41 protein-coding genes and 1 pseudogene (1 of these 42 cut by a window edge) are annotated in these 41,565 nt (G+C 56.4%); 20 read left to right on the top strand and 22 right to left on the bottom strand.

The window, feature by feature from the left end; genetic code table 11:
• A pseudogene (locus tag N879_RS06550) lies at positions 1 to 619 on the top strand (2,5-dihydroxypyridine 5,6-dioxygenase); the annotation flags it as partial.
• Between the two features lie 7 nt (positions 620 to 626).
• The gene (locus tag N879_RS06545; RefSeq protein ID WP_009454755.1) at positions 627 to 1,229 is read left to right on the top strand and encodes an N-carbamoylsarcosine amidohydrolase; all 603 of its coding nucleotides are present in this window, start codon (positions 627 to 629) and stop codon (positions 1,227 to 1,229) included.
• Between the two features lie 119 nt (positions 1,230 to 1,348).
• Here N879_RS06545 and N879_RS06540 read toward each other — a convergent pair whose 3' ends face one another.
• The 3 genes from N879_RS06540 to N879_RS06530 form a co-directional block, all read right to left on the bottom strand.
• Positions 1,349 to 4,651 (bottom strand): autotransporter outer membrane beta-barrel domain-containing protein, encoded by a 3,303-nt coding sequence (locus tag N879_RS06540; RefSeq protein WP_009454757.1) that lies wholly within the window; start codon positions 4,649 to 4,651, stop codon positions 1,349 to 1,351.
• 822 nt (positions 4,652 to 5,473) lie between these two features.
• The gene (locus N879_RS06535) at positions 5,474 to 5,893 is read right to left on the bottom strand and encodes a type II toxin-antitoxin system VapC family toxin (RefSeq protein WP_009454759.1); all 420 of its coding nucleotides are present in this window, start codon (positions 5,891 to 5,893) and stop codon (positions 5,474 to 5,476) included.
• A 2-nt stretch (positions 5,894 to 5,895) separates the two neighbouring features.
• On the bottom strand, positions 5,896 to 6,150 hold the full coding sequence (locus N879_RS06530; RefSeq protein ID WP_009454760.1) for a type II toxin-antitoxin system prevent-host-death family antitoxin: 255 nt from the start codon (positions 6,148 to 6,150) through the stop codon (positions 5,896 to 5,898).
• A 159-nt stretch (positions 6,151 to 6,309) separates the two neighbouring features.
• Between N879_RS06530 and N879_RS06525 the strand changes: the two genes are divergently transcribed.
• Positions 6,310 to 6,924 carry a nucleotidyltransferase family protein gene (locus tag N879_RS06525; protein ID WP_009454762.1) on the top strand — a complete coding sequence of 205 codons (615 nt, stop codon included), beginning with the start codon at positions 6,310 to 6,312 and terminating at the stop codon, positions 6,922 to 6,924.
• On the opposite strand, the gene N879_RS06520 is transcribed toward N879_RS06525, so the two are convergent.
• Both N879_RS06520 and N879_RS06515 read right to left on the bottom strand, forming a co-directional pair.
• Positions 6,921 to 7,661 carry a flagellar brake protein gene (locus N879_RS06520; protein ID WP_009454764.1) on the bottom strand — a complete coding sequence of 247 codons (741 nt, stop codon included), beginning with the start codon at positions 7,659 to 7,661 and terminating at the stop codon, positions 6,921 to 6,923. The genes N879_RS06525 and N879_RS06520 overlap by 4 nt on opposite strands.
• A gap of 112 nt (positions 7,662 to 7,773) precedes the next feature.
• Positions 7,774 to 8,694 carry a delta(1)-pyrroline-2-carboxylate reductase family protein gene (locus N879_RS06515; RefSeq protein WP_009454766.1) on the bottom strand — a complete coding sequence of 307 codons (921 nt, stop codon included), beginning with the start codon at positions 8,692 to 8,694 and terminating at the stop codon, positions 7,774 to 7,776.
• A 215-nt stretch (positions 8,695 to 8,909) separates the two neighbouring features.
• Between N879_RS06515 and N879_RS06510 the strand changes: the two genes are divergently transcribed.
• Complete coding sequence (locus N879_RS06510; protein ID WP_022983226.1) at positions 8,910 to 9,326, top strand: YidB family protein; 417 nt, start codon at positions 8,910 to 8,912, stop codon at positions 9,324 to 9,326.
• Between the two features lie 148 nt (positions 9,327 to 9,474).
• On the opposite strand, the gene N879_RS06505 is transcribed toward N879_RS06510, so the two are convergent.
• On the bottom strand, positions 9,475 to 10,755 hold the full coding sequence (locus N879_RS06505) for a bifunctional O-acetylhomoserine aminocarboxypropyltransferase/cysteine synthase (protein ID WP_009454769.1): 1,281 nt from the start codon (positions 10,753 to 10,755) through the stop codon (positions 9,475 to 9,477).
• A 273-nt stretch (positions 10,756 to 11,028) separates the two neighbouring features.
• Between N879_RS06505 and N879_RS06500 the strand changes: the two genes are divergently transcribed.
• Positions 11,029 to 13,728 carry an AsmA family protein gene (locus N879_RS06500; RefSeq protein ID WP_009454770.1) on the top strand — a complete coding sequence of 900 codons (2,700 nt, stop codon included), beginning with the start codon at positions 11,029 to 11,031 and terminating at the stop codon, positions 13,726 to 13,728.
• On the top strand, positions 13,725 to 14,117 hold the full coding sequence (locus N879_RS06495; RefSeq protein WP_031232400.1) for an MOSC N-terminal beta barrel domain-containing protein: 393 nt from the start codon (positions 13,725 to 13,727) through the stop codon (positions 14,115 to 14,117). Before N879_RS06500 ends, N879_RS06495 begins: the two co-directional genes overlap by 4 nt.
• A gap of 63 nt (positions 14,118 to 14,180) precedes the next feature.
• Here N879_RS06495 and N879_RS20025 read toward each other — a convergent pair whose 3' ends face one another.
• The 3 genes from N879_RS20025 to rsmD form a co-directional block, all read right to left on the bottom strand.
• On the bottom strand, positions 14,181 to 14,438 hold the full coding sequence (locus N879_RS20025; RefSeq protein WP_009454772.1) for a YfhL family 4Fe-4S dicluster ferredoxin: 258 nt from the start codon (positions 14,436 to 14,438) through the stop codon (positions 14,181 to 14,183).
• Between the two features lie 85 nt (positions 14,439 to 14,523).
• Entirely contained in the window at positions 14,524 to 15,030 is a 507-nt protein-coding gene (coaD, locus tag N879_RS06485; protein ID WP_009454773.1) for a pantetheine-phosphate adenylyltransferase, read from the bottom strand.
• Positions 15,031 to 15,050: 20 nt separating this feature from the next.
• Positions 15,051 to 15,680: a 16S rRNA (guanine(966)-N(2))-methyltransferase RsmD gene (rsmD, locus tag N879_RS06480; RefSeq protein ID WP_009454775.1), complete on the bottom strand. Its 630-nt coding sequence runs from the start codon at positions 15,678 to 15,680 to the stop codon at positions 15,051 to 15,053.
• Positions 15,681 to 15,735: 55 nt separating this feature from the next.
• Here rsmD and ftsY point away from each other — a divergent pair, with 55 nt between their 5' ends.
• Complete coding sequence (gene ftsY, locus N879_RS06475; protein WP_022983224.1) at positions 15,736 to 17,142, top strand: signal recognition particle-docking protein FtsY; 1,407 nt, start codon at positions 15,736 to 15,738, stop codon at positions 17,140 to 17,142.
• A gap of 141 nt (positions 17,143 to 17,283) precedes the next feature.
• Here the strand turns inward: ftsY and N879_RS06470 are convergent, their stop codons facing one another.
• Entirely contained in the window at positions 17,284 to 18,813 is a 1,530-nt protein-coding gene (locus N879_RS06470; RefSeq protein WP_022983223.1) for a CYTH and CHAD domain-containing protein, read from the bottom strand.
• Positions 18,814 to 18,932: 119 nt separating this feature from the next.
• Positions 18,933 to 19,760, bottom strand: a complete 828-nt coding sequence (locus tag N879_RS06465) for an IclR family transcriptional regulator (RefSeq protein WP_022983222.1) — start codon at positions 19,758 to 19,760, stop codon at positions 18,933 to 18,935.
• Positions 19,761 to 19,875: 115 nt separating this feature from the next.
• Here N879_RS06465 and ribBA point away from each other — a divergent pair, with 115 nt between their 5' ends.
• From ribBA to N879_RS06435, 6 genes are read left to right on the top strand one after another with little or no spacing between them, the layout of a single operon-like run.
• Complete coding sequence (gene ribBA, locus N879_RS06460) at positions 19,876 to 21,042, top strand: bifunctional 3,4-dihydroxy-2-butanone-4-phosphate synthase/GTP cyclohydrolase II (RefSeq protein WP_009454780.1); 1,167 nt, start codon at positions 19,876 to 19,878, stop codon at positions 21,040 to 21,042.
• 14 nt (positions 21,043 to 21,056) lie between these two features.
• Positions 21,057 to 21,575 (top strand): 6,7-dimethyl-8-ribityllumazine synthase, encoded by a 519-nt coding sequence (gene ribH, locus N879_RS06455; RefSeq protein ID WP_009454781.1) that lies wholly within the window; start codon positions 21,057 to 21,059, stop codon positions 21,573 to 21,575.
• The gene (nusB, locus tag N879_RS06450; RefSeq protein ID WP_042488795.1) at positions 21,529 to 22,044 is read left to right on the top strand and encodes a transcription antitermination factor NusB; all 516 of its coding nucleotides are present in this window, start codon (positions 21,529 to 21,531) and stop codon (positions 22,042 to 22,044) included. The genes ribH and nusB overlap by 47 nt, the downstream gene beginning before the upstream one ends.
• 13 nt (positions 22,045 to 22,057) lie before the next feature.
• Positions 22,058 to 23,020 carry a thiamine-phosphate kinase gene (gene thiL, locus N879_RS06445; protein ID WP_009454784.1) on the top strand — a complete coding sequence of 321 codons (963 nt, stop codon included), beginning with the start codon at positions 22,058 to 22,060 and terminating at the stop codon, positions 23,018 to 23,020.
• Positions 23,021 to 23,029: 9 nt separating this feature from the next.
• Positions 23,030 to 23,551, top strand: a complete 522-nt coding sequence (locus N879_RS06440) for a phosphatidylglycerophosphatase A family protein (RefSeq protein ID WP_009454786.1) — start codon at positions 23,030 to 23,032, stop codon at positions 23,549 to 23,551.
• On the top strand, positions 23,548 to 24,054 hold the full coding sequence (locus tag N879_RS06435) for a CinA family protein (RefSeq protein ID WP_009454788.1): 507 nt from the start codon (positions 23,548 to 23,550) through the stop codon (positions 24,052 to 24,054). The genes N879_RS06440 and N879_RS06435 overlap by 4 nt, the downstream gene beginning before the upstream one ends.
• 4 nt (positions 24,055 to 24,058) lie before the next feature.
• Here N879_RS06435 and N879_RS06430 read toward each other — a convergent pair whose 3' ends face one another.
• Positions 24,059 to 24,859 carry an IclR family transcriptional regulator domain-containing protein gene (locus tag N879_RS06430; protein ID WP_022983221.1) on the bottom strand — a complete coding sequence of 267 codons (801 nt, stop codon included), beginning with the start codon at positions 24,857 to 24,859 and terminating at the stop codon, positions 24,059 to 24,061.
• Between the two features lie 149 nt (positions 24,860 to 25,008).
• Between N879_RS06430 and N879_RS06425 the strand changes: the two genes are divergently transcribed.
• Both N879_RS06425 and N879_RS06420 read left to right on the top strand, forming a co-directional pair.
• Entirely contained in the window at positions 25,009 to 25,995 is a 987-nt protein-coding gene (locus N879_RS06425; protein WP_009454792.1) for a Bug family tripartite tricarboxylate transporter substrate binding protein, read from the top strand.
• Between the two features lie 25 nt (positions 25,996 to 26,020).
• Complete coding sequence (locus N879_RS06420; protein WP_009454794.1) at positions 26,021 to 27,274, top strand: CaiB/BaiF CoA transferase family protein; 1,254 nt, start codon at positions 26,021 to 26,023, stop codon at positions 27,272 to 27,274.
• A 395-nt stretch (positions 27,275 to 27,669) separates the two neighbouring features.
• On the opposite strand, the gene pyrF is transcribed toward N879_RS06420, so the two are convergent.
• From pyrF to N879_RS06400, 4 genes are all read right to left on the bottom strand, one after another.
• Positions 27,670 to 28,497, bottom strand: a complete 828-nt coding sequence (gene pyrF, locus N879_RS06415) for an orotidine-5'-phosphate decarboxylase (RefSeq protein ID WP_009454796.1) — start codon at positions 28,495 to 28,497, stop codon at positions 27,670 to 27,672.
• Between the two features lie 5 nt (positions 28,498 to 28,502).
• Positions 28,503 to 28,886 (bottom strand): diacylglycerol kinase, encoded by a 384-nt coding sequence (locus N879_RS06410; RefSeq protein ID WP_009454798.1) that lies wholly within the window; start codon positions 28,884 to 28,886, stop codon positions 28,503 to 28,505.
• A gap of 154 nt (positions 28,887 to 29,040) precedes the next feature.
• The gene (groL, locus tag N879_RS06405) at positions 29,041 to 30,687 is read right to left on the bottom strand and encodes a chaperonin GroEL (RefSeq protein WP_009454800.1); all 1,647 of its coding nucleotides are present in this window, start codon (positions 30,685 to 30,687) and stop codon (positions 29,041 to 29,043) included.
• Between the two features lie 34 nt (positions 30,688 to 30,721).
• Positions 30,722 to 31,009 (bottom strand): co-chaperone GroES, encoded by a 288-nt coding sequence (locus N879_RS06400; RefSeq protein ID WP_009454802.1) that lies wholly within the window; start codon positions 31,007 to 31,009, stop codon positions 30,722 to 30,724.
• Between the two features lie 319 nt (positions 31,010 to 31,328).
• Here N879_RS06400 and N879_RS06395 point away from each other — a divergent pair, with 319 nt between their 5' ends.
• Positions 31,329 to 32,162: an aminoglycoside phosphotransferase family protein gene (locus N879_RS06395; RefSeq protein ID WP_009454804.1), complete on the top strand. Its 834-nt coding sequence runs from the start codon at positions 31,329 to 31,331 to the stop codon at positions 32,160 to 32,162.
• On the opposite strand, the gene N879_RS06390 is transcribed toward N879_RS06395, so the two are convergent.
• The 5 genes from N879_RS06390 to N879_RS06370 form a co-directional block, all read right to left on the bottom strand.
• Positions 32,154 to 32,564: a DUF1697 domain-containing protein gene (locus N879_RS06390; protein ID WP_009454806.1), complete on the bottom strand. Its 411-nt coding sequence runs from the start codon at positions 32,562 to 32,564 to the stop codon at positions 32,154 to 32,156. The genes N879_RS06395 and N879_RS06390 overlap by 9 nt on opposite strands.
• A 339-nt stretch (positions 32,565 to 32,903) precedes the next feature.
• Positions 32,904 to 34,322 carry an indoleacetamide hydrolase gene (gene iaaH, locus N879_RS06385; RefSeq protein ID WP_009454808.1) on the bottom strand — a complete coding sequence of 473 codons (1,419 nt, stop codon included), beginning with the start codon at positions 34,320 to 34,322 and terminating at the stop codon, positions 32,904 to 32,906.
• 122 nt (positions 34,323 to 34,444) lie between these two features.
• Positions 34,445 to 35,590 (bottom strand): GGDEF domain-containing protein, encoded by a 1,146-nt coding sequence (locus N879_RS06380; protein ID WP_009454810.1) that lies wholly within the window; start codon positions 35,588 to 35,590, stop codon positions 34,445 to 34,447.
• 132 nt (positions 35,591 to 35,722) lie between these two features.
• On the bottom strand, positions 35,723 to 35,923 hold the full coding sequence (locus N879_RS06375) for a hypothetical protein (protein ID WP_009454811.1): 201 nt from the start codon (positions 35,921 to 35,923) through the stop codon (positions 35,723 to 35,725).
• 515 nt (positions 35,924 to 36,438) lie between these two features.
• On the bottom strand, positions 36,439 to 37,140 hold the full coding sequence (locus tag N879_RS06370; protein WP_009454813.1) for a pirin family protein: 702 nt from the start codon (positions 37,138 to 37,140) through the stop codon (positions 36,439 to 36,441).
• Between the two features lie 97 nt (positions 37,141 to 37,237).
• Here N879_RS06370 and N879_RS06365 point away from each other — a divergent pair, with 97 nt between their 5' ends.
• The 4 genes from N879_RS06365 (at position 37,238) to N879_RS06350 (ending at position 41,119) form a co-directional block, all read left to right on the top strand.
• Positions 37,238 to 38,155 carry a LysR family transcriptional regulator gene (locus N879_RS06365; protein WP_009454814.1) on the top strand — a complete coding sequence of 306 codons (918 nt, stop codon included), beginning with the start codon at positions 37,238 to 37,240 and terminating at the stop codon, positions 38,153 to 38,155.
• A 61-nt stretch (positions 38,156 to 38,216) separates the two neighbouring features.
• The gene (locus N879_RS06360; RefSeq protein ID WP_009454815.1) at positions 38,217 to 38,684 is read left to right on the top strand and encodes a nuclear transport factor 2 family protein; all 468 of its coding nucleotides are present in this window, start codon (positions 38,217 to 38,219) and stop codon (positions 38,682 to 38,684) included.
• A 261-nt stretch (positions 38,685 to 38,945) separates the two neighbouring features.
• Positions 38,946 to 39,932 (top strand): phosphate acetyltransferase, encoded by a 987-nt coding sequence (locus tag N879_RS06355; RefSeq protein WP_009454816.1) that lies wholly within the window; start codon positions 38,946 to 38,948, stop codon positions 39,930 to 39,932.
• Positions 39,932 to 41,119: an acetate/propionate family kinase gene (locus N879_RS06350; protein ID WP_009454817.1), complete on the top strand. Its 1,188-nt coding sequence runs from the start codon at positions 39,932 to 39,934 to the stop codon at positions 41,117 to 41,119. The genes N879_RS06355 and N879_RS06350 overlap by 1 nt, the downstream gene beginning before the upstream one ends.
• Positions 41,120 to 41,148: 29 nt before the next feature.
• Here N879_RS06350 and N879_RS06345 read toward each other — a convergent pair whose 3' ends face one another.
• Positions 41,149 to 41,565, bottom strand: partial view of a LysR family transcriptional regulator gene (locus N879_RS06345; protein ID WP_009454819.1) — the 3' portion only. Its footprint extends 489 nt past the window's final position; 417 of the gene's 906 nt are visible here — the last part of the coding sequence; the start codon falls outside the window, past its right edge; its stop codon occupies positions 41,149 to 41,151.

Raw genomic sequence — 41,565 nt, 5'->3', positions numbered from 1 at the left:
AGCCGCTTTGATCAAGGCCGCCAAGGAAATGAGTATTACCTCTCCTGCCGGCACGAACCTGCGTTGCCCGCTGGGTGAATTCCCGGCGATTCGTGAATACGGTTTTGTGGATGAGCCCGGTCGTTGGGACCACTGGCCCAGCGGTTTTGTGCTGACCTGGCCGAACGAGCTGGGCACTAACGGCACCATTGTGATCGACAAGGGCGACATCCTGTTGCCACAGAAGAAATACTCTACCGAGCAGATTATTCTGACCGTGGAAAACGGCTATGCCACCAAGATTGAAGGTGGTATCGAAGCCGAGCTGCTGGACGAATACATGAAGACCTTCAACGATCCCGAAGGTTATGCCATTTCCCACATTGGTTGGGGTTTGCAGCCACGCGCTCACTGGTCCACCTTGGGTCTGTACTCGCGTGAGAACACCATTGGCATGGATGCGCGTGCGTTCGAGGGTAACTTCCTGTTCTCCCTGGGCCCGAACAATGAAGCTGGCGGCAAGCGCACAACCGCATGCCACATTGATATTCCTTTGCGCAATTGCACGGTCAGCCTGGATGGCCGCGCTGTCGTGCGTGATGGCAAAGTACTGGACGGAGGCGTTGGTGAGTACGAATGAAGGAGCGGTGTACGCTCAACAAGGGTTTGGGTCGACGCTGGAGCCTAAAGCTCCTTACGGTTTGTTGATTATTGATCTGGTGAATGGCTTTGCGGATCCTGCCGTGTTTGGTGGCGGCAATATTCCTGAAGCTATCGAGAACACACAGAAGCTGTTGGCAACGGCGCGTGAACAGGGCTGGCCAGTGGCGCATACGCGTATCGTGTATGCCGATGATGGCGCTGATAACAACATCTTCAGCATTAAAGTGCCCGGCATGCTGGGTCTGACCGAAGACGCGCACAACAGCCACATCGTGCCGGAACTGGCTCCTGTGCCCGGTGAGTTCATCGTTCGCAAGAACGTGCCTTCGGCGTTTTTCGGTACGCCTTTGGCCGCTTGGTTGACCCAACGTGGTGTGCAAACACTGCTGGTTGCTGGCGCCGTGACCAGTGGTTGTGTGCGTTCCAGCGTGGTCGATGCGATGCAACTGGGTTTCCGTCCCTTGGTGGTATCGGATTGCGTGGGTGACCGTGCGATTGGCCCTCACGAGGCGAATCTGTTCGATATGCGTCAGAAGTACGCCACCGTGGCAACGCGTGAAGAAGCGATGAAGTTGATCGGACTTTGATCGAGTATCGGTAGTCTGCCGCTTGGGGGCAGGCTGTCGGACCTGTGCCCCTGGGAGTCGAACGACTCTCGGGGGCTTTTTTATAGTTGCTGTTCAGGTCCGTGTGAGGCCATCTGTTTTTAAAACGCCCAGCGCAGATTCATCTGTCCTTGCAGCGATGAATACCCGCCGCCGAACTGTGAACTGATGCTGGTGCCAATCGACAGACGCTCACTGCGTTGCCAGGTCAGGCCAGTTCGCAGGCTCATCGTGTCGCGGGGCAGTACGCTATTGCGGGTATTGAACGTCGTATCTGTGGATGCAATGGCGAAACGGGCAGCTTGAGTCAGGTCGCGATCCAGCCATTCGTGATTCCAGCCAATGTCAACGTTCACGGCCAAGTTGCTGCCATCAGCCAGGGCGCGCTTCCATTCTGCCGTCAGCCCCAGGCTGGAGCGCAGGGCGTCTACGCGCTTGCTGTCCAGGTGAAGTCGAGTGGCCGCATTGCCAGATTCGTCGACCGATGGGCGGGACACCAGGGCATAGTTCATGCTGGCAAAGGGTCCGACAGAAAAGGATGGGTCCAACTGCCACAGGTAGCCTGTGCCGGCGTCAATCGACAGATTGCGTCCTGTCCAGTCGGACGAGTGCGTGGCCTGGTAGTCTCCAATGGCAATTTGTCTGCGCATATCGGCTTGTTCCAGACCCAGGCGCAGCCCGCTGAATGCAAAAAGACCTTCCCGAGCACCGGGGCGGTATTGCAGATGGGCAGCCAGACCAAACGCGGTGGCTTTGCTCTTGCCGGAGTAAGGGGCATCTGGTTTGACCGACAGGTCTGAAATATCCAGCTGCGCTCCCACGGCGAAGTCGGGGGCCGTTTCCAGGGCGCGTCCAGCTCCAACGATCAGGCCATAGCTGTTGGCATCGTAGCCAAGCATGGACCCGCGCGTGTTTTGATCGCCACTGGCACCGAATACCAAGGCGTAGCCCTGCCAGTCAGTACCGGGTCGCAGCATACTTTGGCTCAGGCCTTGGCGGGCGGTTTGCATGATCGAGCGCTCATGCATCAGGGAGCCGGCCATTGCAGCGCTGTAGCCTGCCGGTGAGATCTGGTCCAGGGCGGCGGATATTTGTGAACCGTCGGTAGCGGAGAAGTCGAGCGTCTGGAACAGGCCTTGTGCGGATGCTGGCCCAGCGGCGGCTAGTTTGAACAAGGCTTGGCCAGCTTCTTGCTGGTTCTCGTCGCGGCCATACTGGCTATAGGCATTGTTGGCTCGCGTGGCCGACAAGCGATAGCGTTCATTACCCAAGGGAGCGGCGTCAAATTGCAAGGTGGGTGATACGGAAGCGATTTGAGTGGTGCCGAAGCTGCCGCTGTAGCTGGCTGCTTCCACAAACGAGTTTGTGTCGACGGACCAGGCGTTTTGATACCAGTCGGCGGCGGGCGTCAGTTGCAGCGTGCCGGCCAAGTCAGCATGGCCACTGACGGCAAGGGTGTCATGGCCGCCTTTACCATCAAATTCGGCTAACAGGCGGCCTGTTGCTGTTTGTTGGAAGTTGCCATTTACATTGATGCGTCCGACGGAGTTGCCGGGCGCCAGGGTGCCGGCATTAATCAGAGCATTGCCGCTGGCCAGATCGAAACTGGCATTCCCGCCCAAGGTTGCTGCTTCCTTGATGGTGGCGCTGTGAACCTGCAAGGTGCCGTTCAGTTGCGTTGTGCCGCCGTCAAATGACAGGGCCAGATTGTCTTTGCCGGTGATGTTGCCGGCGTAGCTCAAGTGGAATGTGGCATCGGGCTGATCAATGCTGCGGCCCATCTTGTTGGCAGCCTGACCAAAGGACAGCGTAGTCAGACGCAGCTTGTTGTTGTCGTCGCGTTCTGCGTAATGCGACACTATATCGCCTTCAATTTGTGCGCCTTGCATCAGGTTGATGCGCTCAACGTAGGCATTGTCAGAGATCAGGATGGCCGCTTCTTGACCTGCAACTCGCCCGCTGATGTCGGCTTGTTGAACCAGGGGGCCGTTCAGTTCGGGGAGCAGGGCTTCATTGCTGCCCTCGCTGCTGCGGATGTAGGATCCACGTCGCTCGGTCTCGTTGCCTAGCGAGTTGGTGCCAAAATCAAAACGCAGGCCTACACCCTGAGGGCCGCTAGCCTGGATATCGCCGCGATGAACCAGTGTGTGTCCGCGACCATAGGCAAATTGAACGCCTCGCCCGTTCAAACCATCTGCGTAGATTCTGACGCCTGGGTCGATGACAAGGGTGTTGTTCTGGCCATCGACCCGTATGCCTGCACCGCCTGATCCTGCTGCCAGCAGGTCAGCGGCTTGTCGGACCTGATTATTGCTGCCATAGATATGCAGGCCCAAGCCTAAAGTGGATTGGTTGTACTGACCTGGAAGGTAGTGGGTGCCCTGGGCATTGCGGGCAAAGAAGCCTTGTGTATTCACCAGTTTCAGGCCATCGCCGTAGATCGAGCGCCCGAAGAAGTTGGCCCGGTCAATGGTGTAGCCCAGGTCTTGCAGGACGGCCAGTTCAGCTTCCATGAAGCCCGAATAGTTACGGAAATTCTGGTGGCTCATGACGCTGTTTCGAAGTTCGATGTGGCTCATGAAGTTGTCATCTACGTCGCCGTTTTCCCCCAATATCTTGACGGGCACGCCCTGCAGGCCTCCAGCCAGGACTTGCTCGATATTGGCACCGACCAGGAAACCCTTGTCCTGGCGCAGATCGAAGGCATCAGGGTCGTAAGAGGTGTTGCAGCCATTGCATAGAACTTTCTGTCCTGCCTGTGCTGGATTACCGTTGTCGTCCCTTAGCAGTTGCGTCCAGCTACTCAGCTGGCTTGTGAAATACGGTCGTATGTCATGGTCATCGCCTCTGTTTTCTACGCTGCTTAAGATACCCAGGCCATGAGCAACTTCGTGAATGGCCGTCAGGAGTACGCTGTCTTTACCGGTCTGGGGTGTTTGTGTAAGCGTCGGTTTTGTTGCGTAGTCGTCTGTGCCCAGGCCAAAAAACCCATGCCCACCTAATGGCAGCGTGCCTGCCGCTGGCGTCAGGCCGAAGATATTTTGCTGCATTTGCGTTAACGCACTTTGGCCGTCATTGGCTTCGGGTGAGCCACCGTAGGCGTTGCCCGACACATTACTCGTACCTATATTGACGATGCTTGGAGGATTGTTACCTTGGGTCTGGAGTATTTCAGCCCAATAGCCCAAGCCGTCAACGATCTCGTTTTTGTAGGCTTCATGACCTTGCCAGCTCCAGTAGGATGTATTGCCCTGGTTGTCGAACGGACCATCGCCAATTTCAAAAAAACGCGCGATAAAGACGGGGCGTCCCGAGGCGTTTTCTATGATTCTGTCTTCCAGGGCTTGAGCAGACAGTGGGGCAATGACAAGCGCCAGGGCGGCACACAGTTTTGTTGGTTTCATTGTTGAGCAGGTGTTGAAGGCGCGAGATATTGTTTGCACTGGATGGCCCCTGAGGTAGAGGAAACAGTTTGATTAGAGTGGGGCGTTCATTGTTGCTGCATCGGGGCAGGGCTGATGAAGGGTGGTGCCTTGGCCTGTGTCGGAAAAATATAGCAGATGTGTCAAATTGATATTGTTGGTTTTAAACCCTTGGTCGGGGTTTTTAAACGGCGTGCATCTGCTCTTTTGAGCTTTGAGCTTTGAGCTTTGAGTTTTGGGTTAAAGGGTTGCGGGGTTGCCGGGGGAGTCGCTTTTTTTGGGCGGCTTTCTTCTGGACGTGCTGTTTGGGCTTTGTGTGAGGGTGGCGGGTAGTTTTCTTGTGGGGCCCGGGTACGGCTTGTCTTGGCGGGTCCCTTGCCCACGCTGCGCGTGGGTTCCCTTGTCAGAGTGCCGGGGCGGGCGGGTCGTGAACTCGGAGCGCGGTTTGTCCCCCGGACAAACCGCAAGCGTGCTCCTCAAACAGCACGACCCTTGCATCCCGCCCCAGCACTCTGCCTGCGGCAAGAGCCCTGACTCGCCCGCCAAGCCGTACCCGGGCCGCACAAGAAAACATGTGACACTGGTTAAAGCCCAAACGGCACTGGGGCGGAGGAAAAGAAACGAGGAGGGTGGGAATTGGAGGGGAAAGTAGTCAGATAGTCAGGAGCGAGTCTGCCGGCCAAGGCCAGGATTGGGAAACTGAGCAGGCCGGAATGGTGACGCTGCTAAGAGATGATATTTGCTGGTGGCCGGGTATCTGAATAGAGGATGCTGGGGGCTGCTGATTTTGGAGAGCTGTTCGGCTCAGTTTTCCCACGGGTTGAGGAGGGTGACAGGGGTACCTTTGAAGTCTTTGGTGTTGCGCGTGACGACGGTCATGTTGTGAACCAGGGCTGTTGCCGCGATCAAGGCGTCCCGTTCGCCCTTCTTGTTTGGAACATGCAATTGGGCACATTGTCGTGCTACCGCTGCATCAATGTTCAAGGTGGCTTGGGAGAATGCGGCTAGCACCTGATTTTCAAACCAATTGCGCAATATGGTTCCCTGGGCGGCATCTTCCCGCTCTTTGCTCAGGATGCCTTGTTCCAGTTCCAGGACGGTAATGACGGATATGTACAGGGTGGCGGCGTTGACGCTGTGAATCCAGGCGGTGACATTTGCATCGGCTTTGCCAGATTTCATTTTCCGTATTTCGGAGACGACGTTGGTGTCCAGAAGGTACATGGTCAGAAATCAACGGGGCGAGTGTTGATGTTGCTATGAGCAGGTTCAAAGTCGATGTCGGCGTCATCGTCTGACATGGCCAATTCATCAATAATGTTGCGGCGCTGCTCGGTCAGTTGCAGGTAATTCTGGAATGTCATTAGCACGTGTGAGGGGCGACCACGATCGGTAATGATGACGGGACCATTGCGCGCGGCTTTTTTGGCCTCACTGGTGGCCTGGTTGAATTCTCGGCTTGAAAGAGTGGTGATAGTCATGATGCACCCTCCTGCGGTATTTGAATGTAGTTATGTTACTACATTGAGTGTTGCTTGGTTTCTTCGTGCTTGTTTCTATCAATAAATTTATCCTGTACGCAGGGGCGTGAAAAGACATGGTGTGACAGAGTAGTCACGTGAGACTGGAGAGGTGAATCAATGGCAGGGCAGCAGCATGTATCTGGGGTGACCGGCATTATTCTGGCGGCAGGCTTGGGGCGGCGGTTTGATCCGTCGGGCCAGCAGTTGAAACTGTTGGCCAAGACTGAAGATGGTAGAACGATGGTGCGCCGCGTCTGTGAGACGGCTTTGTTTGTGCTCGATGAGGTGCTGCTTGTTTGTGATATCCATGAGCAGATTTTGCGTCAGGAGTTGGGTGACTTGCCGATCAGATTTGTTCAGGCACCTGAGGCCATCCGCGGTATGGGTGTTAGCCTGAAAGCCGGTATCCGAGCTAGCAGTCCCCGTTATGGGTATGTTGTTTTGCTGGCGGATATGCCTTGGTTGCGGCCAAGCACTGTAGCGGCAGTGGCCCAGGCTGTGCAGGATGGGGCCGGAATTGTACGCCCCGTTTTTAATGGCCAGCCTGGCAATCCGGTTGGCTTTGGATTGGAGTGGCATCAACCGCTTTTGGAGCTGGCAGACGAGCAGGGTGCGCGCGACTTGTTGCAAGCCAACAAGGATCAGACCTTGTTTGTGCCTTTAGTGGATGAGGGGATCTTGCGCGATGTGGACACCCCCAGCGATTTGGGGATGTCTCAAACATCCAATTAGCCGTGACCGCGCTGTTTGGCGATCTGCTGGCGCTCCAGGCGGCCGATGTAGTGCTGAATTGCCATCTGCGTGGAGGCAGACAGGTCAATGAAGGTACAGCCCAAACGTTGAATCTGTTTGCCATTAGGCAACTGCTGTGTTTCCGTACGCGCTACTTGTAGTGCCACAACAAAAGAACCGGCTTGCGGCAGTTCGAGCAGGGATTCGGTTTTATGCGTGCCGATCACTTCTGCCAGACTTTGCGATTCGTCCACCAAAGACAAGCCGCCACCGCTGATGTCGTGCAGCAGAAAGCTTTTGGATTCGTTATTCAAGCGCAAGATCACCATGGCCGGTTCGCTGACGGGTACGTTGACGCGGAAGAACTCGCGTCGCTGCAAGCGGCGAATGGATTCGGGGATCGGGATCGCCAGGGCTGGCTGACCTTCGTAGGACACGACCTCTGGGGTGGGGCCTTGAAACGTCACCTTGATCTTGTCCAGCGAGGTCTCGAAATGGGTATGTTCGGACTGCAGCAGATTGCGGGTTTTTTCTTCTTTGTTGGCGGTATCAATCACCACCACGTTGTTGTCCAGATCAATATCCAGAATGGTGGTGACAATCCGGTCATTGCCCTGATTGGCTTCCATGTGCAGTAACAGGCCCCCTTTTTCGATAGCCTGTAAAACACGCAGAATTTCAAATTTGGATTGGATCTGATACGGATCGTCTTCGGTGGGAGGGAGCGTAGAAGTCATGGGCAGGGCGGCAAAAAGAGATCGGTAAGTGACTGTAAGGGATTGTACGCGCCAGAGTAACACTCTGGGCGCGCTTTGGCGTGTGAAGTCAGCTAGTTAATAGCCTAAGTATTTAGGCTTGGTTTAAATGTTGCAGGGCGCAGCGTGCTGCTGCCAAATCCCACGCAGCCGAGCCTACCGATTTGAAGAACAAGGGCTTGTCTTTGGGGGCTGGGGTACGCAGCGCCTGGTGAATGCTGTGGACTTGCTCCCAGTCCACGCCGGCCTGGATCAGGTCGCCTGCTTCCTGGCGGGCACCGGCGACATCATCGGCATATAGACGGCTGGCCAGCAAGGTGTGGGCCTCGAACTCGGCCATATCCGGTTGAAAGGCTCCCAAGCCAATCAGCAAGCGATCAAGGCGTGCGGGTTCGTGATACACGGGTGTCAGGCTGGAGGTCAGAGCGATCAGCACATCCGTTTTTTCCGGAACAGCTGTGGTGGCTTGGACCCGGTCCCCGAATCTGGCTTGCAAGGATGTGGCCACAGCCTGTGCACGGTCTGGGTTACGGCCCGTCAGGGTGACGCGTGCTTTGGGGTACAGCGTCATGATGGCATCGCAATGCGCGACAGCCTGTTGTCCGTACCCCAGCAAAGTAATGTGCTCCGGCCCTTGGGGCCACAGGGCTTGAATACCCAGCATGGATACCGCTGCAGTACGGCGTCCGGATAGGGTGGGTGCATCCAGAATCAGTAGCGGCAAACCGTTCTGGGCGTCGTAGACGCTGACCAGGCCCTGGATACTGCCCAGTTCCTGCTGCTGGTTGTCCAGCATCACATTAGCCAGTTTATGAACACCTATATCGTGTGAAACCGCTGGCATGGACAGCATTTTCCCCGTTTTGGGATAGTCCAGAACCTGACGGGTTGGGGCGACGATAGTGCCAGCAGCATACTGGGCCATGGCTTTGCCTAGCTGGGCGACCAGTTCAGGATAAGGCAGGGCACGAGCAGTCTCTTCAGAGGACAGGACGGTATAGGAAGTTTGCGTCATTCTAGGGTCTCCATGGAGTCGGTCTGTGGGGGATGCCGGACTATTGAGAAACCAGTGTAGCGTAGGCCCAGCCCAGGGCAATAGGGCCTTTCCGCCAGTGATCTATTGACCCACCTTGACAATTAATCCGCCCCGCCTGGCGGCCTGTCGCGGCATAATGAGGCCTGATATCAGCACCTGCCCACGCGCGGTGCCGTGCATTGGGGAGAAAAATAATGAGTTTGCTTAATTCTGTTGTGTCGGCCTTGTCGGCTACGGATTCCAAATCCAAAGAGCAGGGCGCTTTGTTGCCCGCCCTGATTCAAGTCATCAGCAGCTATCCAGGCGGTTTGAGCGGCCTGATCGAGCGTTTTCGCTCGGGTGGTTTTGGTGATGTGGTGTCGTCCTGGATTTCGCAGGGCAGCAATCAGGAAATCGGCCAGCAGGATTTGCTGGGCGTGATGGGGCAACCGGCCATCAAGCAATTGGTGGACCTGTCGGGTTTGAATCAGCAAAGCGTGCTGGATAATCTGAAGATCATGCTGCCGTCCTTGATCAATCAAGCCAGCCCCAATGGTCAGTTTGACCCATCTCACATTACCGATGCCAGCAGCCTGCTGGGTGGTTTGACGCAGTTGTTTCGCAAGTCCTGATTCTCTTGCGTCCGTGACACGGTCTGTCTGACGGCCGTATTGCCAAGAATGAAAAAAGCCTGGAATCGGTATTGCACCGACTCCAGGCTTTTTTGCTTGATGCCGAAAAACCTGTACAGCAATTCCGGCCTGTACAGGTTTTTGGGTCTTAGCCGCGTGCCGCTGCTTCCAGAGCTTGTTCCAGATCGGCCAGAATGTCGTCGATGTGTTCCAGGCCAACGGACAGACGCACCATGTCTTCGCTCACGCCTACGGCGGCCAGTTCTTCGGCATTGAGCTGACGGTGAGTTGTGCTGGCAGGGTGGCAAGCCAGGGATTTGGCATCACCAATATTGACCAGACGCAGCACCAGGTTCAGCGCGTCGATAAAGCGAGTACCGGCTTCAATGCCGCCCTTGATACCAAAGGACAAAATCGCCGCAGGCTTGCCACCCATATAGCGCTTGGCCAGTTCATGATCCGGATGGTCAGGCAAACCGGCGTACTTCACCCAGGACACTTGTGGGTGCTTGTTCAGATACTGGGCTACTTTCAGGGCGTTTTCTGTATGACGCTCCATGCGCAGAGGCAGGGTTTCGATGCCTTGCAGGATCTGGAAGGCGCTCAAGGGGGCCAGGGCAGCGCCGGTATTGCGCAGCGGAGCCACGCGGCAGCGGCCGATGAAGGCGGCTGGGCCAAAGGCGTCGGTATAGACCACGCCGTGGTAGGACGGGTCAGGCGTATTCAGGATGGCAAAGCGATCTTTGTGCTCGGCCCAGGGGAACTTACCGGAGTCCACGACCATGCCCGCAATGGTGGTGCCGTGACCGCCCATGTATTTGGTCAGCGAGTGCACGACAATGTCGGCACCGTGCTCGATAGGACGGCACAGGGCAGGCGAGGCCACGGTATTGTCTACAATCAGGGGTACGCCATGGCGGTGAGCGGCATCGGCCAGTGCACGGATATCGATGATGTTGCCAGCCGGGTTGCCGATGGTTTCGCAGAACACGGCACGAGTGCGGTCGTCGATCAGGGCTTCCAGTGCTTCGATATCATTGGGTTGGGCAAATTTGACGGTAATGCCCTGGCGCGGGAAGGAGTGCGCGAACAGGTTGTAGGTGCCGCCGTACAGTTTACTGACGGACACAATGTTGTCGCCGGCCTCTGCAATCGTTTGGATAGCATACGTGATGGCTGCCATGCCAGAGGCTACTGCCAAGCCCGCAATCCCGCCTTCCAGTGCTGCCACGCGCTCTTCGAGCACGGCATTGGTCGGGTTCATGATGCGGGTGTAAATATTGCCGGGCACCTTCAGGTCAAACAGATCCGCGCCGTGTTGCGTATTGTCGAAAGCGTAGGAAGTGGTCTGGTAAATCGGAACAGCAACGGCTTTTGTGGTCGGATCAGGCTGGTAGCCAGCATGAATGGCGAGAGTCTCTAGTTTCATGGTTAATTCTGGAATTGATGATCAAGTGGCTTATATAAGACAAAGCAAGCATAACCCCTGTATGTAGAGAAAAGCATCTAAGGGCGCAGACATTAATACTATGCTTTTATTTCTTTTGGTAATAATGGCGAATTACTGACAACAGGCTCTGCTTTTTAAAGTGCGGGTGGATATTTCTTATTTTCGTTACTTCGCAATGGCCCGACATGGGTTAGCATTTCGTATCCGGGCAGATGGCGTGTTGCATCCTGCCCCGAGGTCCTAGAGGCTTACATGAAAGTATGGTTTAAGCGGGGCTTATTCAGCCTCGTCGTTTTAGCTATTGTCACGGTGGTAGGCGGGGCGATTTTCCTGCTGACATTCAATCCCAATTCGTACAAGCAGAAGCTGGCTGACATCGTCCAGCAAAAGTATCAGCGTACGCTCAAGATTGACGGTGATATCGAACTTTCTTTATTTCCCCGCATTGGCCTGTCCGTGCAGGGGCTGTCCCTGTCTGACCGTAATTCGGAAGATCCTTTCGCTTCTTTGGAAAGCGCCCGGTTTGCGGTGGCCTTGTGGCCTTTGATCAATAACCGCCTGGTGGTGGACCACGTTGCTGTTACCGGCTTCAAAGCCTGGATTGTGCGCGATGAGGAAGGCAAGCTGAATTTTGACGACTTGCTGCAAGCCCCGCCTGCCGGCCCTCACCTTCCCCTTGCCCGCTCGGGCGTATCCTTGTTGCCCGCAGCACAAGCTGCCGAGGCTCCTCAGACAGCCGAGCCTGCACCCGAGTCCTTGCCCGTTCCCGAGTTGATTGCCAAGCGCTCGGGTAGCGAAACGGATTTCCAGATTGATATTGCGGGTCTGAGTCTGAAGGGTGGTGAGATTCATTACTTCAGCAAACGCAGCAATGTAATTGGCCGTTTGTTGCAGCTGGAAGTGAACACGGGCCGCATGACGTTTGGTCAGCCTTTTGATGTGGCTTTCAAGAGCCGCTTGTCGGGGGACTATCCCGTGGCGGATGGTGTGCTGGAAGGGCAAGGGCAGCTGAGACTGGACCCTGCTTCCAAATCCTACGGCGCGCAAAAGCTGAACTTGAGCTTTGTCGGTGATCTGGACCAGTTGCAGGCACAAAGCCTGACTCTTAAGGGCAATGTGGCCTACAAGTCGGCCCAACGCCAGTTCAGCGCCACCAATCTGGATACCCAATTGCAAGGTCAGTGGTTGGGCGCTTATCCGGTTAGTGATCTGAATGCCACGTTGAATACGCCCAAGATGGAAATCGACAGCGTCAGCGACCTGGTGTCTTTCGAGAAGCTGGCTTTGCGTGTTCGTGGCAAAAATGAAGATCAGAATCTGGATCTGGCCCTGGACGTGCCTCGTATCCAGGTATCGCCTGCCCAGGCTGAAGGCTCGCCTGTCGTTGCCAGCCTGAAAGTCAGCGGCCCCAAGGTCCTGGGTTTGGGTTTGACGTTGCAAGGCTTGTCCGGTAACAGCCAGGAATTGATATTTGAGCAGGCCAAGCTGGACGGCGCCATCAAGCAAGGCAGCCGTGTGGCGCAATTGAAGGCCAGTTCCCCCATGCAGTGGCAGCCATCGAATGAGTGGCTGCGTCTGCCCGAGGTTAAAGCCAATATCCGCGTGGAAGACGAGGCCGACGCAGGTAGCCGGTTCGAGATGCCTCTGACGGGTCAGGCAGACCTGAACAAAGGCAAACAAGAATACAGTGCGCAGCTAAGCAGTAGCACCGAGCAGGCTCAAGGCAGTCTGGATGTGAGCTTGAAAGATAAGGGTAAAGGGCCGTTGCTGAACGCGGTACTCAAAGCGGACAAACTGGACCTGGACGAACTGCGTTCGATTTTCTGGGTGACAGCCCCCGAAGTGGTGACCCCACCGGAGCCGGAGCCAGAGGCTGAAGCGCCGGAAGTCGCTACCGAGCAGGAGCCGGCTGCAGAGGGGACTGAACAAGCCGAGCAGCCCAAGGCAGAGCAGGCTCCCGCAGTCGAAGAAGTGGTTGAAGAAGCCTCCTCTTACGCTTGGCTGGATACGCTCAGCTTTGATCTGCGTTTTGAAATCGAAAAGCTGCGCAGCCTGGGTGTAGTGATGGATCAGGTGAAAGCTCAGGTCAAGAACCAGGGTCAGTTGATCAATTTGTCGCAGTTCAATGCGCAGGCGTATGAAGGTCAGCTTCAGGCCAAGGCCAAGGTTGAGCCCGGCAAGCGCTTCGAATTGGGCCTGAAGTTGCAGCAAATGCAGGTCGGTTCGCTCTTGCTGGATGCGTTCGGCAATGACTACCTGGCAGGCAAGGGCAATGTGGATCTGAACCTGAAGGCTCAAGGCGCCACAAGCCAGGAGCGTCTGAATGCTCTGGAAGGTGGCCTGACGGTCGATTTGCATGACGGCAGCTGGCGCAGCGTTGATCTGGACCAGAGCGTGCGCGATATCAACGAAGCCGTGCGCAATGCCTTTGGCGGTCAGATTCCTTTGCTGCTGCCCCAGTCCGATCCTTTGCGCCGCACGGTGTTGAACCGTTTGCAGGGCAGTCTGGATATCAAGAAAGGGCAAGCGACTTTCCGTAATTTACGGGCCACCACCCCGATTCTGACGGTGACAGCGGCTAAAGGTGCCACGCTGGATTTGGTAAATCAACAAGCAGATGTGACTTTGCAGGCTCGCCTGAACCACAACAATCTGGCCGTGGAAGAGCGCAAGTCCTTCCAGGACCTGCGCAATGTGCTGATTCCTATCCATATCTCCGGCCCCTGGACAGGGCTGTCCTACCAGATTCAGTGGAAAGACATTGCCAGCAACTCCATCAAGAAGGCACTGCAAGACGGTTTGCTGGATTTGTTGAGCCAGCAAGCTTCAGAAGCTAAAGCAGAGTCCACCCCCGATGTGAAGTCCGAGGTGAAGCAGATCATCAAGGAAGAGTTGGGGGCCAAGGTTCCACAAACCGTGGGCGAAGCCATGAAGCAGTGGTTCAAGCCATGAGCACAAGTTCAGCGTTAAGTTCGCCTGACCAGACGGTTTGCCTGTTGCAAGGCGGCCCGTCCCTTAGTGACGGCAAGGCACTGGCCTGCAAGGGGCGATGGGTGCTGGGGAACGATCAGGGGCAGGTCCTGGCTGCCGATGCGCTGCCTGCCTTGGCCGAGCTTAGTATGGAACTGCGTTTTGGCCAGCTGGTGTTGCGCGCTCCGGGCATGTTGCGCCTGGATATCGAAGTGGACGTTATTGAAGACGATCCGGATTCCTTTTCCCTGTGGCAGGAAAATGGGCAATCCGTGCAATTGGTAGACGAAGGGGATTTGCCTGCCCAGTGGTTCAGCCGCTATACAGGCCAGCCGCTGCGTCTGTTAAAGCGTTTGCCCCAGGCTGAGTAAGCTGTCTGCGCGGTGATCCATATAGAACAAGCCCTGCTCATGGCAGGGCTTTTTTTTTTCTGCTTATGTCGTAGGTTCGGACTGCAGCCGGTGATAGCGGGCAAGCAGCGTTTCCTGGCTTTCCTGATGCTGGGGGTGAACCTCGATACATTCGACCGGGCACACTACCACACACTGCGGCTCATCAAAGTGGCCGACGCATTCTGTACACAGGTTGGGATTGATCTCGTAGATCTCCTCGCCCATGTAAATAGCCAGGTTAGGGCACTGCGGCTCACAAACGTCGCAGTTAATGCATTCTTCAGTAATGTGCAGTGCCATAGCGCAGTGTCCTGATAAGCGTGGTCCTTGGATTTGACCAGTCGGTCACCCCACAGTGTAGTACGGACCGCTGCGCAGGGCGAGTTCAGGTGGCTGAAACCGTTTGCTGATTGCGTTCCTTGGCTTTGGTTTGTAGCCAACGCTCCACGGACGGGAACACAAATTTGCCTACATCACCGCCCAAAATGGCAATTTCGCGCACGATAGTGCCGGAGATGAACTGGTACTGATCCGAAGGAGTCATGAACATGGTCTCGACTTCGGGCAGCAGGTGACGGTTCATGCCCGCCATTTGAAATTCGTACTCAAAATCGGACACGGCGCGCAGGCCACGTACGATAACGCGACCATTTTGCTCGCGCACAAAGTCCTTGAGCAGGCCGGAAAAGCTTTTCACTTCCACGTTTGGATAGTGGCTGAGCACTTCGGAGGCGATCTCAACACGCTCTTCAACGGTGAAGAAAGGGCGCTTGTTCTGGCTGGAGGCCACACCGACCACAACGTGATCGAAAAGGTTGGCGGCTCGCCGGACCAAGTCTTCATGGCCTCGTGTCAGGGGGTCGAAGGTGCCGGGGTAAACAGCTGTGATCATGGTGCATCCGCGTAAGTGGTTCAAGTTGGCAGGTCAGAGTCCGGGGGGAGCGGTGCAGGCGTCCCGGAAAATTCGGCATTATTGACTGTTTTTTGCATCGCAGCAAATCGCAACAAATGATAATGTACCTGCCCTGCCTTATCCTGTCGTAGTATCCCGTATTGATCTGGGGCTTGTATAGGGGTTTCGGACTCAATGTAAACCAGTGCGTCCGGTGCCAGCACATTGGGCAGCAAGGGCCAGATACGTTCCATCCAGTCCTGCGCAAAAGGCGGGTCTATGAAGACCAGATCGTAGCGCATCTGGCTGCGCTCCAGAATATGGAGGGCGTCGCCCGCATGGATACGGACGTGGTCTGCCTTGAGTTTGGTACGCAGGCTGCGCAAATTGCTGACAGCGGGTCCGTGGCGTTCCACCATTTGTACAAAGGCGACACCGCGCGAGGCCGCTTCAAAGCCCAGGGCTCCGCTACCGGCAAACAGATCCAGCACGTTCTTGTCGCTGAACTGACCGCCCCAGAAGTGGTTAAGCCAGTTAAACAGCGTTTCGCGCACACGATCCGGGGTGGGCCGCAGACCGGGTGCATCGACGACTGAAATCGGTGTGCGGCGGTAATCACCACCTACAATACGGACAGCATGTTTTCTCATTAGCGCTTTGATCGGATAATGTGGTCATTCAACAGAATTTTCTAGTGTAAATCGTATGTTCAGTTTTTTTAAAAGAAAGAAGGCCAAGCCAGAGCCACAAGTCACTCAAACGGAGCTGACCGAGCCGCTTTCTCCTGCCCCGTCTCAGCCCCAGGCTGACGCGGCAGATGCATCCCCCGCTGTATCGCAGGAGCAAAGCACGCCGGTTCAAACGCCGGTGGCCTCGCCTGCTGTGGCTTTGGATAGCCAGGCAGTCAGCCAGGCTGAACATCGCGCTGCTTCCGTGTCTACGCCCACGCAGCCAGAGGTGCCACAACCGGCCCCGGCCAGTGTGCCGACCCCAGCGCCTGCCCGTGTCCACGAGCCGCAAGTGCAGCCTGTACCTGAACCCGAGGTGCAGCCAATTCCCGAGCCGGTGCCGCAGCCAGAACCCGAGATACAACCGACTCCTGAACCGGAGCCAGAGATTGTTCCAGTTCCTGCGCCACAGCCTGAACCAGCTCCTGCCCCGACGCCAGAGCCAGAAGCCGCCGCGCCTGTGGTGAAAACTTCCTGGATGGCACGCTTGAAGCAGGGCTTGTCGCGTACAGGCCAGAGCCTGAGCAGTCTGTTCGTCGGTGCCAAGGTTGATGAAACCTTGTTCGAGGAACTGGAAGACGCCTTGCTGATGGCAGACGCGGGTGTTGAGGCTACCGAGAAACTGATTACCGCCTTGCGTGCTCGTGTCCGTAAAGAAAAAGTCAGCGATGCGGCCCAGGTCAAACAGATCCTGTGTGACATCCTGACCGATCATTTGAAGCCCCTGGAGAAATCCTTTCCTTTGGAATCGAGCAAACCACTGGTAGTCATGATTGCCGGGGTGAATGGTGCAGGTAAAACCACGTCTATCGGTAAGTTGGCTCACACCTTCCAGGAGCAGGGCGCAAAAGTCTTGTTGGCCGCCGGTGATACCTTCCGTGCTGCCGCTCGTGAACAGCTGATTGAATGGGGCACCCGCAATAACGTCAGTGTTATTGCTCAAGACGGTGGTGACCCCGCCGCGGTGGCGTTTGATGCTGTGCATGCAGGCCGTGCCCGCGATATGGGCGTGGTCATGGTGGATACCGCCGGCCGCTTGCCAACCCAGCTTCACCTGATGGAAGAGCTCAAGAAAATCAAGCGCGTCATCGGCAAGGCCGATGGTCAGGCTCCTCATGAAATTCTCTTGGTTGTGGACGGCAATACCGGCCAGAACGCCATTTCGCAGATCCGTGCCTTTGATGCAGCCTTGGGTCTGACTGGCCTGGTGGTTACCAAGCTGGACGGTACGGCCAAAGGCGGTACGCTGGCTGCCGTTGCTGCCTGTGCGCAAGGCGTACGTCCTATTCCGGTTTACTGGATTGGCGTGGGCGAGGGCATGCAGGATCTGCAGGCCTTTGTGGCCCGTGAGTTTGCGTCGGCCTTGTTGGGCATGAACGCTTAAATCCAAGTTTGGCTGTCAAAAAAGCGGCGATGTCTTTACAGGCATCGCCGTTTTTTTATTCCTGGGCCTTCCAGGAAAAGAGCGCTACGTAGTGGCAAGCAAAGGCTCTGTGCACAGTGGGCTTTTCAGTAATTTTGACGTTCAGCGTCGCAGAAGCTCTGTTTGCGGCTGATGCTGATCCAAGGCATTGAGCGCATGCTGTGCATGGGCGGCACGACCTTGACGGGCATGCGTCAGCCAGTCCCGCGCAAACTGCGCTTGTTCGGGGTTGGCCGCATGTTGGGCATACCAATCCAGCGCCACGTCCACGTCGGTGACTGCACCAATCAAGGCCTGACATTCGCGCAGCACTTTGTGCAGCCCTTGCTTGTCGGCTGCGCTGGGCAAAAACTCCAGGCAGTAGCGCAGGCTCTTGATCCGGTTGCGCAGGCGGTGCTGCTTGTCCTGGCTGATCTGAGCAAAGCGTTGGCTGCGTAATTGAATTGTCTGGAACCAGCGGCTGATACGGGCTTCGATCAAATGTTCGGGCTGAGGCACACCATTCAGTTCCAGTGTAGGGCCGCAAATCAGGCTTTGCAGATTACTTAACAGCAGGGACTGAAACTCGGCTGCACTGGCCAGTTGGACCGGGTCGTGCTCCAGATGGGCAGGAGTAGGCTCAGGTGCCGGGCCGGGCATTCCCGCCTGCAGCAGCAAGGGGGTGATTTCCAGGTGTACCAGGTCATGGTCGCGTGCCTGACCAAACAGACCGAAATAATGTGTCAGACGCGTATTGGCATACCCTTCGCTAGCCGATAGCCACATTTTGAACAGCTTGCGGCAGGAGCGCAGACGGCGCAGACCCACGCGCATCAAGGCCAGATAGTCGGCCTGACGGGAAGAGTCCGGACGTATGCCATCCACGCCGGCCAGCAAGGCGGCATTGCGAATGACCTGCTCCAGGCTCATGGTGGCACTCAGGCTATAAAACTGTTCCAGATCCTCGGTGTCAACAAAATGCGGTTTGGGCAGGTCGTAGGCTTTGCGGGTCAGGGCTGCAGCTACCTGTTCGGGCGTCAGATCCAGACTTTCCGATTTGGCCCGGCGGCGGTCCGCCAGACTGGCCAGGGCATCACCACGCTCGGACTTGCTGCGCATCTCCAGAATCAGGCCATGTTTGTACAGCCAGCGCTGGCCAACCTCAAACATGGTCAGGCTCTCGCCCTTGATCAGCTCAATTTCCAGCTCGTTGACCAGCAGCTTCAAACCATTGGATTCGATATGGCCCACATCGTAGGCCAGCTCCAGTTCAGACTGGCCTTGCTTGATCAGGGCCAGCTCGCGCTGGATGCGGGTTTGATAACGGGCTTGGATTTGATCCGCGTAACGAGCCAGCGCAGCGTGGGCGGGTGTGTCCTGATACAGGCTCAGGTCCAGTTCCGGGCCGGGACGGGGGTGATTGATTTCAATGCGGGACAGGGTATCAGGACCGGGCAGTTTGACGGTCTGGACCCATTGCTCGCCTTCCTTGCGCAGACGCAAGGCGATACTCGAGCGCGCCAAATCGCGTTCGGGCGTATCAAAGTAAATGGCATTTAAGGTAATGCTACCCGTGCGTACTGCGTCAAAGGCGGTCAATAAACCGGGACGGGCACTCTCGGGTACAAAAAATTTCAGTTCTTGTTCTAGCACAGCATCGCACTCGAGAAATCACCCACAACAGGTGGGCGGATAAAACGATTATTTTGCATGTAAACCAGCCAAACTTGAAGTGTCGACACCCGTATAAGTGTGTGTAGTCATGTCAAGTTTTATAAAGGGGGAGTACCTAGCGGCTCGCGCCAGCCCAACTGGTGTGAAATGCTGTTGGCGCACTGTCGCAACTGAGCCAGGATGGGGCTGTTGATACTGGCATCAAACAGCGTACTGGGGCCCAGACTGGTCAGGGCCAGCACAATCTGGCCGGAGTGATCAAACACGGGGACGGACAGGGCATCAATACCGGGCAAGGGGTTGCCCAGTGCCTGTGCCACACCTTGTTCACGGATTTTTTCGAGCATGGCAGCCAGTTCTTTGGGGCTGGGGCGCAGCGGACTGATACTGGTGACAACAGCGCTGTCGCCTGCCTCGCGCTCAATGTAGTGGCGCGCCACCTCAGGGGGCAGCCAGGCGGCAAAGACGTGGCCGGTGGCCGTGTGCAGCATGGACATGACCGTGCCGCAGCGCATGTTTACATGGACCGGGTAGCTGGCCTCGCTGATATGAACCATGGTGGGTCCGTGTGAGCCCAGCACCGCCAAGCCCAGGGTGTGCCCGATGCGCGAGGCCCAGGCTTGAACCAGGGGCAGGGCAATCTTCACCGGGTTCTGGCTTTGCAAGCTGACCAAACCCATCTGCAAGGCAAACGGCCCCAGCTCGTACAGGCCGGTAGCCGGAGCCTGCTGCACCAGTCCTACGTTGGTAAAACTGACCAGATACGGGTGGGCTTTGGCCGAACTCATCCCAGCTTGCGTGGCCAGATCTCGCAACATCATGGGTTGTCCGCTATCTACCAGCACTTTCAACAGGCCAAAACCCGTTTCAATGGATTGGATACGGCGACGCTTTTCGTCCATAGCAGGCAAAATGGGTTCGGTCATAGGGGTTTGGAGCGGTTTGGCACGGTCTTCAAGTGTACCGACTAATGAAGCTGCCCGCCGGGCCTTGGGTGTCGTAAAATGGCCTTAATTATTATCTGTCTGAGCAAAGAGCACGATGAATCAAGAAATTCAGTCCGACGCTGGTCAACTGGGCGCCAGTCCAATCGCTCCCGTTCCAGAGATTGTTGAAGAGCTGCGCGCCGGTCGCATGGTTATTCTGGTTGACGAAGAGGACCGCGAAAACGAAGGCGATCTGGTCATGGCCGCCGAATTCGTAAATGCCGAGGCGATCAACTTCATGGTGACGCATGGCCGCGGTCTGGTTTGCCTGACGCTGACCGAAGAGCGCTGCCGTCAGCTGGACCTGCCTTTGATGGCCACCCGCAACGGTACACGCTTTGGCACCAACTTCACGGTGTCGATTGAAGCGGCTGAAGGCGTGGAGACCGGCATTTCCGCTGCTGACCGCGCCCGTACTGTGCAAGCGGCCGTGGCCCGTGATGCACGTCCGATTGATCTGGTGCAGCCTGGCCACATTTTTCCCTTGAAGGCGGCCAAAGGTGGTGTGCTGGTGCGTGCCGGTCACACCGAAGCGGGCTGCGATTTGACGGCGATGGCAGGCTTGACCCCGGCTGCTGTCATTTGTGAAGTGCTCAATCCTGACGGCACCATGGCGCGTTTGCCCGATTTGCTGGTGTTCGCCCGCGAACACGGCATCAAGGTTGGCACCATTGCGGACCTGATCCAGTACCGCAGCGAACACGAGTCCATGATCGAGCGTTTGCACAAGAAGTCCGTCAAGACTCCTTATGGCGAATTTGAATGCCACGCTTACCGCGATCTGTCTTCCGGTGGCTTGCATCTGGCACTGGTGCACGGTGAAATCAGCCCGGAAGTGGAAACCCTGGTGCGTGTACATGAACCGACTACCGTGCTGGATGTTCTGATCGAGGGGGATGTGGGCCACAGTTGGACCCTGCCCACTGCGTTGCGTACCGTGGCCAAATCCGACAGCGGTGTTGTCTTGCTGATGAACTGCCAGAGCTCCGAAGAAGAGAGTTTCGAGCAGATTCAGGCTTGGGCTGCAGACAGCCCGGCCCAGGCGCCACGCGGTCGCCCTAGCCGCAACGATCTGCGCACCTACGGGATTGGTGCACAAATTTTGCGTGACCTCAATGTTGGTAAAGCCCGTTTGATGTCGCGACCACGTAAAATGCCAAGCATGGCCGGGTTTGCATTGACCGTGACGGGTTACCATAGCGAACCAGACTCTCAATCCTAAGCGGAGCTTCCAACATGAATCCTTACATTGTTACCCCTGACCTGAATGGGGAAGGTCTGCACATTGGTATTGTGCGTGCGCGTTTTAATGAATCCATCGGTCTGACCGAGTTGGAAGCCTGCTTGAAAGAGCTGGAAGCTTTGGGTGTAGACGAGCGCGACGTGACCGTTCTGTCCGTCCCCGGTGCGCTGGAACTGGGCATTACCCTGGGCCAGATGGCTGAAACCGGCGAATTTGATGCCCTGATCGCTCTGGGTGCTGTTATCCGCGGTGACACCTACCACTTTGAAGTGGTCAGCAATGAAAGCGCTTCGGCCATTACTCAAGTCTCCCTGGCAACCGGTATTCCTGTTGCCAACGGTGTACTGACCACCAACACAGATGAACAAGCCGAGATTCGTGCTGCTGAAAAAGGTCGCGATTGCGCCCGTACAGCGGTCGAGCTGGGCAATCTTATCGCCGTCCTCGAACCCGAGCTGGACGACGATGAGGACGAAGATTACGAGGACGAAGATCTTGACGACGACAAATAAAGTCCCGGCCAGCAAGGCCAACGGACGATCCGCGCGCCGCCGCTCGCGCGAATTTGCCCTGCAGGGCATCTACTCCTGGCTGTTGCGAGGTGCTGATGGCCTGCAGGAAGCCACCTCCATCGACGCCCATATCCGGGGCGACGAGGAGTTTGGCGAAGCCGACGCAGCCTGGTTCAAAACCTTGCTGTTCGGCGTCATGCGCGAAGCCCCTGTGCTGCGCGAACGCTTTTTGCCGTATGTGGATCGTCCTTTGGAAGAGCTCTCTCCCATCGAACACGGCATCTTGCTGATTGGCAGCTACGAACTGGTGCATCACGTTGAAGTGCCTTACCGCGTTGCCATTAACGAAGCCGTTGAACTGGCCAAGTCCTTTGGCGGTACCGACGGTTTCAAATTCGTGAACGGCGTGCTGGACAAACTGGCCGCCGACGTACGCGCACCTGAAGTTGCCAAGCAGGCCCGCCGCTAAAACGGGGCGTGCCGTGCTGAACGAGTTCGGTCTTATCCAGCAGTATTTCAATCGTCCCGCTCCCGAAGGCTATTTGGGAGTGGGCGACGATTGCGCCCTTTTTACTCCAACACCCGGCTGGCAACTGGCCAGCAGCGTGGATCTGCTGATCGAAGGGCAACATTTCTTTCCCGATGTGGACCCCTTTCTCTTGGGGCACAAGGCGCTGGCCGTGAACCTGTCGGACCTGGGCGCCATGGGCGCCAAGCCACGAGCCTGCCTCCTGGCTTTGTCCATGCCTGAAGTCCGGCCCGAGTGGCTGGCCGCATTCTCCAAAGGTTTGTTTGAACTGGCCGATCAGGCGCAATGCCCCTTGATCGGTGGCGATACCACGCGCAGCAAGCAAGGGGTGGTCATCAGCATTACGGTGCTGGGTGAAGTCCCGGTAGGGCAGGCCTTGCAACGCAGTGCGGCTCAAGCTGGTGACGACATCTGGTTGACGGGGACGTTGGGGGCGGCAGACATTGCCTTGCGCCTCCTGCAGGGTCGACTGGCTGCGGACCCGGATCGTCTGGCTGCCAGCCGCCCAGCCTTGGAACAGCCCTGGCCGCCTTACCGCCTGGGTCATGCCCTGGCAGGTTTGGCTCATGCTGCCATTGATGTGTCTGATGGCCTGGTTCAAGACCTGGGTCATATCGCCAAAGCCAGCCAATGTGCCGCCCATCTGGATTGGGACGCCTTGCCGCTGGATCTTTCCTTAAAGGGTTTGCCTGCCGAGCTGCAACGCGAAGCGGTTCTGGTTGGTGGTGACGTTTTTCAATTGTGTTTTACGGGGGCTCCCCAACAACGGGAGTCCATCATGGCGCTGGCCCAGCGCGAAGGCGTGCAGCTTAGCCGTATTGGCTCCATGTACGCTGGTAGCGGGGTGTACGTGCGTGATCAACAGGGTCTGCATCCTGCCCCTGCCCAGGGCGGTTTCGATCATTTTGGTGGCTGAGTCTGTGTCATGAGCACATTTCCTGATCCTTCCTTGAATCCCATTCAACGTCCTACCCTGGATTGGGTGGTGAAAAAGCCTTGGCGCCTGATTGCCTTTGGCGGCGGTACCGGCGTATTGCGTCCGGGGCCGGGTACCTGGGGCACGGTGCTGGCCTGGGTCTTGTGGGTCTTGGGTCTGCATGTGCTGACCGACACGCAAATGGCCATTTTCTTGCCACTTACCTTTTTCATTGGCTGCTGGGCTTGCCACCGCACGGGCTACGACCTGGGCGTGTCCGATCACAGCGGCATGAATTGGGATGAGATGGTCGCCTTCTGGCTGGTGCTGTGGCTGATTCCGCAGACCTGGCTGGCACAGGGCATCGCATTCGTTTTATTTCGTTTCTTTGATATTCTCAAACCACCGCCGATCCGCTATTTTGATCGTCGTCTGCATAATGGTTTTGGCGTTATGTGGGACGATCTCCTGGCAGCAGGCTATACCTTGTTGCTGATGGCTGTCTTGGTACGTTTTGGAGTTTTCTCATGAGCGATTACGAGCACGGCAATGCCGCCCTGGCCCTGGGGCGAGCCCTGAAAGATCGCGGCTGGATGGTCGCCTGCGCCGAGTCATGTACCGGTGGCCTGCTGGCTGCTGCCCTGACGGACCTGCCCGGCTCCAGCGCCTGGTTCGAGCGCGGTCTGGTTACCTACAGCAATAAGGCCAAGGTTCAGGAACTGGGCGTGAACCAGGACACGCTGGATCGTTTCGGTGCGGTCAGTGAAGAAACCGCCATGGAAATGGCGGCGGGTGCGCTGCAAGCTACCGCAGACGCGGAACTGGCGATTTCCACGACCGGCATTGCCGGTCCGGATGGAGCTACAGCGGGCAAGCCGGTTGGCCTGGTGTGCTTTGGTTTTGCACAGCGCCGGGGTGATGGCATTGTGACCCGCGCCTCTGCCCGTATCTTTGACGGAGACCGGGCCCAAATCCGTCAGCAGGCCGTGGAATACGCCTTGGCCAGTGCGCTGACCATGCTCAATCCCGCCTGATTGCTCAGGCCGGCAACATCAAACCCAGCTGCCTGGCGCTCGAACGTAGTTCGGGCAGGCAGCGCTGGATCAGCTTTTCTTCTGTGTCCTGCCAGTCCTTGATGCTGATGCTCATCCCGGCCACAACGCGCCCGCTGGCACTGCGCACGGGTACGCCAATTGCCGTTAGACCCAGTTCCAGTTCTTCCTTGATCAAGGAATAATCCTTTTCCTGCACCTGCTTCAATTCGCGCAGCAAGGCCTCGCGAGTATGGGCGGTGTATTGCGTCATGATCTTGAAGGGAGCCAGCTCCAGGTAGGCATCCAGCCTGCTTTGCGGCAACTGCGACAGCATCATTCGCCCGATAGAGGTGCAGTGAGCAGGCAGGCGGCTACCCAGGCCCAGAGACACAGTCAGTACACGCTGTCGTTGGGCGCGTGCCAGATACAGAATTTCGTCCCCATCCAGCAAGGCCAGTGCACAGGTTTCACCGACGCGGTCACTCAGGTCGTCCAGTATGGGCTGGGCCAGACTGACGATGGAGGTCGAAGAAAAGTAGGCATGGCCCAGCTGCAAAATCGCCGGACGCAGCTTCCAGAACGGACCTTCCTGCTCTGCATAGCCCAGGGCTTGCAGCGTGTAGAGGCAGCGCTGTACCACCGCCCGTGCCAGACCCGTTTTCAGGGCAATTTCTGCGGCCCGCAATGGGCGTCTTCTATCTGAAAAAGCCGTAATCACCTGCAAACCACGGGCTAGCGATTGCATGTAATCCGGGTCGCCTTTGTAGCTGCTGGTGGCGGGGCCTGTCTCTTTATTTGTTGTCATGGCTCAGGAAGTGGCAAGGTCTAGTTTTGTTCGATTAACGAACTTGATGGGATTCACAAGAATTATCGATGATAAATTGTAAAAAAAACAAGACTTAGCAATTTAATAATCAAGTTCGATTATCGGACAAAATAAGTTTGGAGTGATGCATGAAAAAAATTCTAGCCCGTAAAGTGGCTCCTCTTCTGGCCGGAATGGGTTTGTTGTTTTGTTCCTTGGGCGCGCAAGCCGCGTATCCGGACAAGCCTATCCGTCTGGTTGTGCCCTTTACGCCGGGCGGTGTGACTGACGTGATTGCCCGAGGTGTCGCGCAGCAACTGTCCAAGGATCTGGGCCAGATCATCATTGTGGAAAACAAGCCCGGTGCCAGCGGCATTATCGCTACGGACTTCGTCGCGAAATCTGCCCCCGATGGCTATACCGTCCTGCTGGCTGCGGTTGGTCAGGCCGTGGTGAACAACCACCTTTACAAGAAACTGCCTTACGATCCGGCGCAGGATCTGGCCGCTGTTTCTCTGGTGGCGGAAGGGCAGAACGTGCTGGTGGTGAACGCCAAGCAAAGCCCATTCAATACGGGCGAGGAGCTGATCAGTCATGCTCGCGCCAAGCCCGATGATCTGACTTACGCTTCCTTTGGTAATGGCTCGTCCTCGCACCTGTCGGCTGCCGCCTTTACCACGATGGCCAATATCGACGTCATCCACGCTCCTTACCGTGGCAGCGCACCTGCCATGACCGATCTGCTAGGTGGTCACATCTCCTTCATGTTCGACAGCATGGGCACCGCAATTACGCACATCAACGCCAATACTGTGCGTCCCCTGGCTGTGTCCGGTCCGGAGCGTTCCTCCTTGTTGCCAGAGGTTCCAACCTTTGCAGAGTTGGGCCTGAACCAGGGCTATAACGTGACAGCCTGGTTTGGTTTCCACGTCAGCAGCGGCACGCCTACTGAAATTATTGATCGCCTGAGCCAGGCCATGAAAACCGTCAGCGAGAACAGCGAGTTTGTTGAAACCTTCCGTCGTCAGGGCGTGGACATCATTTCCTCCACCCCTGCCGAGTACGCCGAGTTCCTGCGTCAGGAAGACGAGAAATTGGGCAGCCTGATCAAGCAAGCCAATATCACGCTGGACTAATTGTTTTTGAATGGAGCACTGTAACGTGAGCGATCAGCACGCCTCGCAGGCGACGCGTCCTGCCCCTTTGGATGGTATCCGGGTTCTGGATCTGACACGCATTCTGGCTGGCCCATGGTGCACACAGAACCTGGCCGACCTGGGGGCCAATGTCTACAAGATAGAGCGACCCGAAACCGGCGACGATACCCGCGCCTGGGGCCCGCCCTTTTTGCAGACACCTGAAAAGGAAGATACGGCTGAAGCGGCCTATTACTTGTCGGCCAACCGTAACAAGCAGTCGATCAGCCTGGACATTGCCAGCCAGGAAGGGGCGGATGTGGTGCGTGCCATGGCGCGGGAATGCGACATTCTGGTGGAGAACTTCAAGGTGGGGGGTCTGGCTAAATACGGCCTGGACTACGCCAGCTTGAAAGAGATCAACCCTCGCCTGATTTATTGCTCGATTACCGGCTTTGGCCAGACTGGTCCTTATGCCGAGCGTCCGGGTTATGACTTCATGATCCAGGCCATGGGCGGCATGATGAGCCTGACGGGCGAGCGTGATGACAAGCCCGGCGGTGGTCCTCAGAAAGCGGGGGTTGCCGTCGCGGACTTGATGACGGGCATGTATGCCACCAGCAGCATTCTGGCCGCCTTGTTTGAACGCTCACGCAGTGGTTTGGGGCAGCATATCGACATTGCCTTGCTGGACTGTCAGGTAGCCATGCTGGCGAATCAGAACATGAACTATCTGGTCAGTGGACAGGCACCGAAGCGAGCCGGTAATGCACATCAGAATCTGGTGCCGTATCAGGTGTTCCCAACGGCAGATGGCCACATCATTGTGGCTATCGGCAATAACCGTCAGTTCGCGGCTTATTGCGAAGCAATTGGACACCCGGAAATTGTTGAGGATTCGCGTTTCAACATTAACAGTCAGCGGGTCAAGCACCGGGATGAGCTGGAGCAGATTCTGAGCGTCGCGATGCAACAGCATCCTAGCGCTTACTGGCTGGAAACGCTGGACAAGATTGGCGTGCCAGCTGGACCTATCAATGATCTGCACGGCGTGTTCTCGCACCCGCAGGTTCAGGCCCGGAATATGCGTATCGAGCTGGACCATAGTCAGGCTGGCAAGGTCAGCATGACGGCCAGCCCCATGCGCTTTTCAGATAGCCCGGTGTCCTACCGTATGGCTCCGCCACAATTGGGCGAGCATACTGAGCAGGCGCTGGAGAGTTTGCTGGGAGCCGATAGCCCGGAGCTGAAGCAGTGGCGCAACCGGAACCAGGCTTGAGCAGGGTTAAAAGCCGAAGCCAAACCAGAATTTGAACCAGTGTCAGAGTCGAGGCGCAGGCCTAGTTTAGCGTATGGACTTGTGGCAGAAGTAGTGTCTGATTGACACCGCCCCTGCTACCTGAAATACAGGTCAGATCCTGGCCTAGGCCTCGTGACTCAGTAGGGGGAAGCTGCTTCTTACGCTTAAGGCTCAACTGAGCCTGAGCGGGTCCTATCGGTCATAGCTTAATAAATAAGAAGCCCCACTCACTTTGGATTGAATCCAAGTGAGTGGGGCTTTCTTGTATCTACACTAATTGCTGTCGCTGTCGCTGTCGCTGTCGCTGTCGCTGTCGCTGTCGCTGTCGCTGTCGCGATCCCCGGACTTGTTCGACAAGCCGGGAGGGCCATCAATCAACGCTGCTTGTTGCGCGCATCATTAATCGCATTGCGCGTAGCAATCGCTGCAGCTTGTGCCGCATCACGCCAGTCATCGCCACGGCTGGCGTACAGAATGGCGCGCGACGAGTTGATCATCATGCCGTTACCGTGCGAGTCCATACCAGCAGCAACGGTGGCGACCACATCGCCACCTTGTGCGCCAATGCCGGGCACCAGCAAAGGCATATCGCCAATACGGGCACGTACCTTGCCAATTTCCTCGGGGAAGGTTGCGCCCACCACCAAAGCACATTGGCCGTTTGTATTCCATTTCTCTGCCACCAGGCTGGCTACGTGCAGGTACAACGGGGTACCGTCGGCCATCTCCATGAATTGCAGGTCCGAGCCACCAGGGTTGGAGGTGCGGCACAGCACGATCACGCCCTTGTCCTTGTGCTCCAGGTACGGCTCTACCGAGTCAAAGCCCATGTAGGGGCTGACGGTGACGGCGTCTGCGCGGTAGCGCTCAAAGGCTTCGCGTGCGTACTGCTCGGCTGTCGAACCCACGTCGCCACGCTTGGCATCGAGCACGATGGGCAGGTGAGGGTAACGGCTGCGAATGTAGTCGCACAGGTCTTGCAACTGATCCTCGGCACCCTGAGCGGCAAAGTAGGCAATCTGTGGCTTGATGCCGCAGGTGTAGTCGGCGGTGACGTCCACAATCGCTTTGCAGAACTCATAAATCGCGCCGGGTTTGCTGGCCAGCTCCAAAGGCAGGCGGGCAGGGTCTGGGTCCAGACCCACCATCAGCATGGATTGGTTGTCCGTCCAGGCACGGTTCAGTTTTTCTATGAATGTCATGGGAATCAGGAAAGTAAACGGCTATACAAAAAGCTGAGCCAGACGGCACCAGCAAAAATAAGGGACAGCAGCACGGCAGCACTGGCCAGATCCTTGGCCCGCCCGATCAAGGGGTGGTGCTCCAGGGTAATCGTGTCGGCCAGGGCCTCCAGGGCCGAGTTCAGCAGCTCCACCACCAGCACAAAGACTAGTGTGCCCAGCAGGACCAGAATCTCTGCCGGGGTTTGTCCCAGCCAGAATGCCAGTGGCGTCAGGATGACAGCCAGCGCCAGTTCCTGGCGAAAGGCAGCTTCATGGCGCAGGGCAGCGGCCAGGCCCTGGCTGGAGTAGCGCAGGGCATTGAACAGGCGGCCAACACCGCCTTTGCTTTTGAATGGAGAGTCTGACATGAAGGACGCTGCAGATTGAAGTGCCCTGATTATAGGGGTTTGCTTGGGCGAAAAAAAACCGGATGGAAAAATCCATCCGGTTTTTGTACTAAAAGCGTGGCGATCAGGGCAGAAGTGATCAATTTCCGCCCGGATCGGGGTGCTGATAAGAGGCTTAGAAGCCGCCCATACCACCCATGCCGCCCATGCCACCCATGTCAGGCATGGCTGGAGCAGGTTTGTCTTCCACGATTTCGGTCACGGCCACTTCGGTGGTCAGCAACAGGCTGGCGATCGAAGCTGCGTTTTGCAGGGCAGTGCGAGTCACCTTGGTTGGGTCCAGAACGCCTTGCTCGACCAGGTCACCGTATTCGCCAGTAGCAGCGTTGTAACCGTAGGTGCCGGTGCCGCTGGCCACTTGGTTAACAACCACGCTGGCTTCTTCGCCGGCGTTGGAAACGATGGTGCGCAAAGGAGCTTCGATAGCACGCAGGATCAGCTTGATACCGGCGTCTTGGTCGGTGTTGTCGCCTTTCAGTTGGGCAACAGCTGCGCGGGCACGAATCAGTGCAACGCCACCGCCAGGAACGATACCTTCTTCGACGGCTGCGCGAGTAGCGTGCAGGGCGTCTTCAACGCGGGCTTTCTTCTCTTTCATTTCGACTTCGGTGGCAGCGCCAACGCGAATCACGGCAACACCGCCAGCCAGCTTGGCCACGCGCTCTTGCAGTTTTTCACGGTCGTAGTCGGAAGTGGACTCGTCGATCTGAACGCGGATTTGTTTCACGCGAGCTTCGATGTCGGTGCCGTTGCCAGCGCCGTCGATGATCGTGGTGTTTTCTTTGGCCACTTCAATGCGCTTGGCCTGACCCAGGTCGTCCAGAGTCGCTTTTTCCAGGGACATACCGGTTTCTTCGGAGATCACGGTACCGCCAGTCAGGATAGCGATGTCTTCCAGCATGGCTTTGCGACGATCGCCAAAGCCAGGAGCTTTAACGGCGGTAGTCTTCAGGATGCCACGGATGTTGTTCACAACCAGAGTAGCCAGGGCTTCGCCTTCCACGTCTTCAGCAACGATCAGCAAAGGACGGCTGGTCTTGGCAACTTGCTCCAGTACGGGCAGCAGGTCACGGATGTTGGAGATTTTCTTGTCGAAAATCAGAACAAACGGATCGTCCAGAACAGCAACTTGCTTGTCAGCGTTGTTGATGAAGTAAGGGGACAGGTAGCCGCGGTCAAACTGCATACCTTCGACCACGTCCAGTTCGTTTTCCAGGGATTTGCCGTCTTCAACGGTAATCACGCCTTCTTTGCCCACTTTGTCCATGGCATTGGCGATGATCTCACCAATGGAGTGGTCGCTGTTGGCGGAAATGGAACCGACCTGAGCAATTTCTTTGCTGGTGGTGCAAGGACGGGACAGTTGACGCAGTTCGTCAACCACAACGCCAACGGCCTTGTCGATACCGCGCTTCAGGTCCATTGGGTTGATGCCAGCGGCAACAAACTTCAGGCCTTCTTCAACGATGGCTTGGGCCAGCACAGTAGCGGTAGTGGTACCGTCACCGGCGTTGTCGGAAGTTTTGGAAGCAACTTCTTTAACCAGTTGAGCACCGATGTTCTCGAACTTGTCTTTCAGTTCGATTTCTTTGGCAACGGACACACCGTCTTTAGTAACGGTAGGAGCGCCGAAAGAGCGGTCCAGAACAACGTTACGGCCTTTGGGGCCCATGGTGGTCTTAACAGCGTTAGCCAGAATATTGACGCCGCGTACGATGCGGGTACGTGCGTCGTCGCCGAAGTAAACTTGTTTTGCGGTCATGGTTTGAATCCTATTGAATTTTCGTTGGCGGTACTTATTCGATCACGGCGAAGATTTCTTCTTCGCGGATCACCAGCAGCTCTTCGCCGTCGATCTTGACGGCCTGGCCGGAGTATTTGCCAAACAGAACTTTGTCGCCGACCTTCAGATCCAGCGCCAGAACCTTGCCGTCCTCGGTTTTCTTACCGGGGCCAACGGCCAGGATTTCGCCTTGATCGGGCTTTTCAGTCGCGCTCTCGGGGATAACGATACCGGAAGCGGTGGTGCGTTCGTTGTCCAGACGCTTGACGATCACACGATCGTTCAAAGGACGCAGTGCCATGGAGAAACTCCTGTTTAAAGATGACTTTAGTTGTTGGTCCGATTGTGGGGGCGAGGCGTTTTAGCACTCAACCCCTTCGAGTGCTAATTATAGGGACGACTTTTCTAATTTCAAGAGCACCAGGGTCAGGCTGTTACATATTTGTCCTGGGGCGTGAAGTAGGGGGAGAGAAACGCCGGGTTCTGGTGCGTGTCTGGACTTGGGCTCACATTCATAAGGCAAGCTCAGTTAAGCTGGGCGCTTTCGATCATGAGCGGTCGGGCATGATCGAACGCCAGGCTTTCTTTTGTCTAAAGAGATTTCCACGAAAACCAGCGCAATGTCCAACTTCAACCTATTCAATGTCTTTCTCCAACGCTGGGGGGCTCAGGCCGCTGGCAAGCCTTTCAGCACTGCGACCAGCGATCTGATGCCCGTGCGGCTGACCGGAAAGTTGGAGGGGCAGCCGGCGATGATCAAAATCACACGAGATCTTGATGAGCGTATCGGCGGCCAAGTGCTGCAATGGTGGGCTGGCGATGGCGCGGCGCATGTATATGCGCTGGACCCAGGCTCTGGAGCGTTGCTGATGGAGCGTGCAACGGGCTCCAGGGACTTATTGCGCATGGCTTTAGAAGGAGAAGATGATGCAGCGACGACCTGTATCTGCCGTGCCCTTGAACAATTGCATTCAAACCGACCTTCGGCCCCACCTGACAATTTGCGCCCCCTGAGCGATTTTTTTGAATCGCTGGCACCGATGGCGCAGCAAGAGGGCGGTCTGATGGCTGAATGCGCACTAATGGCCAATGAGCTGCTGCGAGATCAGCGTGATCAGGTCGTTCTGCACGGGGATGCGCACCATAGCAACATTCTTGATTTCGATCAGCGTGGATGGCTGGCAATAGATCCCAAGCGCGTCACTGGTGAGCGCTATTACGACTACGTAAATGTGCTGTGCAACCCTGATCTTAAAACGAGCACTGATCCAGCGCGCTTTGCACGGCAGTTGTCGGTAGTCATCGAGGTTGCAGGACTGGAGCGTCAACGCTTGCTCAGATGGGTGATGGCGCATGCGGCCTTGTCAGCTGCCTGGTTTCTGGAGGATGGATTGCGCACCGAGGCCAATAAAGAGTTGGCCGTTGCAGATCTGGCTCGACAGGCCTTAGCTTGAGGGGTTCATCATTATTTCATTACCCGTACTCAAGGCGATCAGCTTGCTCATGGTGGTGAAGTTGCGTGTCGTCGCAACGACCTTGAGCTTTCTCTCGATGAAATTATTGTTGGCTTTCAGGTCTCGATACCGGGTTGCGCACACTATATAGACGATGTCATCAATGATGCGGACCTGATCCGGTGCGTGCTCCAGGGCGTGGAAGGCATGGAGTAAGGCGCTGTCTGCTGGGGAGCGCAGCAGGGTGAAATATAGCTGGCTGGGGCTTTCGTCCTTGAAAGGATTGTTCGCCATCACCCGCATGAAATAAGTCGGTGTTCGGGCGATAACCTGAATATCTCCGCCCAGCTTGTTCTTGCCGGTAGGCATGAGGCCGCGCAATAAAAGAATCTGTGTATTCATGGTGTGTGCTGGCCGTGAGGTTGGGGTGTTGCCGTGCGGGCGGGAGTTTCAGTGCGCCATTTTATGCTGTGTTAAAAAACAGTAGTGAGTTTGGTTTTCAAGGCTCGTCAGTCTGCTCTGTGTGAGCATCACGGCTGGTTGGTGCAGATGTTGCGTCGGCGGTTTGGCGGTAATACGGACCCGGGCGCATGACGCCTTCGTGAGGAGCCTCATCAAAAAAACAGGCCGATTTCCCTAGGAATTCGGCCTGTTTCTTGTTGGGCTGATGGCATTTGAATGTGGCGAATTATTCAGCCTGGTGCAGTAGCCTGCAGATTGCTTAATCCGTCTTTACGTCGTTTATGCCCGTTTGCTCAAATCCGGTGCCGGTGTCGTTGGCAGCAAAGGATCAATCGCCCGGCAAAGAGCCAGCAACTGATCATCTGCACCGATACCCGCTTCAATCAGCATCCCCACCGGCAAACCGCCCGACAGACCGATAGGCAGGGAAATGCCCGGTGCGCCCAGGTTCGAACCCAAGTCGGTACGCGAGATGTAGGTGTTGAAGGTAGGCACTGCCTTGCCGTTCATCATGGTGCTTTCATCATCGCCAATCGGGCAGGCGGTCAGCGGGCTGGTCGGGAAGATCAAGCCACTGACATTGGACTGGCGCAGCAGGTCTGCATAGGCCTGTTGCATCAGGGGGCGGTCTACATTCAGCGCTTCTTCGTAGGCTTCCTGGCTGATGGTGTAGTCGCCTGTAATGGCGTCGAAAATCTCTTTCACATCGGGGCTGTGAATGCCCGCAATCAACTCGTCCAAGCTAATGTCGTACTTGTTTTCGGCCAGGTACAAAGGCAGGTTCTGCAAGGTTTCATACAGCACAATCGGCATGCCGACGCGGGCATTGATCTTCAGAACCGGAGACAGGTCTACATCGACCAGCGTGACACCGGCTTTTTGCAAATCATCCAGAAATGCCAGGGTCACGTCGGCCACACCGGCATCCATATCCTTCCAGAAGCTGTCACGGGGTACGCCCAGACGTAGTTCCTTCAAGGAAGGAGTGGCAATCACAGTAGGGGCCTTCTGGCAGAGCAGGCTGTCCAGCAAGCTGATGTCAGCCAGACTGCGAGTCATGGGGCCTGCTGTATCGCGTGTAGGGGACAAGGGCACAATGCCCTGGCCCGAATAACGGCCCACTGTAGGACGGAAACCGTACAGGCCGCAAAGCGCGGCAGGTAAACGCACCGAAGCGCCCGTATCCGTGCCCAAGCCAGCTGGAAACTGACGAGCTGCCACAACCGTTGCAGTGCCACCGGAAGAGCCGCCGGGAATACGACTTGGATCATAAGGGTTGCGACTGGGGCCCGTAGTGGCGTTATTGGTCGTAATCCCAAAAGCCAGTTCGTGCATCACGGACTTGGCGGGCAGCACGGCACCGGCCTTGCGCAATTGTGCGACTACATCTGCATCTTTCAGCGGCACGCGACCTTGCAGGGCGCCGGTGCTGGACGTGGTGGGCATGTCCGTGGTGTTCAGGTTGTCTTTCATCACCAAAGGCACGCCGTCCAGCGCCAAGGCTTCGCCACGGGCGCGGCGTGCGTCAGACTGATCGGCCTGCTGGTAAAACAGCGCTGAATCCAAATGTGCCAGACCGCCCAAATGGGCCATTTCTTGTGATTGCTTGAGCAGCTCGTCGGCAATCTCACGGGCGCTGAACTGGCTTTTTTCCAGACCTGCCAGCAGTTCGCTGGCGCTAAGTTCGGTAAGTGACATGGGGTCTCCTGGGGAGGCGTGAACGCCCCCGGCTTTTGCTGTGATAGTCCTATCAATCAGCCTCTAACGGGGCTGTCTTGAAAAAAGAGACTGTAAGGGTATCAGCAAGCAGGAGGAATAACTCAGGACGCCTTCCAAACGACCTTGTTGCGGCCAGCATGCTTGGCTTCGTACAAAAGCCGGTCAGCTTGCTCAATGGCCTGCTTGATGTCGCCATTGCTGTTTAGCTGAACCACACCGAAACTGGCCGTCAGCGTATGCGCCGTGGCGGGGATATGCAGATTCATCACACTGCTGCGCAAACGCTCGGCAACCAGCACGGCGGTATGCAAGCTGGTACTGCGTATCAGCAAGACAAACTCCTCGCCCCCAAAGCGGGCTGCCAAATCGTCCTGGCGAACCGTGCGAGCCAGTAAGGCCCCGAACTCCTTCAAGGCCCGATCGCCCGCTGCATGGCCCCAGGTGTCATTGACCATCTTGAAGTGGTCCAGATCGCACGTCATGACCGCCCAACCACTATGACCATACAGCTCCAGGCGTTTTTTAACCTGCTCGAAAAATGCACGACGATTCAACAAACGGGTTAAAGGGTCCCGGCTGCGCTCATGATCCAGCGTCTGCACAATCGACATGGCGGTGCTGGTCAAAATAGCCAGCGCTACCCAGATGCTGATGAACATATTGGTTGCCAGCATCAAGAGCCATAAACCGGACCTGGTCAGCTCTGGCTGCATCTCGTGAGGGATCAACGTGGCCAGCGCAAATACACGAACAAAGGCATAGAGCAAGGCCGTCAGGTAAGAGGCCCGCAACAGCGTTGCCAAAGGAATCGTGCGTGACCTGCCGGACAAGATCGACTTGATGGGCAAAGCAACCAACAAGGCCAGGCCCCAGTTCAGAATTTGTAAACGCAGCCAGAGATCATCATCAATCTGGGAAAAATAAAAAAGCAGCCCCAGCGTGACGAGGACGATTGCCCCAGCCAATCTGGGATGAGCACGTCCGCCAAAACGCAAAGCGACCCCATGAGACAAGGCCCAGACACCATATAAATACATAGCCGACAAGGGCAGAGTCCAGCGGGCGAGTTGCTCATTGGGCATCAGGCTATGGATCCCCATAGGAATAGCCGTGGAGATATACCCCGAGGCAATCCAGAGCAGGTAACGGTGATCGCGTAGACGGCTCCAGCAGTAAATCATCGCGATGCCCAGCAATGCCGCGCAGGCAGGGACGATCAGAACGAAATACTGGTTCGGAGAGGACACGGTGTGTTCGCGTGCATTAAGAAGAGTTGAAAACTGGCGTTACAACAATTGTAACGATATTGCTGCAGGGCAGACGCTTATCGATTGAGAACAAACAGTTTAATCAGAGAAAAGAGGAAGTTTTGATCTGCTTTATGAGCCGGTTTCCGTTAAGGGAAGGCTGCGCAGAATGAGAAGGACAGACAAGGGGAAGGATTGTTTACCTAAGCTAAACAAAAAATCAGGAATACTTTTCAAAACCACACCGAAAACAGACAGTTGAGACAGCCCACCTCCAACTGTATTTTTCATGGCAGGAAATTGAGCCACGAAAAATACCCCTGAATCCATCATCAATTAGCTCATAGAGCGGCATTACAGTTACGTTTCGCCCTCAAATTGCTCACGATGCCAGCCACTTGGAGCCCTGCCTGGGTGTCGGGGCGATTCGGAGGACTTGCCGCGGTCAGGAGATAGCGTAGGGGTGCAAGCGCCCTGTTGTTTGACCGGGGCGCTTGTGGTTCGTCCGGGGGACGAACCACCCCGGGAGTTCAGGGTGCGCCCGTAGCTATCTCCTGACAAGGGCACCGGTGCGCAGCACCGGCAAGTGCTCAGCCCGGACACCCAGGCAGGGCTCCAAGTGGCGTCTTTCTGCCAAGGTGGAGTACTGAACAAACAACATTACGCCAGCAAACGGCAAGGCAACCCAAGCGTTCTATTGGGTTGTTTAATTTCCGAGCTGACATATGACCTTAAAAAGACATATATCTTCTCTTACCTGCGTTTATTTTCAGAGCACCAGAACAGCAAAAAGAAGCGGGGGAGCGCTCAAACGGCCTCCCCCCATCTTCAAAACAGCCCGTCCGCAATTACTGCGCCGTCTCAACCAGCACCAGCTCAGCATCCTCCAGCGCCTGAACTTCCAGCGTCGTTTCATTGCGAATCGCCGCCCCATCACGGGCATTCAACTCCAGACCATTTACCGAAACCCGCCCTGTGGCAGGCACCAGATAAGCCAGATGCTCGGCAGGCAAAGACAGAGTCGTGCTTTGACCTTTCTTCAAGGTCGCTCCCAGCACACGGGCCTGGGCACGAATCGGCAAAGCCTCTGCGTCACCCTCAAAACCACTGGCCAGGGCGACAAACTGCCCCGAACGCCCATCCTTGGGGAAAGGCTTGGCCCCCCAGGCTGGCGGTAAACCACGACGCTCTGGCTGAATCCAGATCTGGAAGATCCGTGTCGTCCCGCTTTCCAGGTTGTACTCCGCATGGCGAATACCCGTGCCGGCACTCATCACCTGCACATCACCGGCTTCAGTACGCCCCTTATTGCCCAAACTGTCCTGGTGGCTGATCGCCCCTTCACGCACATACGTAATGATCTCCATATCGGCATGATCGTGAGGTGGAAACCCGGTGTTGGACGCAATTGTGTCGTCATTCCAGACACGCAGGGCGCCCCAGCTCATACGAGCGGGATCGTAGTAATTAGCAAAAGAAAAATGGTGCTTGGCGTCCAGCCAGCCGTGGTTGGCACCGCCCAGTTCATTAAAAGGCCGATGTTCAATCATGATGCGCTCCTTAATATTGGATACTAAAAAGAATTCTAGGCGTCTTGCTGATTGAATAAAATAGAATCAATAGCATAGAATTCATTCCAAAAACGACATGAAAACATTACCGGATCTACAAGCCTGGGCCATCTTTGCCACTGTGGCGGAAACCGGCTCCTTTGCCCAGGCAGCCGAAGTTCTGGGTCTGTCACAACCTACTGTCTCCAAGGCAATCACCCGGCTGGAAAAACAGCTGCATGTGTCCCTGTTCCACCGTACCTCCCGACGCCTGTCCCTGACAGAAACCGGGCAGGCCAGCCTGGAACAGGCCCAAGCCGTTCTGGCTGCCGGACAGAACGCGGAAGCCCTGGCACGCGACCAGAAAGAAAGCCTGCAGGGACGTATCAAGATTGCTGCCCCCATGTCCTTCGGGCTGGAGCATCTGGCCCCTTTGCTGCCCGCTTTCATGGAAAAGCACCCGGCCGTGCTGCTGGATCTGCACTTTAACGACGCTCAGGTCAACATCGTGGAACAAGGTTTCGACATGGCCTTGCGTATCTCGACCATGGATGATTCCAGCCTTCTGGTGCGCCGTCTGTGCAATTTGCGCCTGCGGCTGGTTGCCGCCCCCAGTTACCTGGCCAAGTACGGCAGACCCTCACACCCCAGCGACCTGGCTCAGCACATGAGCCTGCGCTACGCCTACGAGCGACGCGGCAGTGTCTGGCGCTTTCAGCAAGGGCAGGAGTATTACTCCCAAACCGTGCCCTGTGCTTTGCAAGTCAACAATGCCCAGGCCCTGATCCCACCCTTGCTTGAGGGCCTGGGGCTTAGCGTGCTGCCTCAATTCCTGCTGGGCGATATGGTCGAGCAAGGCCAGTTGGAAATCGTGTTACCGCAATGGGATTTGCCCAGCCTGACCTTGCATCTGCTGACGCCTCCGGGCCGCTCGCGCTCGGCTCGTGTGCAAGCTTTTATCGATTTTCTGGTCGCGGGATTTGAACAGGCAGCCTGGGCCGATACCGGCCAGTAAGAGACTGCTTACGTTTTGCCGCTAGACTGTCTGGTCCACGCTTGTTTTCTAGGAGATCACTATGGATACACGTCCTCCCTTGCCACCTTTCGATCTGGAGAGTGCCAGCCAGAAAGTGCGTGCCGCCGAGGATGCCTGGAATAGTCGTGACCCGGTCAAGGTTTCGCAGGCATATACCGTGGATACGCGCTGGCGCAATCGCAGCGAGTTTCCGCAGGGTCGAGATCAGGTTCAATCTTTTTTAGAACGCAAATGGCAAAAAGAGCGTGAATACCGCTTGATTAAAGAAATCTGGGCCTGGCATGAAAATAGAATTGCCGTGCGTTTTGCTTATGAATGGCAAGATGAATACGGTCAGTGGTGGCGCAGTTACGGAAATGAAAATTGGGAATTTGACGAGCATGGCTATATGGCGGTGCGCCATGCCAGCATTAACGATATGGCAATTACAGAATCCGAACGCAAGTTCCGTTGGCCCTTGGGGCGGCGCCCCGATGAGCATCCGGGTTTGAGTGATCTTGGCCTTTAATTAAACCTGGGTGGCTGATCCTGGATACGCTCAGATTGCGGTGGTTCGGGACGAATACGCCACCACAGAAATAAAAATCCGGTTTGCACTTGGCTAAACCGGATTTTTTTTAATATTTAATCTTTATGTTTCATTCTTCATGGTCTGGAAAGAATAAAGGGCGAAATATTGAAGTTTCCCTGTTCGCAATCAAAGACACACGCTTGGATAAATGGTTTAGTGTTGGGTTAGCCTTCGTTCATCTCCAAGGAGTCTTCTATCATGAATCACCCTGCTGGCCCGGATACGGCCGCCGTGGATCGCACTGGGCCTTCCAGTCATTATTCCCGATTGATCGAGCAAGCTCGCAAAGAGCACAGTCGAATTTGTGTGGTGGCTCATCCCTGCGATGATGTGTCCCTTGGAGCCGCCTTGCAGGCACGGGCCCAAGGCCTGTTCGAGATCGTGCTGGTTGGCCCGCAGGCCCGTTTGCATTCCGTAGCGGCAGAGCATGGTTTAAGCCTGGAAGGGGTCACCTTGATTGATACCCCCCACAGCCATGCCTCGGCAGAGCGAGCCGTAGAGGAAGTGCTGGCCGGACGTGCCCAGTTGCTGATGAAAGGCAGCCTGCATACGGATGAACTGATTCAGGCCGTGCTGTGCACCCAGGGCAAGGGCTTGCGGACTGGTCGCCGTTTGAGTCATGTTTTCATCATGGATGTGCCCAGCTATCCGGAACCCTTGTTTGTGACGGACGGCGCTATCAATATTTTCCCCGATCTGAGCACCAAGGCGGATATTGTGCAAAATGCCATTGATCTGCACCACGGCCTGGGCTTGGGTAAACCGTTGGTCGCCATCCTGTCTGCGGTCGAACAAGTGACCGAAAAAATCCCGACCACGCTGGAAGCGGCGGCCTTGTGCAAGATGGCTGATCGCGGCCAGATTACGGGCGGTGTGCTGGACGGCCCCTTGGCGCTGGATAACGCTATCAGCCCCGAGGCGGCGCGCATCAAAGGAATTGTGTCGCCCGTTGCGGGCAAGGCGCAGATTCTGGTGGCCCCTGATCTGGAGGCCGGCAATATGCTGGCCAAAAACCTGACCTTCCTGTCCGGCGCCCAGGCTGCCGGTATCGTGATGGGGGCTCGTGTGCCTATCATTTTGACCAGCCGAGCCGATAGCGCCCAGACCCGCATGGCCTCTTGTGCGGTTGCCAGCCTTTACGCGGGTTATCTGGAACGTAAAGTTGCTGTGGAGGCTGCGCACTAATGAGCGAGCAGATTCTGGTCATTAACGCAGGCAGCTCCAGCCTGAAGTTTCACATGTACAAGGTCCAGCCGGGCGACCAGCTGGATTTTGAGTTTGGCGGTCAGGTTTCGGGCATTGGCAGTAGCCAGCCAGCCTTCAAAGTTAAAGATGCCCAGGGCCAATCCATGGTCAAGCAGGACCTGGATGGCGAGCAGGCCAAGGACCTGCATACAGCTCAGGCTTTGGTGGCGCGCTGGCTGCTGGAGCATGTGGATGGTCGACCTATTGCCGTTGGCCACCGTATCGTGCACGGGGGCGCCCGCTACGACAGCAGCGTACCCTTGACCCCGCAGGTGCTGGAGTATCTGGACAGCCTGTCACCTTTGGCACCACTGCATCAGCAGAACAATCTGGCTCCTGTTCGCGTGATCTTCGAGCACTACCCGGAAATCTTCCAGGTAGCGTGTCTGGATACGGCCTTCCATCAAGGACATGCCCCGCATTTGCAGCACTTTGCATTGCCTGGTCGGTTCTTTGAACAGGGCGTGCGCCGCTACGGTTTCCACGGCCTCTCCTATCACTATATTTCCCAGCACCTGCGTCGCGAAATTCCCGAACTGGCTGACGGGCGCGTCGTCGTTGCTCACCTGGGCTCAGGTGCATCGGCTTGCGCCTTGCAAGAAGGCCGCAGCGTTCATACCACCATGGGCTTTACGGCGCTGGACGGCTTGCCTATGGGGACTCGTCCGGGGCGTCTGGATGCCGGTGTCGTGCTGTGGATGCTGGAGCAGGGAATGGAGCACGATGAGATCCAGTCCGTGCTCTACACCCAATCCGGGCTGAAAGGCTTGTCCGGTGATCAAGCGGATATGCGAGCGCTGGAGGCTTCCGATGACCCTCGTGCCAAGCTGGCGGTGCAGTACTTCTGCTATCACACGGCAGAGAATCTGGCGGGCTTGTGCGTGGCCTTGAAGGGGCTGGACACCTTGGTGTTCACGGCGGGGATTGGCGAGCACAGCCCGTCTATTCGGGCAGGCATCGCCAGGCACCTGGAGTGGATGGGGGTGGAGATTGATCCGGTTCGCAATCAGGCAGGGAAAACCGTCATTTCGACAGGCGACAGTCGGGTCAAGGTCCTGGTCATTCCCACCAACGAAGAGCGGGTCATAGCCGAGCAGTCTCTCGCCTTGGTGAGGAAAAAGTCATAGCGCTACCGTGGCGGTTTGAAGCCCCGGCCTCAGTCCGGGGCGCGTTCCCGCGTTATTTCCGCTTGTAGCCATTGTCGAAATGCGATCAATGGTGGGTAGTCGCAGCGTCCCGTCGGACAGGCCAGGTAGTAAGCCTCCGTGTTCAGGCAGGGCGAGTCCAGAGCCAGAACCAAGTCTCCGCGACTGAGCTCCTGTTTGAACAGAAATGTGGGCAGTAAGGCAATCCCAAGGTTGGAAATAGCTGCTTGTGTAATCAGCGCAAACTGGTCAAGCAGCATGCCGTGAATATGCACGTTCTCCACGCCGTTGGCGTTGAACCAACGCTCCCAGGCATCGGGCCTTGAGACCAGATGCAGTAAAGGTGCCTTGAGCAAGTCAGCTGCCGTCTGGAACTGATAATGCTCGCGAAGGGCGGAACTGCAGGCAGGTACCACGGTTTCTGACAT

The sequence above is a fragment of the Alcaligenes sp. EGD-AK7 genome (genome assembly GCF_000465875.3).
GTDB lineage: Bacteria > Pseudomonadota > Gammaproteobacteria > Burkholderiales > Burkholderiaceae_B > Alcaligenes > Alcaligenes phenolicus.
The sequence above is the reverse complement of the archived record's forward strand: the minus strand, read 5'-3'. Positions and strand labels throughout refer to the sequence as shown.

Excerpts from the sequence above, each read along its gene's own strand:
- N879_RS06540 (WP_009454757.1), bottom strand. The coding sequence starts at position 4,651 with ATGAAACCAACAAAACTGTGTGCCGCCCTGGCGCTTGTCATTGCCCCA.
- N879_RS06535 (WP_009454759.1), bottom strand. The coding sequence starts at position 5,893 with ATGTACCTTCTGGACACCAACGTCGTCTCCGAAATACGGAAAATGAAA.
- N879_RS06530 (WP_009454760.1), bottom strand. The coding sequence starts at position 6,150 with ATGACTATCACCACTCTTTCAAGCCGAGAATTCAACCAGGCCACCAGT.
- N879_RS06525 (WP_009454762.1), top strand. The coding sequence starts at position 6,310 with ATGGCAGGGCAGCAGCATGTATCTGGGGTGACCGGCATTATTCTGGCG.
- N879_RS06520 (WP_009454764.1), bottom strand. The coding sequence starts at position 7,661 with ATGACTTCTACGCTCCCTCCCACCGAAGACGATCCGTATCAGATCCAA.
- N879_RS06515 (WP_009454766.1), bottom strand. The coding sequence starts at position 8,694 with ATGACGCAAACTTCCTATACCGTCCTGTCCTCTGAAGAGACTGCTCGT.
- N879_RS06510 (WP_022983226.1), top strand. The coding sequence starts at position 8,910 with ATGAGTTTGCTTAATTCTGTTGTGTCGGCCTTGTCGGCTACGGATTCC.
- N879_RS06505 (WP_009454769.1), bottom strand. The coding sequence starts at position 10,755 with ATGAAACTAGAGACTCTCGCCATTCATGCTGGCTACCAGCCTGATCCG.
- N879_RS06500 (WP_009454770.1), top strand. The coding sequence starts at position 11,029 with ATGAAAGTATGGTTTAAGCGGGGCTTATTCAGCCTCGTCGTTTTAGCT.
- N879_RS06495 (WP_031232400.1), top strand. The coding sequence starts at position 13,725 with ATGAGCACAAGTTCAGCGTTAAGTTCGCCTGACCAGACGGTTTGCCTG.
- N879_RS20025 (WP_009454772.1), bottom strand. The coding sequence starts at position 14,438 with ATGGCACTGCACATTACTGAAGAATGCATTAACTGCGACGTTTGTGAG.
- coaD (WP_009454773.1), bottom strand. The coding sequence starts at position 15,030 with ATGATCACAGCTGTTTACCCCGGCACCTTCGACCCCCTGACACGAGGC.
- rsmD (WP_009454775.1), bottom strand. The coding sequence starts at position 15,680 with ATGAGAAAACATGCTGTCCGTATTGTAGGTGGTGATTACCGCCGCACA.
- ftsY (WP_022983224.1), top strand. The coding sequence starts at position 15,736 with ATGTTCAGTTTTTTTAAAAGAAAGAAGGCCAAGCCAGAGCCACAAGTC.
- N879_RS06465 (WP_022983222.1), bottom strand. The coding sequence starts at position 19,760 with ATGACCGAACCCATTTTGCCTGCTATGGACGAAAAGCGTCGCCGTATC.
- ribBA (WP_009454780.1), top strand. The coding sequence starts at position 19,876 with ATGAATCAAGAAATTCAGTCCGACGCTGGTCAACTGGGCGCCAGTCCA.
- ribH (WP_009454781.1), top strand. The coding sequence starts at position 21,057 with ATGAATCCTTACATTGTTACCCCTGACCTGAATGGGGAAGGTCTGCAC.
- nusB (WP_042488795.1), top strand. The coding sequence starts at position 21,529 with ATGAGGACGAAGATTACGAGGACGAAGATCTTGACGACGACAAATAAA.
- N879_RS06440 (WP_009454786.1), top strand. The coding sequence starts at position 23,030 with ATGAGCACATTTCCTGATCCTTCCTTGAATCCCATTCAACGTCCTACC.
- N879_RS06435 (WP_009454788.1), top strand. The coding sequence starts at position 23,548 with ATGAGCGATTACGAGCACGGCAATGCCGCCCTGGCCCTGGGGCGAGCC.
- N879_RS06430 (WP_022983221.1), bottom strand. The coding sequence starts at position 24,859 with ATGACAACAAATAAAGAGACAGGCCCCGCCACCAGCAGCTACAAAGGC.
- N879_RS06425 (WP_009454792.1), top strand. The coding sequence starts at position 25,009 with ATGAAAAAAATTCTAGCCCGTAAAGTGGCTCCTCTTCTGGCCGGAATG.
- pyrF (WP_009454796.1), bottom strand. The coding sequence starts at position 28,497 with ATGACATTCATAGAAAAACTGAACCGTGCCTGGACGGACAACCAATCC.
- N879_RS06410 (WP_009454798.1), bottom strand. The coding sequence starts at position 28,886 with ATGTCAGACTCTCCATTCAAAAGCAAAGGCGGTGTTGGCCGCCTGTTC.
- groL (WP_009454800.1), bottom strand. The coding sequence starts at position 30,687 with ATGACCGCAAAACAAGTTTACTTCGGCGACGACGCACGTACCCGCATC.
- N879_RS06400 (WP_009454802.1), bottom strand. The coding sequence starts at position 31,009 with ATGGCACTGCGTCCTTTGAACGATCGTGTGATCGTCAAGCGTCTGGAC.
- N879_RS06395 (WP_009454804.1), top strand. The coding sequence starts at position 31,329 with ATGTCCAACTTCAACCTATTCAATGTCTTTCTCCAACGCTGGGGGGCT.
- N879_RS06390 (WP_009454806.1), bottom strand. The coding sequence starts at position 32,564 with ATGAATACACAGATTCTTTTATTGCGCGGCCTCATGCCTACCGGCAAG.
- iaaH (WP_009454808.1), bottom strand. The coding sequence starts at position 34,322 with ATGTCACTTACCGAACTTAGCGCCAGCGAACTGCTGGCAGGTCTGGAA.
- N879_RS06375 (WP_009454811.1), bottom strand. The coding sequence starts at position 35,923 with ATGATGGATTCAGGGGTATTTTTCGTGGCTCAATTTCCTGCCATGAAA.
- N879_RS06370 (WP_009454813.1), bottom strand. The coding sequence starts at position 37,140 with ATGATTGAACATCGGCCTTTTAATGAACTGGGCGGTGCCAACCACGGC.
- N879_RS06365 (WP_009454814.1), top strand. The coding sequence starts at position 37,238 with ATGAAAACATTACCGGATCTACAAGCCTGGGCCATCTTTGCCACTGTG.
- N879_RS06360 (WP_009454815.1), top strand. The coding sequence starts at position 38,217 with ATGGATACACGTCCTCCCTTGCCACCTTTCGATCTGGAGAGTGCCAGC.
- N879_RS06355 (WP_009454816.1), top strand. The coding sequence starts at position 38,946 with ATGAATCACCCTGCTGGCCCGGATACGGCCGCCGTGGATCGCACTGGG.
- N879_RS06350 (WP_009454817.1), top strand. The coding sequence starts at position 39,932 with ATGAGCGAGCAGATTCTGGTCATTAACGCAGGCAGCTCCAGCCTGAAG.